At 42.4% G+C, this 57671-nt stretch carries 57 protein-coding genes and 1 pseudogene (2 of these 58 running past the window's edge); 14 read left to right on the forward strand and 44 right to left on the reverse strand.

The annotated features are described in order from the left end of the window. From essA to H7F25_RS13495, 6 genes are all read right to left on the reverse strand, one after another. On the reverse strand, window positions 1-477 hold the 5' portion of the coding sequence (gene essA / locus H7F25_RS13470; RefSeq protein WP_185853806.1) for a type VII secretion protein EssA. The gene continues 9 nt to the left of window position 1, outside the view; only the first 477 of its 486 coding nucleotides appear in the window; its start codon is at window positions 475-477; the stop codon falls past the left edge of the window. Beyond that, window positions 467-3361: a type VII secretion protein EsaA gene (gene esaA / locus H7F25_RS13475; RefSeq protein WP_185853807.1), complete on the reverse strand. Its 2895-nt coding sequence runs from the start codon at window positions 3359-3361 to the stop codon at window positions 467-469. Before esaA ends, essA begins: the two co-directional genes overlap by 11 nt. Beyond that, entirely contained in the window at window positions 3358-7833 is a 4476-nt protein-coding gene (essC, locus tag H7F25_RS13480) for a type VII secretion protein EssC (protein ID WP_185853808.1), read from the reverse strand. Before essC ends, esaA begins: the two co-directional genes overlap by 4 nt. Before the next feature lie 51 nt (window positions 7834-7884). Continuing rightward, the gene (gene essB, locus H7F25_RS13485) at window positions 7885-9198 is read right to left on the reverse strand and encodes a type VII secretion protein EssB (RefSeq protein ID WP_185853809.1); all 1314 of its coding nucleotides are present in this window, start codon (window positions 9196-9198) and stop codon (window positions 7885-7887) included. Between the two features lie 14 nt (window positions 9199-9212). Next, window positions 9213-9452, reverse strand: a complete 240-nt coding sequence (locus tag H7F25_RS13490) for an ESX secretion system protein YukD (protein WP_003213579.1) — start codon at window positions 9450-9452, stop codon at window positions 9213-9215. Window positions 9453-9547: 95 nt separating this feature from the next. Further along, window positions 9548-9841, reverse strand: a complete 294-nt coding sequence (locus H7F25_RS13495; protein ID WP_003213769.1) for a WXG100 family type VII secretion target — start codon at window positions 9839-9841, stop codon at window positions 9548-9550. Window positions 9842-10247: 406 nt separating this feature from the next. Between H7F25_RS13495 and H7F25_RS13500 the strand changes: the two genes are divergently transcribed. From H7F25_RS13500 to H7F25_RS13510, 3 genes are all read left to right on the forward strand, one after another. Beyond that, a complete protein-coding gene (locus H7F25_RS13500) occupies window positions 10248-11477 on the forward strand; it encodes a sporulation transcriptional activator AdeR (protein ID WP_024423341.1) in 1230 nt (409 codons plus the stop codon). Between the two features lie 110 nt (window positions 11478-11587). Further along, window positions 11588-12724 (forward strand): alanine dehydrogenase, encoded by a 1137-nt coding sequence (ald, locus tag H7F25_RS13505; RefSeq protein WP_024423342.1) that lies wholly within the window; start codon window positions 11588-11590, stop codon window positions 12722-12724. Window positions 12725-12840: 116 nt separating this feature from the next. Then, window positions 12841-13437 carry a biotin transporter BioY gene (locus tag H7F25_RS13510; RefSeq protein ID WP_185853810.1) on the forward strand — a complete coding sequence of 199 codons (597 nt, stop codon included), beginning with the start codon at window positions 12841-12843 and terminating at the stop codon, window positions 13435-13437. 38 nt (window positions 13438-13475) lie between these two features. On the opposite strand, the gene H7F25_RS13515 is transcribed toward H7F25_RS13510, so the two are convergent. The 3 genes from H7F25_RS13515 to H7F25_RS13525 all read right to left on the reverse strand — a co-directional run bounded on the left by H7F25_RS13515 (window position 13476) and on the right by H7F25_RS13525 (window position 17573). Continuing rightward, complete coding sequence (locus H7F25_RS13515) at window positions 13476-14252, reverse strand: sporulation protein (RefSeq protein WP_025094174.1); 777 nt, start codon at window positions 14250-14252, stop codon at window positions 13476-13478. 160 nt (window positions 14253-14412) lie between these two features. Beyond that, on the reverse strand, window positions 14413-15741 hold the full coding sequence (locus tag H7F25_RS13520; RefSeq protein ID WP_185853811.1) for a Na+/H+ antiporter family protein: 1329 nt from the start codon (window positions 15739-15741) through the stop codon (window positions 14413-14415). Between the two features lie 341 nt (window positions 15742-16082). Next, a complete protein-coding gene (locus H7F25_RS13525) occupies window positions 16083-17573 on the reverse strand; it encodes a leucyl aminopeptidase (RefSeq protein WP_024423346.1) in 1491 nt (496 codons plus the stop codon). 324 nt (window positions 17574-17897) lie between these two features. Here H7F25_RS13525 and H7F25_RS13530 point away from each other — a divergent pair, with 324 nt between their 5' ends. Beyond that, window positions 17898-18374: a divergent PAP2 family protein gene (locus H7F25_RS13530; protein ID WP_024423347.1), complete on the forward strand. Its 477-nt coding sequence runs from the start codon at window positions 17898-17900 to the stop codon at window positions 18372-18374. Between the two features lie 40 nt (window positions 18375-18414). On the opposite strand, the gene H7F25_RS13535 is transcribed toward H7F25_RS13530, so the two are convergent. The 4 genes from H7F25_RS13535 to H7F25_RS13550 all read right to left on the reverse strand — a co-directional run bounded on the left by H7F25_RS13535 (window position 18415) and on the right by H7F25_RS13550 (window position 21039). Next, entirely contained in the window at window positions 18415-19059 is a 645-nt protein-coding gene (locus H7F25_RS13535; protein ID WP_024423348.1) for a 3D domain-containing protein, read from the reverse strand. Between the two features lie 99 nt (window positions 19060-19158). Further along, entirely contained in the window at window positions 19159-19479 is a 321-nt protein-coding gene (locus tag H7F25_RS13540) for a YuiB family protein (protein ID WP_024423349.1), read from the reverse strand. An 81-nt stretch (window positions 19480-19560) separates the two neighbouring features. After that, entirely contained in the window at window positions 19561-19686 is a 126-nt protein-coding gene (locus tag H7F25_RS13545; protein ID WP_157834354.1) for a YuiA family protein, read from the reverse strand. Window positions 19687-19821: 135 nt separating this feature from the next. Beyond that, window positions 19822-21039: an NAD(P)/FAD-dependent oxidoreductase gene (locus H7F25_RS13550; RefSeq protein ID WP_024423350.1), complete on the reverse strand. Its 1218-nt coding sequence runs from the start codon at window positions 21037-21039 to the stop codon at window positions 19822-19824. A 391-nt stretch (window positions 21040-21430) separates the two neighbouring features. Here H7F25_RS13550 and yumC point away from each other — a divergent pair, with 391 nt between their 5' ends. Then, the gene (gene yumC / locus H7F25_RS13555) at window positions 21431-22429 is read left to right on the forward strand and encodes a ferredoxin--NADP reductase 2 (protein ID WP_024425964.1); all 999 of its coding nucleotides are present in this window, start codon (window positions 21431-21433) and stop codon (window positions 22427-22429) included. A gap of 47 nt (window positions 22430-22476) precedes the next feature. Here yumC and H7F25_RS13560 read toward each other — a convergent pair whose 3' ends face one another. Then, entirely contained in the window at window positions 22477-22683 is a 207-nt protein-coding gene (locus H7F25_RS13560) for a hypothetical protein (RefSeq protein ID WP_024423352.1), read from the reverse strand. A 239-nt stretch (window positions 22684-22922) separates the two neighbouring features. Between H7F25_RS13560 and H7F25_RS13565 the strand changes: the two genes are divergently transcribed. Then, the gene (locus tag H7F25_RS13565; protein WP_181950633.1) at window positions 22923-23690 is read left to right on the forward strand and encodes a MerR family transcriptional regulator; all 768 of its coding nucleotides are present in this window, start codon (window positions 22923-22925) and stop codon (window positions 23688-23690) included. 297 nt (window positions 23691-23987) lie between these two features. On the opposite strand, the gene H7F25_RS13570 is transcribed toward H7F25_RS13565, so the two are convergent. The 3 genes from H7F25_RS13570 to H7F25_RS13580 form a co-directional block, all read right to left on the reverse strand. Further along, the gene (locus H7F25_RS13570) at window positions 23988-24350 is read right to left on the reverse strand and encodes a HesB/IscA family protein (protein ID WP_024423354.1); all 363 of its coding nucleotides are present in this window, start codon (window positions 24348-24350) and stop codon (window positions 23988-23990) included. 73 nt (window positions 24351-24423) lie between these two features. Next, window positions 24424-25278, reverse strand: coding sequence for a diaminopimelate epimerase (gene dapF / locus H7F25_RS13575; protein WP_024423355.1), 855 nt, complete (start codon window positions 25276-25278; stop codon window positions 24424-24426). Between the two features lie 270 nt (window positions 25279-25548). Next, a complete protein-coding gene (locus tag H7F25_RS13580) occupies window positions 25549-25785 on the reverse strand; it encodes a YuzB family protein (RefSeq protein WP_008346813.1) in 237 nt (78 codons plus the stop codon). A 255-nt stretch (window positions 25786-26040) separates the two neighbouring features. Between H7F25_RS13580 and H7F25_RS13585 the strand changes: the two genes are divergently transcribed. Beyond that, window positions 26041-27108 (forward strand): NAD(P)/FAD-dependent oxidoreductase, encoded by a 1068-nt coding sequence (locus tag H7F25_RS13585; protein WP_024423356.1) that lies wholly within the window; start codon window positions 26041-26043, stop codon window positions 27106-27108. Between the two features lie 50 nt (window positions 27109-27158). On the opposite strand, the gene H7F25_RS13590 is transcribed toward H7F25_RS13585, so the two are convergent. Together H7F25_RS13590 and H7F25_RS13595 are read right to left on the reverse strand one after the other, a co-directional pair. After that, on the reverse strand, window positions 27159-27389 hold the full coding sequence (locus H7F25_RS13590; RefSeq protein WP_185853812.1) for a WYL domain-containing protein: 231 nt from the start codon (window positions 27387-27389) through the stop codon (window positions 27159-27161). Window positions 27390-27489: 100 nt separating this feature from the next. Next, window positions 27490-27819 carry a YuzD family protein gene (locus tag H7F25_RS13595; RefSeq protein ID WP_024423358.1) on the reverse strand — a complete coding sequence of 110 codons (330 nt, stop codon included), beginning with the start codon at window positions 27817-27819 and terminating at the stop codon, window positions 27490-27492. Window positions 27820-27940: 121 nt separating this feature from the next. Here H7F25_RS13595 and H7F25_RS13600 point away from each other — a divergent pair. Next, a pseudogene (locus H7F25_RS13600) lies at window positions 27941-28240 on the forward strand (NifU family protein). A gap of 216 nt (window positions 28241-28456) precedes the next feature. On the opposite strand, the gene H7F25_RS13605 reads toward H7F25_RS13600, so the two are convergent. The 6 genes from H7F25_RS13605 to yutH all read right to left on the reverse strand — a co-directional run bounded on the left by H7F25_RS13605 (window position 28457) and on the right by yutH (window position 36110). Next, entirely contained in the window at window positions 28457-30427 is a 1971-nt protein-coding gene (locus H7F25_RS13605; protein ID WP_185853813.1) for a S9 family peptidase, read from the reverse strand. Window positions 30428-30529: 102 nt separating this feature from the next. Further along, window positions 30530-31462 carry a homoserine kinase gene (gene thrB, locus H7F25_RS13610; RefSeq protein ID WP_039181185.1) on the reverse strand — a complete coding sequence of 311 codons (933 nt, stop codon included), beginning with the start codon at window positions 31460-31462 and terminating at the stop codon, window positions 30530-30532. Then, window positions 31459-32520: a threonine synthase gene (gene thrC, locus H7F25_RS13615; RefSeq protein ID WP_185853814.1), complete on the reverse strand. Its 1062-nt coding sequence runs from the start codon at window positions 32518-32520 to the stop codon at window positions 31459-31461. The genes thrB and thrC overlap by 4 nt, the downstream gene beginning before the upstream one ends. Next, the gene (locus H7F25_RS13620) at window positions 32520-33821 is read right to left on the reverse strand and encodes a homoserine dehydrogenase (RefSeq protein ID WP_133744617.1); all 1302 of its coding nucleotides are present in this window, start codon (window positions 33819-33821) and stop codon (window positions 32520-32522) included. Before H7F25_RS13620 ends, thrC begins: the two co-directional genes overlap by 1 nt. A 223-nt stretch (window positions 33822-34044) precedes the next feature. Then, a complete protein-coding gene (locus H7F25_RS13625) occupies window positions 34045-35013 on the reverse strand; it encodes a 2-hydroxyacid dehydrogenase (RefSeq protein ID WP_133744616.1) in 969 nt (322 codons plus the stop codon). A 74-nt stretch (window positions 35014-35087) separates the two neighbouring features. Continuing rightward, on the reverse strand, window positions 35088-36110 hold the full coding sequence (gene yutH / locus H7F25_RS13630) for a spore coat putative kinase YutH (RefSeq protein ID WP_185853815.1): 1023 nt from the start codon (window positions 36108-36110) through the stop codon (window positions 35088-35090). A gap of 132 nt (window positions 36111-36242) precedes the next feature. Between yutH and H7F25_RS13635 the strand changes: the two genes are divergently transcribed. Then, window positions 36243-36743 (forward strand): phosphatidylglycerophosphatase A family protein, encoded by a 501-nt coding sequence (locus tag H7F25_RS13635; RefSeq protein ID WP_025094161.1) that lies wholly within the window; start codon window positions 36243-36245, stop codon window positions 36741-36743. 39 nt (window positions 36744-36782) lie between these two features. Here the strand turns inward: H7F25_RS13635 and H7F25_RS13640 are convergent, their stop codons facing one another. The 3 genes from H7F25_RS13640 to H7F25_RS13650 are packed head-to-tail and all read right to left on the reverse strand — an operon-like array spanning window position 36783 to window position 38304. Further along, window positions 36783-37556 (reverse strand): TIGR01457 family HAD-type hydrolase, encoded by a 774-nt coding sequence (locus H7F25_RS13640; RefSeq protein WP_117590494.1) that lies wholly within the window; start codon window positions 37554-37556, stop codon window positions 36783-36785. A gap of 18 nt (window positions 37557-37574) precedes the next feature. Continuing rightward, a complete protein-coding gene (locus H7F25_RS13645) occupies window positions 37575-38009 on the reverse strand; it encodes a DUF86 domain-containing protein (RefSeq protein WP_073207287.1) in 435 nt (144 codons plus the stop codon). A 19-nt stretch (window positions 38010-38028) separates the two neighbouring features. Further along, window positions 38029-38304 carry a YutD family protein gene (locus tag H7F25_RS13650; RefSeq protein WP_024423368.1) on the reverse strand — a complete coding sequence of 92 codons (276 nt, stop codon included), beginning with the start codon at window positions 38302-38304 and terminating at the stop codon, window positions 38029-38031. Between the two features lie 120 nt (window positions 38305-38424). Between H7F25_RS13650 and H7F25_RS13655 the strand changes: the two genes are divergently transcribed. Continuing rightward, the gene (locus H7F25_RS13655) at window positions 38425-39060 is read left to right on the forward strand and encodes a YhcN/YlaJ family sporulation lipoprotein (protein ID WP_133744612.1); all 636 of its coding nucleotides are present in this window, start codon (window positions 38425-38427) and stop codon (window positions 39058-39060) included. Between the two features lie 39 nt (window positions 39061-39099). On the opposite strand, the gene lipA is transcribed toward H7F25_RS13655, so the two are convergent. After that, entirely contained in the window at window positions 39100-39996 is an 897-nt protein-coding gene (gene lipA, locus H7F25_RS13660) for a lipoyl synthase (RefSeq protein WP_008360456.1), read from the reverse strand. A 263-nt stretch (window positions 39997-40259) separates the two neighbouring features. Here lipA and H7F25_RS13665 point away from each other — a divergent pair, with 263 nt between their 5' ends. After that, window positions 40260-41267, forward strand: coding sequence for a M23 family metallopeptidase (locus H7F25_RS13665; protein ID WP_217273411.1), 1008 nt, complete (start codon window positions 40260-40262; stop codon window positions 41265-41267). A 26-nt stretch (window positions 41268-41293) separates the two neighbouring features. Here H7F25_RS13665 and yunB read toward each other — a convergent pair whose 3' ends face one another. The 4 genes from yunB to H7F25_RS13685 all read right to left on the reverse strand — a co-directional run bounded on the left by yunB (window position 41294) and on the right by H7F25_RS13685 (window position 44798). Then, window positions 41294-42064, reverse strand: a complete 771-nt coding sequence (yunB, locus tag H7F25_RS13670) for a sporulation protein YunB (RefSeq protein WP_024423371.1) — start codon at window positions 42062-42064, stop codon at window positions 41294-41296. Window positions 42065-42133: 69 nt separating this feature from the next. Then, window positions 42134-42439, reverse strand: coding sequence for a YunC family protein (locus H7F25_RS13675; protein ID WP_024425980.1), 306 nt, complete (start codon window positions 42437-42439; stop codon window positions 42134-42136). Window positions 42440-42506: 67 nt separating this feature from the next. Next, window positions 42507-43880, reverse strand: coding sequence for a bifunctional metallophosphatase/5'-nucleotidase (locus tag H7F25_RS13680; RefSeq protein ID WP_024423373.1), 1374 nt, complete (start codon window positions 43878-43880; stop codon window positions 42507-42509). A 66-nt stretch (window positions 43881-43946) separates the two neighbouring features. Continuing rightward, a complete protein-coding gene (locus H7F25_RS13685; protein WP_185853816.1) occupies window positions 43947-44798 on the reverse strand; it encodes a DUF72 domain-containing protein in 852 nt (283 codons plus the stop codon). A 305-nt stretch (window positions 44799-45103) separates the two neighbouring features. Between H7F25_RS13685 and H7F25_RS13690 the strand changes: the two genes are divergently transcribed. Together H7F25_RS13690 and H7F25_RS13695 are read left to right on the forward strand one after the other, a co-directional pair. Then, window positions 45104-46345 carry a PucR family transcriptional regulator gene (locus tag H7F25_RS13690; protein ID WP_185853817.1) on the forward strand — a complete coding sequence of 414 codons (1242 nt, stop codon included), beginning with the start codon at window positions 45104-45106 and terminating at the stop codon, window positions 46343-46345. After that, window positions 46338-47495: an oxalate decarboxylase family bicupin gene (locus H7F25_RS13695; RefSeq protein WP_044331228.1), complete on the forward strand. Its 1158-nt coding sequence runs from the start codon at window positions 46338-46340 to the stop codon at window positions 47493-47495. Before H7F25_RS13690 ends, H7F25_RS13695 begins: the two co-directional genes overlap by 8 nt. Window positions 47496-47551: 56 nt before the next feature. Here the strand turns inward: H7F25_RS13695 and H7F25_RS13700 are convergent, their stop codons facing one another. Both H7F25_RS13700 and H7F25_RS13705 read right to left on the reverse strand, forming a co-directional pair. After that, complete coding sequence (locus H7F25_RS13700) at window positions 47552-48742, reverse strand: tetracycline resistance MFS efflux pump (RefSeq protein WP_044331231.1); 1191 nt, start codon at window positions 48740-48742, stop codon at window positions 47552-47554. Window positions 48743-48900: 158 nt separating this feature from the next. Further along, window positions 48901-50136: a pyridoxal-phosphate-dependent aminotransferase family protein gene (locus tag H7F25_RS13705; protein WP_044331232.1), complete on the reverse strand. Its 1236-nt coding sequence runs from the start codon at window positions 50134-50136 to the stop codon at window positions 48901-48903. A 171-nt stretch (window positions 50137-50307) separates the two neighbouring features. Here H7F25_RS13705 and H7F25_RS13710 point away from each other — a divergent pair, with 171 nt between their 5' ends. Further along, on the forward strand, window positions 50308-51186 hold the full coding sequence (locus tag H7F25_RS13710) for an endonuclease I family protein (RefSeq protein WP_044331235.1): 879 nt from the start codon (window positions 50308-50310) through the stop codon (window positions 51184-51186). A gap of 13 nt (window positions 51187-51199) precedes the next feature. Here the strand turns inward: H7F25_RS13710 and H7F25_RS13715 are convergent, their stop codons facing one another. The 9 genes from H7F25_RS13715 to H7F25_RS13750 form a co-directional block, all read right to left on the reverse strand. Further along, window positions 51200-51943, reverse strand: coding sequence for an IucA/IucC family C-terminal-domain containing protein (locus H7F25_RS13715; protein WP_185853818.1), 744 nt, complete (start codon window positions 51941-51943; stop codon window positions 51200-51202). 21 nt (window positions 51944-51964) lie between these two features. Next, window positions 51965-53002, reverse strand: coding sequence for a FecCD family ABC transporter permease (locus H7F25_RS13720; RefSeq protein ID WP_024425988.1), 1038 nt, complete (start codon window positions 53000-53002; stop codon window positions 51965-51967). Further along, complete coding sequence (locus tag H7F25_RS13725) at window positions 52995-54011, reverse strand: FecCD family ABC transporter permease (protein ID WP_024423381.1); 1017 nt, start codon at window positions 54009-54011, stop codon at window positions 52995-52997. Before H7F25_RS13725 ends, H7F25_RS13720 begins: the two co-directional genes overlap by 8 nt. A 73-nt stretch (window positions 54012-54084) precedes the next feature. Beyond that, window positions 54085-55038: an ABC transporter substrate-binding protein gene (locus H7F25_RS13730; RefSeq protein WP_024423382.1), complete on the reverse strand. Its 954-nt coding sequence runs from the start codon at window positions 55036-55038 to the stop codon at window positions 54085-54087. Between the two features lie 139 nt (window positions 55039-55177). Continuing rightward, the gene (locus tag H7F25_RS19355) at window positions 55178-55336 is read right to left on the reverse strand and encodes a hypothetical protein (RefSeq protein WP_225315508.1); all 159 of its coding nucleotides are present in this window, start codon (window positions 55334-55336) and stop codon (window positions 55178-55180) included. After that, on the reverse strand, window positions 55296-55517 hold the full coding sequence (locus H7F25_RS19360) for a hypothetical protein (protein ID WP_249366029.1): 222 nt from the start codon (window positions 55515-55517) through the stop codon (window positions 55296-55298). The genes H7F25_RS19355 and H7F25_RS19360 overlap by 41 nt, the downstream gene beginning before the upstream one ends. A 342-nt stretch (window positions 55518-55859) precedes the next feature. Then, complete coding sequence (locus H7F25_RS13740; RefSeq protein WP_024423384.1) at window positions 55860-56660, reverse strand: HAD family hydrolase; 801 nt, start codon at window positions 56658-56660, stop codon at window positions 55860-55862. Window positions 56661-56851: 191 nt separating this feature from the next. Next, the gene (psiE, locus tag H7F25_RS13745) at window positions 56852-57280 is read right to left on the reverse strand and encodes a phosphate-starvation-inducible protein PsiE (protein WP_024423385.1); all 429 of its coding nucleotides are present in this window, start codon (window positions 57278-57280) and stop codon (window positions 56852-56854) included. A gap of 37 nt (window positions 57281-57317) precedes the next feature. After that, window positions 57318-57671, reverse strand: partial view of a HAMP domain-containing sensor histidine kinase gene (locus H7F25_RS13750; protein WP_185853819.1) — the end only. The gene runs 960 nt beyond the window's last position; 354 of the gene's 1314 nt are visible here — the last part of the coding sequence; its start codon lies off the right edge, out of view; the stop codon is at window positions 57318-57320.

The raw sequence follows: 57671 nt of genomic DNA on the forward strand, positions 1-57671 counted from the left end.
TTCAGCCTTCACATTCACCTTTGGAATCAGGATGATCATCACAACGAGACCAAGGGCTATCAAGAAACCAAAGATCATCGGAAGCAGTGCCGATGTCTGCTTCTCATGTTCATCCTCAGAAGGTGCTGATACAGCCGAATCACTAAAAGAGATATTCATCTCTTTCATCATACGAGCTGGTGTTTTGGGCGGGTTCTCCTTTAGATCACTAAATAGCTGCGGAGAAAGAGATCCCCCCGGGGCTTTAGGCGGTTTAGCAAAATGAATGTCTGTTTTGATTTTTGATGTCGTTTTGCTTTGTTCGTATTTCGTTTGATCCCTCAATATACTCGAGTTAATATTGAGTTCCTTTTCCTGATATTCATTCGGCTTGACATTCGTATCCGTATCTTCATCAGCAGCGAAAGCAGCAGGGATGAGGAGAAAAAGGGAAACGGCAGCGAGTGCCGTCCCTTTCACGAATAGATTAAGCTTCATGAGTCACATCACGTTCCTCTGTTTTATCTTTCCATAGCTTTTTCACAAGCGGTACGACCATGAAAAGAACAGTTAAAATCACTAACCCTGTGACGCCCATTCCAAAGGTGTCTCCATTTCCATATTGAATCGACAGGTACACGTCTGTCACTGGATTGGTAAAGTGGAAATTCGGCATCACCAAATCAATTAACGGTGCGACAAAGAAGAAAATCAGCGCTGTTGCTGCCATCCACCCGGCAATAGAACCGAATAGGAAGGCCGTGCGAATAAAAGCAGAGCACGCCACTAATAACAAAATGGTGAAGATCGACCATTGAATGGCTTGATCATCTGCTAGTTTGTAAATGTTCAGTCCAAACAAGCTGATCATGAGTCCGACTAATAGATTCAAGATGCCAAACAGTGCACCTTTGACCAGCATCGGAGCTGACGCATAATACGAGCTGAAAAAGCCAATTAACAAACTGCTGATCATCACAATGACCAAAATGACGACCGGCGGTACAGTCTGCGTTTTTTCTTCCGGCACATCGCCGCTGATTTTCAGCGGATTGGCTAAATGGTTATACACATAGTTGCTGTTGCCTTGATCACTTAATGTATTTCCTAAAATACCCTTTAAATCTTGCTGAACAAGCTTTGTAGAGTCGACATTCTTGCTCCAGTTTTCATTCAGCGTATCTGCTTTTTCTTGAACTGTTGTGACACTCTCTTCAATGTTATTCGTATAATCCGCCACCCCTTTTTGGCGGTCGGTTAACGAACTCATATTTTCAGAAAGACGAAGCACTTCCTGTCCAATTGAATCCTGTGCACTGACAACTATTGAACTGCCTGCAAGATCTGCCGTATACACCGCATCTCCTTGATCAGCCATTTGCTCAGCTACATTGTCGGCACTTTCAGAGATTGTCTGTAACTCCTGTTCCATGCTTGCCTGCTGAGTCGTAATGTACTCCGCATAACCATCTGAAAACTTCTGCATCTCATCAATAAAAGTAGACACATCATCGTTTGATGTCAGCATCTGGTTTTTGAGCTTATCCCAGTTTTCTGTTTCTTCTTTTTTGATGGAGAGGATGGACTGGATATTCTCTTCTTTTGCATCATATAGAGAAGAGTTATTAGATGGTTCGTATAAATCATTAAGCATCATTTCTAGTTGGGAGAGTTGATTGGAATACTCCATTAATTTCTTAGTGTTTCTTGTATTTGTTTCAAACTCTTGATCAAATATCTTAATGTTAAAGGCATTTGCAATAGGTGAGTTTTCTTGTTTCAGCTCTTTTACTTTGCTTAAAATAGAGGATTCCTGATTTTTGATTTCATTTGGAATCACATTATATCGATCTTGTAACTGTAAAAACTTCTTTTCAAGTTTATCTATTTTGTCAGAAAGGTCTTTAAGCTCTTCATTTATCTGACTCACTTTATCTTTCAATTCGTCATTATGAGCGGCCGCTTTTTCTTGAATTTTCTTTTTCACTTCATCTAGACGAGTAGCGAGTGCTTTTAGATCATCCTTCGATGAATTCGTGCTGCCGGTATCTGGCTGAGCAGGATCATCACCTGTATTATCATCATTGTTATCTCCAGTAGGCGGTGTCTCCTGATCTGCTAATTGATCCGCAAGATCGTTCATTTCTGTTGAAATTTGTGAGAGCTCATTTGTTTCTTCATCTAGGTTAATCCCAATCTCTTCTGGGTTTTCATTATCTTGATCTGATGAATCGTCATCATTATCGTCTTCTGGCGGCTTAGATGCGTTTATTAACTCTTGCCTTTTTGTATCTAACTTATTCTGCAAGACGATAATCTTATTTTTATAATAGTCCAAGTACCGCTTTTCATAGGTTTTAATTAGTTCTTCCTGAGAGTCCTGCACAAGTTTAGCTAATCCCTTTGATTGATCAGGAATAACGTCTTCTCTCGACTTTTGAACAGATTGGATGGCGCTGTCCGTTGTTTTCAGCTGACTTTGTACCCCGTTGATGTCTGTTTTGAGTCCGCCCATTTGATCACTAAAGCTGCGGGCATTTTGGTTTTGAATGTCAGCGAGCTGTTTGAGCCCTTGCTGGATTTGCTTTTGGCTTGCTGATTGTGCTTTGATCAAGAGATCCTTTTGTTTATCTTGATACTGCTGGTATTGATCGACTACTTTCACAAAGTCCTTTAATCGGTTCTTTGCTTCTTCTGTTGTACTCAAGCCGTCTTTATATTGTTTCTGTGAATCGGCCATCGCATTTTTTAATTCTTCTATTTGTTTCTTCTGCTGCTGGACGGCATCTGATAGTTTGTTTGAGTTCGGTTTATAGAAGTTGTACATCGTGTTTTGGAATTCAACTTCTTTGCCGACAATATGCTCAAATTCTTCTCTCACATTGCCAATTTCCTGTGATACAAAACTCCAGTATAGCGTCGACATCTGTTCATTCATTTTCTTTTGCGCATTTTCCAGCTCTCTCTGCACTTTCTCTTTATTGACTGCATTGAGCTGATCTTGAATCGAAAATTGGATGGACGCCTTTTCAGGATGGTCTTTATCATAGCTCAGCACATTTTTAGAGAAATCAGACGGAATATAAAGGACAGCGTCATATTTTCTGTTTTTCAGTCCATTTTCCGCCGCACTGCGATTCACTACAGTCCATGTATAATCAGGACGTTCTGACAATGCTGCCACAACATCCTGTCCGAAACGAGCCGTGTTTTCACTTTCGCTCGCTCCCATATCCTCATTGACCACTGCAATATTTCGCGTGGCATTCTTCTTCTGTTTTGCCGGGTCATCTCCAATCAGGTGGAAAAATAAAACCGGCAGCACAAGAATCAATATCATGGTGGATACGATTTTGATGGAGCTTTTTTGCTGCTCTGTCATTGAACACTCTTCCTTTCTACCGCACATAAAGGAACCTGGATTTTCTTCTCTTTTCCGTTTTCAACCAAATACCCGAAGCCTGGCTGAATCTCTGGTTCTTGTCTTGCATACGGAAGCGGTATGATGTTTTGCTCTGATTTTTTCATGAGTAACATAGCATGACGAACTTGTTTGATTTCGTTTGTGAGTGCATCATAGCCCTTACTAAACTCGGTATGATTCCCTGATGCAATCAGGCTGAAGCCTAAGTGTGCATATGACTTCATGAAATCAGCCAATTGATCTTGAAGACGCGGATCGATCGTCTGCTGAAAACGCGTAATGCCATCAATCACAAGCACAATTTGAGGAAATGACAGCTGATCGGTCTCCCCTTGGCGCACAGCTTCGACATACATTTCTTCCCGCACCTTGAATATGCGGTCCATTTCTTCTGCCCATTCGGTGATATCATCTTTTGTTTCAAGGTAATCAATGTTCTCTTCTTTTGCATAATGGGATAGACCTCGATCAATTGAATCAAAGACAGCCAGCTTTTCAGGCTTTGCCACTAAAAGCTGATCGAGCATCAGTTTTGTCACATTTGTTTTCCCGCGCTGCGTTTGACCGATAATGAGGCAATGTTTATTCTTTTTCAAGTCAAAATAAACAGGTGCCACAGATTCCTCATCTAATCCGACTGGAATGTCATAAGGCGGTTTTTGTTCATCTAAACGACTCTCAAGCTCCCAAACTGTCAGCTTATCAGGAAGCATTGGCACAGGCTTTGGTTTTTCGGATGGTTCAAAGCGGTCATGAAGAATCTGTATCTCTTGTTTCAAATGCTCAAACAATTCGAGATCGTTCTCTCCTTCAACTGGCAGAAACATTTGCGCAAAATAAAGCTCTTCTTTGTTAATAATGACTCGTCCTGGGATCGGCTCTAAGCTGAATTTCGGTCTGCCAATAATCGAGTACGCCTCTCCTTGATCCATTAAGTAATGGACAATCTTTGTTTTCAGATTGTTCATCAGCGATTGACGCACTGCATTTACCCGGGTTGCTGTAATCAAGAAGTATATACCTAGTGATTGTCCGTCACGGCTCAGCTGAATAAATTCAGATTCGAGATCATGCATTTCGTCTTTGACAATGTCAAAGTTGTCAATCACGATAAAAATGAACGGAAGCTTTTTCTCATTTAAGGCGTTGTACATTTTGATATGACTCATTTCTTGCTGTCTGAATAAGCGCTTGCGATATTCAACCTCTTCCCGCAGACGCTTCATTGATTTTTGAATCTTTCTCATCTGATCCATTAAGAAATAATCCGCCGTATGCGGCAGTTTAGCTAACGGAAGCAATGTTCCGTTTCCGAAATCATAAATATATGCGTGCCATTCTTCAGGTGAATACCTCTCCGCAAAGCTCATCAGCAGTGTTGTGGCAGCAAGTGATTTGCCGTAGCCGGAGGAACCGAAGATGCCAATGTTCCCATCTTCCATCATTTGATAAGAAAGTGGATGCTGGCTTTGCTGATCTGGTTCATCGACAAGCGCAAAATGGAAGACATGCTCTTCACTCGACGCATAACGTGTTTTTGGAATACGTTCCTCAAGCGGTGGAAGCCATGGACTTGGCAGCTTCTCAATTCCAAGCTCTTGCTGCATACGTTCAATTTCATCCACAACAGCGGAAATCTCCGTCACTGTCTCTTTTTTCACTGCTGGCTCTGTGCTTACCCCTGATAACGGAATAAGACCAGTATCTGTCACAATGGCAATGTCATCTTCTGAGCCGTAGCCATCTTCCATATATGGTGCACCGCTCCAAGCCGATTGGAACAATTCATAAATTTCATTGTTGCCCACTTGTAAATAACCGCGGCCTGTGACGGTAATGGACGCTGCATCACTATTTTTCAAAATTTCCTTACTGTCTGACGCATCTTGTACTTTTAGTGCGACCTTAAAACGGGAGTTACTCCAAATCTGATCATCAATGACCCCGCCTGGCTTTTGGGTAGCCAAAATGAGATGGACCCCGAGGCTTCGGCCAATACGTGCAGCGCTGACAAGCTCCCTAATAAAGTCTGGCTCTTCACTTTTTAATTCAGCAAACTCATCAGAGATTAAGAACAAGTGAGGCATTGCCTGCTCAGCCTTTTTCTCCTTGTAAAGCTTCGTATAATCATTGATGTGATTCACATGATACTGATCAAACAGCCGCTGTCTTTTCTTCAATTCACTTTTAATTGAGGCAAGCGCTCTTTCACTAAAGTTCTTGCTGCCTTCAATATTGGTGATCGTTCCAAGTAAATGAGGAATATTTCGAAACGGCTGCGCCATTCCGCCGCCTTTATAGTCAATCAACAGAAAAGCAACTTCATGCGGGTGAAAATGTACAGCGAGCGATAAAATATACGTCTGTAAAAATTCACTTTTCCCTGATCCCGTTGTTCCCGCCAACAGTCCGTGCGGGCCATGTGCTTTTTCATGCAGGTTCAGATCGACAATGTCGTTTTTCCCTTTATAACCAATTGGAACTGATAATGATTTGGCCGTTTCTGAAGTCAGCCATTTTTCACGAATGCCAATGTCATCTACCTGTTTGGCATGGAAAAGATCAAGGAATGAGACCGTCTCAGGAATCGAATTGGTCATACCGACTTGATGATCTAATGTTCTCAGTGTTCTGGCAAACAGTTCATTGTCCCCGCGCTGATGTGTATCAAGCTGAAACGGAATTCGTACTGCCTTCTTGTGCTGAATGAGAATATCTCCTTCTTCTTCGTTAATATAACGGACAAGCGTCGAAATATTTTCAGCTAAGCTTTCCTTTGTTTCTGCTGCAAAGATGATGGAGATACCAAGATCTGTCCGGCTGCCTTCTAGGTATTCTAAAATCACATGCTCGGCAATGAGCTCATGATTTGTCACGATGAACACAAAATGAGGCGTAAAATTTTTCTTCTCTTTTTCTTCTTCTAAATCACGCTCGCGTAAAATTTCATAAATAGAGGACAACAGCTGATCGCGTGTTTGTTCGTTGTAAATAAACCCTTTGCCATATGTATGAGGCAGCTGGAAGTGCGGAAGCCATTTCATCCATTCCCAATTCTCATACTCCTGCTCATGAAAGATAAAGACAAATCTCAAATCGTGATAGCTGTGCGAGAAAGCAAGCTGTCCAACTAGCTGATGAAGCTCATTTTTCACAATCGCAGGCTTCCCTATTAATCCTGTTGGACCATCCGCAAGACCGAATGTAATCGGGACATTCTTCACTTCACGATATACTTTTTGCATGTGCTGCGTTTGTTCCATTAAGTCATCAACATCTCGATTGGCCATATCGCCGCCGCTCATCGATAATTCATAGCTTGATGGGACTGCGCCTGTTCCAAGACGCAGGTGCAAGAAGTCGTCACTCACAAGCGTCTTTTCCCAAATGCGTCCGCTGATTTCTGATGTTAAATACTTCATTTGTTCAAATGACGGATAATGATACGTCAAAATATATTGCTGGCGGTCATACAGCTCCTGCAGCTCTTTTCGTTTATTTTCTAAATAAAGAGAATAGACACGCTGCCGCTTCTCTTCTCGTCTTTTGCGCTGTGATTTTTCCTTAAAGTATTGAACGGACGATGTAATTAACGTCATGATAAACATCGCCATTGACACGATAATAAAGATTCCACGCGGCTGGATAAGGGCAACAATCCCCATCACAAGGAGCATCACAAGCGGCGGAAGGACAACAAGCCAAAGCCCTCTGCTATTATTTTCACTCTCCTGCGAAGGAAAGCTAAAGGATACCCGGTCATCTGGCAAATCATAAATCAAACGCGGTGTACGTCTGTATGAAGGGTATTTTTGTTTTGTTTCTGTACTTGGCGGTCTTGTTTTTTCCAAACGTGTATGAAAGGGTTCGTATGCTGTCACCTGTAATAAATCATCATCTTTAAATGTCACCGTCAGAAAGTTCCAGAACAGCTCATCTCCTGCATAAATCTTCTCTGGACCGTGGATTTTCTTTCCGTTCACGTAAATCGTCTCGTCCTGAGGCATGACATACCATGTTCCTTCGATTTTCTCTAAAGTGAACTGGCTGGCATCTTGAAACATGGAATGAGCTTGTTCTTTCCACACATCAATCTCATCTTTCTCTTCACGTGAAAAAGACAGCTCCACTCTATTTCCTAGGTAATAAATATGTTGATCATGATGTGCATCCATTAAAATAAGTGTGAGTGAACCAAGCTGATATGGTTCATGTGGAAGTAATTTGCCTTTCTTCTCATCTCCCTGATAAATAGTAAAACCATCATTCGGTTCATCAGGAGATAAACGAATGACCCCTTCATCAAACGAAAGTGAAGGGATTGTCACTGTATGCTCTATTTCAGGTCCAATCAGAGCTTCTCGATTGAACTGTTCATCTAAACGGACAGTTTGATAATCCTCCTCATAAAAAACCCAAAGAAGACTCAAACGCTCCACCTCCTCATGGGACAGCACCAACTGTCAGTTGTATCGAAAGAATTATTTTTTCTCATCTTTTTTCGTCTGAGAGGTTTTCTTTTTCGCTTCAGATTCTTTCTCTTTTTTCTCTTGATCGGCTTTTGACTGCTCTTTTTGTTCAGCTGTTTCATCTGTTTGGCTTGCGTCTGAGGAGTCACTTGTGCTTGTCTCGGTTGTTTCTTTTTCTTCATATTTCGCCATTTCCTTAATGATCGGATCTAGCTGTTTTTGTTTTTCTTCAGCAGAAAGGCTGTCATCGTTTTGAATTTCATTGCGATAGGCGACGAGTGCCGTAAATATGTACCTGTCGTCTCCAAGCACCCGTGCAATATCAAGTGCTTCCTTGCTATTGCCTTGTCCAATATGAATCCAGAATAGGAAGTATTGCGGATCTGTCTGTAATGTGTACGTTTCTGTGATTTCTTTTTTATGCTGATCAAGCAACAAACTGCCTTGGTTCGTTTGTACATACGAAATGGCCAGTTCATATTGAAGAGAGACTGGCATTTGATTGGCTGGATACTTCTCTAACGTATCCACCACTTGACTGTACTGCTTGTTGAGATAATATTTGTTTGCCTCGACGTATGCTTCTTGTTTTGGCATGGCAAAAAAGAAGGTGTAAATGGTGTACACCAATGCAGGGATTAACAGGACAAGTAGACCTAGTCCAATGTATCGCTCGATCTTCCATTTCTTTTTAGGAATGGTTAAGAGCGTTTTTTCTTTCGCATCGATTGCTTTGATCTTTTGCTCAATCAAAGTTGACAATTCTTCCAGCGACTTCGTTTCACTAATTTCTTTTGCCAGCTCAGATAATTTCAACGTTTCATTGTAAGCCACATATTCTTGAAATTGATATTCATGGTCAACCACTCGAAGAACGACAGCCTTGACCTCTTTTAACAGGCGATGCTCATCGGTTTCATATGGCGGGATGCTTTCTTTGACTCCATAATGCAAAAATGCAGGAGCTAAGCCTTGATGAAAAACAATGTTTTCAGGAGAAACAATAGGATGCAGCCGCTTCACGTCGTGTGTAAGAACTGCATCGACAAGCTGGTATGAAAAAATCCATTTGCTTTTTTCATCCTTTGCATGGATGAAACGAAATTCCTGATAGGCAGGAGGCGGTTGTATAGAAATGATGACCTCATCTTCAGTTAATTGAATCTCTTTCTGAAATGAAGGATTGATGTCTTTGATCGGTGCCGCTTCTAAACCGTCTAAGAGTTTAATCGTCTCTTTTTGAAAAATAAAGGTATAGGTGCCTCCCTCTTTTTTCATGACTGCTTCTAATTGTTCTTCTAAATAGGAACTCTTTTTATCTGCCATTTACAAAAGTCCTTTCATAGTATTTCCAGCCTGTCTCCTGTGGTAATTCCACAGTCTGACAGCTTATATTCGCCTGAAAACACAGCTTTCTTATTGACTACCCGCACCCATCCGCCTTCTCGCTTTGGAAGTGAGATTTGTTTTGCCTGCCAGGCGATATGGATGACTTGTTTAATATGTAAATAATTTGATAGTCTCAAATCAAACACACTGCCATCATAATTTTTTAAGTCGATGGTAATATCGATATACACAAATTTCCACCTCACAAAATAGAAAGAGCGCCGGCATCCATTGACAGACTCGGCGCTGTTTCTGCTTTTCACACTTAGAAAGGAAATCCCTTTGATTAGCCGCGGATTTGGCTTGCGATGTCTTGGTCAGTGCTTTCAAGTGTATTTGCCGTTTGATCAAGCTGATTGCTGACATCTGTTAATAGATCAGACATTTTGATAAATGAAGGCTTAAGCTGTTCGTATTGATCAGCAAATGCTTCACTAGAAGCACCTTCCCACATTCCTTTTAAATCAGAGATCATTCTATTTAGACGATCAACTTGGTTTAACACTTCTTGACTTTCAACACCATATTGCTTAGCGGTCGCTCTTAGTTCTTCTGGGGTTACGCGAATAATTCCTGACATATTCCTCATTACCTCCCGTGCATAGCCGCCATATAATGGGCTAATCCACTTATTTTTTGACGTTATTATTATAAAAACAGAAATGATACACAGTCAAACAAATCTGTTTTTATTTTACAAAATGAGTCTATAGAATTACTGTTTTTTCGCTTTTTATCTAGTATTTAACAGTTTTTTGGTCATATATTCATAATAAGTATCCACCTGCTTCGGTGGATCTTTCCGCCTATTGATTTTTTACTACGTTATTATTGTACTATTTCTTTTTCAACATGCTTCAACATCCATTTGCTTGCTTCTCACACTTTTTGTTTTTTTAAGTTTATGGCAGTTTTTTGTTGATTTACGTACCTCATTCTCTTCATAATGTAAGTACGTGAAATATTCGAAAAAGCAGGGGTTTTTTATGACAAAAAAGACAGATCCGTTTAAGTATAGTCTTGATCGTTTAGAGGATGTGGCAGACCAAATTAGTGATGTGCTCAATTGCCCTATTACTATAGAAGATACTCATCATCGATTATTGGCATATAGCACACACAATGATTTTACTGATCCCGCCAGAACTTCAACCATTATCTCCCGCCGGGTACCGGAAAAAGTCATTAATCGGCTTTGGAAGGACGGCATCATTCCTACACTCCTTAAAACAGACGAACCGCTTCGTGTCCCTCAAATTGCAGAGGTGGGTTTATCTAGCAGGGTCGCCATTTCGATCTGGAAGGACAAAGAAGTGCTCGGATTTATTTGGGCGATTGAATCCGCACAGCCTTTTTCAGAAGAAGAAATGGACCTTCTCAAAATGGCAGCGCATGCCGTGAAAAACAAATTACTCAATTTACAAATTCGAAAAACGAAAACAGAAGAACGTAATCAGGAGCTTTTCTGGAAGATGCTCACAGGTCATATTCATGAAAAGGATGAGATGCTTGACCTATTTTTAAGGCTTGGCATCAGATGTCCAGACACATATGCCATCATCATCTTCCGTCTTCGTGACGAACTCACAGAGGAAACAGAAAAAAAGCTGTCCTATCTGCTTGAAACAACACAGCAAGTACAGGTACTGTTAACGACTGTTGATTTTCACGAATTCATTATTCTTGTCTCACCAAAAACAGAACATCCGCTTCAAGATATTAAGCAATTCACAAGCGGCATGCTGCAGCAGCTTGCGGACCGGTATCATATTCAGCATGTTCAGGCAGCAATTGGAGGAATTTACGATAACATCTCTCAAATTCAGCCTTCCTATAAAGAAGCACTGGCTGTATTAAAGACGAAAGAACGCTTTCCAGTTGAAACAGAACGTTTAAACAGCTTTTCTGAACTAGGCATTTATCAATATCTTGATGTGCTTGCTGAGAAGCGAAAGGGCTCTTCTTACTCCAGTTACTCTTTATCAAAGCTGGAGGATTACGACCTGAGGCATCATTCCAACCTTGTCGAAACCCTTGAGCGGTTTATTGACTGTGACAGCAATGCCAATATTGCCGCAAAGCAATTAAACATCCACATCAATACCTTAAATTATCGATTAAAACGGATTACAGACATCGCAGAAATTGATTTAAAAAACATGAATGAAAAAATGACCATCTACCTTGATATGAAACTAAAAAACGTCCATTTGTGAAATTTCACAAAGAGGCGTTTTTTTATTTTTTATTTCAACCGAAGAATTTTCTAAACTTTCCGGATACACTAGACATACAATATCAATAGATAAGCATAGGAGGAATAAACATGATCATCGGCATTCCGAAAGAAATTAAGAACAATGAAAACCGAGTGGCTTTAACACCAGGAGCAGCTTCTCAATTGCTTTCAGCTGGACATCAGATTTTAATTGAAACAAACGCTGGTTTTGGAAGCGGATTCACTGATGACGATTATGTATCTGTTGGTGCAGAGATTCTTGATCAGGCGAAAGATGTATGGGCATCTTCTGATATGATCATGAAAGTAAAAGAACCATTACCTGAGGAATATCCTTATTTCAGAGAAGGACTTATCTTATTTACGTACCTGCATCTAGCCGCAGAGCCCTCCTTGGCTGAAGCATTAAAACAAAAAGGCGTTACAGCCATTGCTTACGAAACAGTAACGGACGGAAAATCACTCCCTCTTCTCACACCAATGTCTGAAGTAGCAGGCAGAATGGCCGCTCAAATTGGGGCTCAATTTTTAGAAAAGCCAAAAGGCGGAAAGGGTATTTTACTTGCAGGTGTACCAGGGGTATCAAGAGGAAAGGTCACCATTATTGGGGGCGGTGTGGTTGGAACAAACGCAGCGAAAATGGCGATCGGACTTGGCGCAGATGTCACCCTGATTGATGTAAACGCAGAACGCCTGCGTCAGCTGGACGACCAATTTGGCCATCAAATGAAAACGTTAATGTCCAACCCTGTCAACATTGCAGATTCAGTCAGTGAGGCAGACCTTCTCATTTGTGCGGTGCTGATTCCTGGTGCCAAAGCACCGACGCTTGTGACAGAAGAAATGGTGAAACAAATGAAGCCTGGTTCTGTCATTGTGGATGTAGCGATTGATCAAGGCGGCATTGTCGAAACCATTGATCACATCACAACCCATGATCAGCCTACTTATGAAAAACACGGCATTTTACATTATGCTGTCGCTAATATGCCAGGCGCGGTTCCGCGGACATCAACTGTTGCTCTAACGAATGTCACTGTTCCATATGCGCTGCAAATTGCGAATAAAGGCGCTGCAAAAGCTATTAGAGAAAACAATGCCATCGCAGAAGGTGTCAATGTGATGAACGGACATATCACGTACGAAGCGGTCGCTCGTGATCTCGGCTATGATTACGTACCTGTCAGCAAAGCCATCGATGCCTCTTTTATGACCGAAGCTTAATCAGCTACCCGCCCTATTGATGGGCGGGTTTTATTGTTAACCTAAAATAAAAACAAGTTGACAAAAATCCCTCTTCCCCTTAATCTATTTGTACAGATAAGACAGGGGGAAACATCATGCAAAAGAAGACAAGAACTGCTGACTTTGTGCTAGTGGGAATGTTTGCTGCACTCATGGCTATCGGAGCCAATATCACATCCATTGTGCCATTTTTACAGGTCGGCGGAATTCCACTTACGATGCAGCCGTTTTTTTGTGTGCTTGCTGGTCTCTTACTCGGCAGACGGCTTGGCGCATTAGCTATGATTGTCTATGCCTTGGTTGGAATTGCTGGTGCACCTGCATTCGCCCAGTTCTCTGCGGGCTTTGGGGTCATATTAGGCAAAAGCGGCGGCTTTGTATTATCATACATCCCTGCTGCCTGGCTTGCCGGATTCATTCTAGAAAAAAGAAAAAACCCTGGCTTTGGCCGCTTTTTGCTTGCAGCCATTGCTGGTACGACCGTGATGTATGTGATCGGAACGACCTATACATACCTCGCATTAAATGTATGGCTTAATGCACCGATTTCCTATCAAACCACATGGTTCTTTATGATCTGGTTTATGGTAAAAGACTACGCATTGACTATATTACTTGCGATGCTGGCACCTAAAATTTATCGCTCTGTATCCAAAGCCACATCCTTTCGAAAACAAGAAGCTGTATCATAGAAAAAAGAGCCTGTCTTCATTCAGGCTCTTTTTCATCATTACTCAGCGTATTGATCTATGATTTCTTCCAGCATTCCTTCAAGCACTTCTACATTTTCAAGATCTGATGGACTGAAGCGGTAGCGCACAAGCTGTTCCCCATCATTATACATCTCCTCAAGCCAGCCTCTCAGGCCTCTTGCTCTGCGGTCGACTTCGAAAACAATGTCTAATCCGCCTTCATCTATCAGAAAAATCAGCTCTAACTCATCAAGCATATAGCGATAGTAGTCTGATGTCGGAATGAACTCGAATTCTTGGACGAATGGCAGGCGCCGCTGGAAGTAAGGTGCTTGCTCACAGTCTGCTTCGTTCAGGTGGAAGCCTAGATTTCTAGTGGCCTCCAGTACATTTCTCACCCAAGGGTGTGCTTCAACGAAAATGCGGTCATAGTCTGATTTATCGATTCCGCCTTGGATATCAAGGTCTGTCTCCACTGCAATTTCAACTTTTCCGATCGTCATCGGGGTATCGATAGGAAGAATAAAAGAAAACGGAAATTCATGCTTTTCTCCAGGCTGGATGGTAAAAGAATCCGCCACCCGTACAGAATGGATGTTTGCATATTTTCTACGCTCTTCATCATCTTTTACAATCACATACTGTGTTTCAATTTTAACATTGATATGGCGGATTTCCTGAGCAATTTTTCCGCCCTTTACATGGACAGTTCCCGTTACTTCTTGTCCTGGATAATAAGCGTTTTTCTCTAAAATGGTATCTACTTTTGCCGCACCAATTCCTGCACTTGCCGCTAGCTTTTTAAAAAATGACATGTCCCATCTTCCCCTTTTCATTTTTATCAGCATATATACGTAAGATAGAGAAAGAAAGATTCATTTAATTCGTACTTTTGTCCTAATTATTTTTTCATCTGCGAACAACAAAAAAAGCTTATAGAAAAAACATCATTGTTTTCTCTACAAGCTTTTCATTTTACAGAATAATCGCCGCCAGCCAGCCGAACAGAACAAGCGGAATATTATAATAGATAAAAGTCGGGACACAAGTTCCCCAAATGTGGTGATGCTGTCCATCCATATTCAATCCAGATGTTGGTCCAAGCGTACTGTCACTTGCAGGTGAACCTGCATCTCCAACAGCCGCAGCAGAGCCAATAATGGCAATGGTAGCCATTGGACTAAAACCTAAGTGTAAGCAAAGAGGAACAAAGATGGTTGTAATAATCGGAATCGTTGCAAATGATGATCCGATTCCCATTGTCACAAGCAGACCAACGAGCAGCATTAAAATCGCCGCAAGACTCTGGCTGTTTCCGATAAATTGGGAAGATGCTTTGACAAGAGATTCAATGTCTCCTGTTTTTGTTAAAACATTGGCAAACCCAGCCGCAACAAGCATGACAAAACCGATAAATGCCATCATATTCATTCCAGATGTAATCAGTTCATCTGCTTCATCCCGTTTCATCATTCCAGTCACAAACAAGACAAGCAGTCCTGCGAGTGCACCGAAGATCATTCCTTCCACACCAAGGCTTTGTGATAGATAAAGCTGGACAATCAACGAAACGAGAATAGCAAGACCGGCAAAGAATAAGCTTTTTTTCGTATAAGCCGATTTCTCTACGTCTGTAATTTCACGATTCTCATATACCTTCGGCTTTCGATATACAAAAATGGAAACGATCAAGCCAAGAACCATGCCTGCTACAGGAATCAGCATCGCATACGGAATATCTGCAAGGTTTACGGTTAGACCCGCTTCCTTCATATTGTCACGAAGCATTCCGTGGAAAATCTGTCCAAAACCGACTGGAAGTAATATATATGGTGCAGTGAGTCCGAAGGTCATGACACACGCTAGCAGTCTGCGGTCAATCTGAAGCTCGTTAAACACCTTTAATAACGGCGGAATGAGGACTGGGATAAAGGCAATGTGAACAGGAACGACGTTCTGTGAAAAACAGGACACGATCAAAATGACAAGAACGATGAGCACTTTTGATAGTGTTTTCCGTCTTGAATCGCCTTCTTTTCCTAGAAGCTTCACTGCTCCTTCAACCATAGCATCTGGCAGACCTGTTTTCGTCAGTGCCGCAGCAAATGCTCCTAATAACGCATAACTAATCGCCACTGTTGCATTTCCTCCGAGTCCGTCCGTAAAGGCGTCCACTGTTCCTCCCAAGCCTATTCCACCTGCAAGTCCGCCAGCTAAAGCGCCTATTGCCAGCGCAATCACGACATTGACCCGCAGCAAGCTTAATATCAACATTAAAACAACCGCTAAAACAACTGCATTCATGGTGAAACCCCCGAAATCCTTTAGTTTACTAATGTAGTAGATAATTAAAGTACCAACGTATGTTACCATAGAAAAAAAACTTCGTCAAATGGCGTATGTCCTACATAAAAAAGCTCTGCCACTTGGCAGAGCCCAGCGTGTAGACAAACCCTCGCATTCTTTGTCAGTCCTGCGTGCTGGTGCTCACGAATGTCAAATTCGCTCCGCTCCAGTACTCGTCCTTCCTAGACTTCAAAGGTTTTCTATCACGCTGAAAAGAAAAAGACAAAGAGCTAAAATAAAGTTCATTTTAGCTCTTTGTCAACAATCTGAAGCCCTGCCACTTGGCAGAGCCTTCTCCTTTATTTTGTTCCTTCAAATCGTTCCACAAATGTTGCGAGTGATCTCACCATCACACCTGTTGCCCCTGTTGGTCCAAAGCATGAAGGTTTTTCTGTTGTTGCAGTTCCTGCAATATCTAAGTGAACCCAAGGCGTCTCCTCTGCGAATTCGCCAATGAAAGCACCTGCCATGATCGCATGACCATCACGGCCTGGTGAGTTATTGAGATCCGCCATTTTGCTGTTTCGTACTCGTTTCTTATCTTTTTCCGTGATTGGCAGCTGCCAGATCATTTCACCGCATTCTTCTGATGCTTCTTTAAACTGAGCGTACAGCTCATCGTTATTGGTCATCGCGCCTGTTGTCTCATTTCCAAGCGCCACAATGACACCGCCTGTTAATGTGGCCACATCTACAAGGACAGAGGCACCATGCTGCTTCGCATATGTCACCCCATCTGCTAAAACAAGACGGCCTTCTGCATCCGTATTGAGCACTTCGATTGTTTTACCGCTTAGTGACACAATCACGTCGTCCGGCTTCATAGCGTCTGCCGAGATCATATTATCGGTTGAGGCGATGACCGCAATGACATTTTGCTCTGGGCGAAGTTCGCCAATGATTTCCATTGCGCCTAGAACAGAGGCTGAGCCGCCCATATCTGTTTTCATGCCAACCATACTCGCTCTTGGCTTTAAAGAATAGCCGCCGGTATCATACGTGATGCCTTTACCGACAAGGCCGATGACGTCTGTCCATTCTTCCTTGCCTTGATATTTTAATACGATGAGTTTTGGCGGTTCTGTTGAGCCTCTATTGACGGCTAAAATACCGCCCATTCCGAGCTCTTCCATTTGTTCTTTATCTAAAATTTCAATCTCAAATTCATATTTATATGCAAGCTCTGCCGCATACGAAGCCAGATCAGAGGATGTGAGCATGTTCGGCGGCATATTCACAAGGGTACGGGCCGAATTAACTGACTGTCCGTACACTTCGCCGACTTTCAAACTCGCCTGAATTTCAGCTTGATCATGCTCTGTCGTTGCATAAACAAACTCGATAAAACGATCCGGTTCATTTGTTTTATGTTTAAAATCCTGTAATTCATATGTAGCTAAAAGGCAGCTTTCAGAAAGGGCATGGGCTGCATCTTGAGCAGGCAGATCCTTTCCAATAAACGTATCCAGCAAGACAGAAACCGCTTGCTTTTTATCTTGATGAAGCTTTTTGAATAAATGGGCAAACACTTCTTTTGCCTCTTCAAACGTGTAATCTGATTCCTTCCCAAGCCCGACAAAATAAATGCGTTTGATGCCTGTTTCAGGGGATGGGAAAAACTTCGAAAGCTGATTTCGTTTGGATGAAATGTCGCCTTCTTTTAATAATTCAGTGATTCTTCCTTCGAGTAATTCATCCATTTCTTTTGCTTTTCCTGATAATTGGCTCTTTTGAAAAAGTCCGATCGCCAGTGTATCTTTATGCTGCAATTCATTTGTCGAGAAAAACATATTTATCACACGCTCCTTAATGAACTCCATTTTTCACATTGGAACTTCTATTATATCAAAATTTGCGTGCCTATACGATCATTGCCAGTCTGTCTTTACTTGATGAACATTTATATTTTCACACGCGGAAGGGCATCATGAAAAAGCGGCGAAAACCTGAGCAGCCTGTCCTTGTTCTCCTCGTTCCACATCTACTTTCTTTAATGTTATAATGAACATGGACTTGGCAGCATTTTTTACTGCTATCATTTTTTCATCATACTAGGATTTTTAGTCCATCATTTCGCACAATATTTTTTCTTAAAGAGAGGATGTTTCTTGTTCATGAGCGTACTGACGAATTTTCCGCTGCTTGCCAGCCTTGCAGCCATCTTTTTTGCTCAATTTGTAAAAGTACCGATTCAATTTATCATTTCTAGACGACTAGATTGGTCGCTCATTACAAGCACAGGCGGAATGCCAAGTTCACACTCCGCAGCAGTAACAGCACTCTCAACAGCAGTGGCTTTAGAGCACGGGCTAGATACATCTATCTTTGCCATTTCCGCCATCTTTGCCATTATTACGATGTTTGATGCGACAGGCGTTCGCAGACAGGCAGGAGAACAGGCGACTGTTCTCAACAAGCTTGTAACAGATTTTAACCGATTTGTTTCCGAAGCAAAGAATTTCCCGAATGCGGAAGAAAAAGAAAAGCAAAAGAAATTAAAAGAGCTTCTTGGTCATAAGCCGATTGAAGTCTTCTTCGGCGGCTTAACAGGGATCTTGCTGACACTCATCTTAGATTATTACTTCATGTAGAAGCGAAAAAGCTTTGGACCTTAAACGGCCCAAAGCTTTTTTATTCTTTATTGGCTTGAAACTGCTGACGGAATACCTGCATCGATTCTGCTTCATTAAGCTGATTTAAGTCTTTTTCCGTTAACGTCCCTTCACCCTTTTTGATGATATACACATCGAGCACTTTTTTACCCCATTCTCTATACACATCATCTACGGTTTCATAGTATAAATCAAGCTTATGACCTTTAATGGCTTTCCCGGTATCTGCAACCACACCGTAGCCATAGTTTGGGATAAACAGCACCGTTCCAATCGGAAAAACAGATGGGTCGGCTGCCACTGTTGAGTATAAATCACGTTTCACTTTGACGCCTGAATATGTAATGCCATATGCATGATGTTCCTTCGTTTTGCCTGTTGATTCCACACCTGCTGTATAGCCGGTTGCCACAACTTTCTGCTTCGGGTAATCGTTCCAATTAAAGGCTTCTTCGAGAGAAACAGCCCGCGAATCTTCACTTTTGAGTGCGATCGTTTCCCTTTTTTGCTGCTGAAAAAAAGAAGATACTTGCTTGCCCGCATCGGTTTTTTTCACCCAAACAGCTAAATCACTTGGTTCGACTCCAGATATGCCCGTAAAGCTTGTCAAAAGTGCAAGCATGAATAGGGCGGTCATGAACAATCGTTTCATCCATGTTTTCATCTCTATTTGTCACTCCTCTACCCATCTATTTGTTTCCAAACAAAATGGAAACTATGCAAAGGAGAAACAAAAAAACCCACTTGCGTGTCCACAAGTGAGTTAAAACATTTGATACCCTCTTTTTCGAAGTGCATTAATGACAAAACCTGATGTGATTGCACCGATCAGGCCGCTTAATAAGATGATGATATCTGCCGCAGCGAGTGAGACGATCCGGTCTCCTATTCCTGAAAAAGCAGTGCCAGGCTCTCTTACATAAGCGATCATCTTTTGATTGTTAATAATGAAAAGGCATACAATTGGATATAAAATAGCCATAATCCATGACATTCTCAGTAGCATATTGAGCAAAAAGCCAATGCCGAAGAATAACACGAAAAATAAAATAACTGAAATGATAACGACTGGTAAACTGATCACTTCATCTCCACCCCCAAATATCCCATCATTAGTTTAACTTGGAAATAGAGATGAAGTCAATCAATGGAAAAAGCAGATCGATTAACGCTTCTTTCCTGTCCCTTTACATTCCTCACACGTTTCAGATCCGCCGAGCAATAGCTGAAAATACCCTTTTCCTGAACAATATTGACAGATTGATGTTTTTTCCTTTGTTTGTGCATTCATATTGCTCACTCCTTAATCTAAATTTTCTGATAATTCATCATAACATATTTTGCCGTCAATGACCAAGTGAGAAAATATACCACAACTTATAAAAAAACGTGTATCACGAGGATACACGTTTTTGTCTATGATGGTTTAGAAGAACTTGAATTTTCCTTTTTTCAAAACAAGTCCTGGTCCGCCAACCATGAATAAAGAACGGTTGTCGATGATTTTCTTCATTGCAGAAGCTTTTGTTCCTTGAAGTTTTTTACCAAACGCAACACCTACAGCGTCGTGTTCACCAAGAGAAGCAACTGTTCCTTTGATGTCTGGCTTAAAGCTTTCAAGAGAACCGCCTTTTACTAGTGCTGCAAGGTTTTTCGCTACTGTTTCACCTTGCTGCATAGCGATTTGTGCAGTTGGTGGGTATGGACGGTTGATTTCTTCATTGATAATCAATGAACAGTCACCAATGATGAAGACATCATCATTTTCTGGTACACGAAGGTCTGGAGAAACTTTTACGCGGCCGCGCATGTTTTCAAAACCAGCTTCTTCAACGATTGGGTTACCGCGTACACCTGCTGCCCAAACAACAGTTGCAGCTTTGATTTCTTCTGTATCATCGTCTTTTCCAACAATGATCCCCTCAGGTGTACATTCTTTGATCGCTGTACCAATTTTGAACTCAACACCTTTACCTTGAAGGTAGTTCATCGCATAGTCGATCAATTCTGGATCGAATCCAGGAAGAGCTGTTGGCGCAGCTTCTACACAGATGATACGCACGTCTTTTTGATCAATGTCATACTCTTTGCAAAGCTCAGGCACACGGTTTCCAAGCTCACCAAGGAACTCAATACCTGTGAATCCTGCGCCGCCGACAACGATTGTCAAACGCTCTGGACGTTTTTCAGCATCCGTATTATACGTCGCAAATTGAAGCTCAATGTGCTCACGAAGCTGACGAGCAGAGTTGATGTTAGAGATTGAGAATGCGTATTCTTTCAGTCCTGCAATACCAAATGTTTCAGGAACAGCACCAAGTGCAACAACAAGGTAGTCATAAGAAAGTTCGCCATCTGATGTCACAACTTTCTTCGCTTCCTTATCAATGCTTTCAACTGTTGCTTGTACAAAGTTGACACGGGAACTGTTAATCACATCTTTGATTTGATAACGACAGCGGTCATGATGAAGAGTACCTGCACTTGCTTCATGAAGCCATGTTGTTTCGTAATGATAATTATGCTTGTTCACAAGAGTAATGTCCGCATCATTTGTGCCAAGCTGTTTTGTTAATCTTGTTACAGTCATTAATCCGCCATAACCTGCACCTAATACAACGATTTTCGGTTTATTCACTGGAATCACATCCACCTTTTTTAAATTTGCTGTAAAACGGATAAAGAATTACATATCGTTATTCTCAACCGCTTTGCGGCATTTTATGAAATTTAAACAAAAAAATAAGTATGTGAAAATCTGAACTTTCACCTACATAAAACGAAAGCATTTGACCGTATCCGACAAAAATTCATAAAAAATTAATATTTAGTTCCCTTAACAATAATAGCGAGTTCTGCTCCAATTTTCAAGGCTTTAAACTGAAAATCCTTATGATAAACGGTCTTTCTCACTTTTTCCTCCTTTCTAAAGCTTCGGCATCAAAAAACGACAAGTTTTTCAAAACAAGTCAAACGACGATATGTGGTATGATATGATATAGTGATAACAATTTTCATTTGGGAGGATTAAAGGAATGCAAGAAGATTCTAAGGTATATGACATTACCGTTATCGGGGGCGGCCCCGTTGGATTGTTTACTGCGTTTTACGGAGGCATGAGACAGGCAAGTGTGAAAATCATTGAAAGCCTTCCTCAGCTCGGCGGTCAACTATCCGCTCTTTACCCTGAAAAATATATTTATGATGTGGCTGGATTTCCAAAAATCCGCGCACAAGAATTAGTTGATAACTTAAAGGAACAAATGGATAAATTCGATCAAACCATTTGCTTAGAGCAGGCAGTTGAAACGGTTGAAAAGCAGGCAGATGGGATCTTTAAACTTGTGACAAATCAAGAGATTCATTATTCTAAAACAATTATCATCACAGCTGGTAACGGTGCATTCCAACCGAGAAAGCTTGAACTTGATTCAGCAGAATCATTTGAAGGAAGCAACCTGCATTACTTCATTAATGACTTGAACCAATTTGCCGGCAGACGTGTTGCCGTTCTTGGGGGCGGAGACTCTGCGGTGGACTGGGCACTTATGCTTGAACCAATCGCAAAAGAAGTATCCATTATTCACCGCCGCGATAAATTCCGCGCACATGAGCACAGTGTAGAAAACCTGCACAACTCGAAAGTCAATGTACTAACACCATATGTACCAACTGAGCTCATTGGTGAAGACCGCATTGAACAAATCGTGCTCGAAGAAGTCAAAGGCGACAAAAAACAAGTGCTTGATGTGGACGACGTGATCGTCAACTTCGGTTTTGTTTCCTCCCTTGGACCAATCAAACAATGGGGCCTTGAAATCGAAAAGAACTCCATCGTGGTGAAATCTACAATGGAAACAAACATTGAAGGCTTCTATGCGGCAGGAGACATCTGTACGTATGAAGGAAAAGTCAAATTGATTGCAAGCGGATTTGGTGAAGCACCAACTGCTGTCAACAATGCGAAAGCTTACATGGACCCGAAAGCCCGTGTACAGCCTCTCCATTCCACAAGCTTATTTGAAAACAAATAAGAACGGATCAAAAAAGGAGTTCCCACTCGCGGAACTCCTTTTTTCGTTTATTTAAAAACCCCAATATAGGCATTTGCCATTCCAAGTACCATTGCAGCAAGCAGCACCACAACAATCCCTGCCACAACCAAAATCACCCGATCCTTCACACGTTCCTTTTTCGGAAGCGGCTTCTCAATCCCGCAAGATGGACACGTTTTGGAACGATAAGGAATCAGTTCATGACAGTTCCTGCAATTGATTTGTTCACTCAAACCTCAGCAACCTCTTTTCTCACTACAGTTTATGTTTGGTTCTCATGATACTCTTTTCGAGTGGAAATAGCCAGTTGTTCGGGCCAGCTGTAACAAAATTGAGCGATTTGCGAAAAAAAACATAGCTCCTTGAATCCGCTGCTTCAAACAAGATCAACAATGATATAAATTTTTAAAAAGATGATTGACCCTAACGCAACGTCATATTTTATAGTGGATATCAAGAGAGGTGAATTGAAATGAAAGTAAAAGAAGTGGCTGAATTATTTGGTATTAGCATTCGTACACTTCATCATTACGACAAGATTGGTTTATTGACTCCAAGTGAAGTCACAGATAATCGTTATCGGCTCTATTCAGAAGAAAACCTTGAAACATTGCAGCAAATATTATTTTTCAGGGAACTTGGATTTCCATTGAAGGAAATCCAAAAGATGATGCACAATCCTTCATTTAATAAGAAAGAAGCATTTATGCTACAAAGAAAAATGTTAGTAGAGAAACGAAATAATCTCGATAAAATGATCGGAAATATTGATAAGACGCTACAGCATTTAACGGGAGAAACTCAATACACCTATAAAGAAAGGTTTGAGAATATGAATATGAATTTTAGCCAATATGAAGAAGAAGCTCGTCACCGTTGGGGAAATCAAGCTGTTGATGAAGTCAGCGCAAAACTAAATCATTTGTCTAAAGATGAACAAATTAAATTATCTGATAGCTGGGATAGCATATTGAATAAACTAGCCTCTCTTCGCAGCCAATCCCCTAAATCCAAAGAGGTGCAAATCGTCATCAAACAATGGTACGACTTTTTAAACGAAAACTTTCGTTATTACTCTCTTGATGCTTTTTACGGTTTAGGCCAACTCTATATTCAAGATGAACGTTTCACAAAGAATATAGATCGTTATGGTGAGGGCTTGGCATCATTTATGAGCGAAGCGATGAAAGTCTTTACTACTCTTCATAAAAGAGGGAACAGCTTTGAAAATGATGATTGAGAATACAATCGATTAATACGAAATGTTATTCTCAACGAAACACAACAAAGAACATTTTTTCCGACACACCATGATGAAACCTTTTGAAAAGATGTGGAAGATGAACAGAGGAAATACTAAGAAACTGCGAGCTTTTTTCTAATTAAATATCTTTATAAAGAGGACGTGCTGAGTGATTGAAGTCATGTCCTTTTTATGCATCTTCAAAAACAACACAAAAAACCTCCTCAAGAAAATGATTAATATGAGGAGGTCTTCATTATACAAATGGTTTTACAGAATGAATCGTTTTAACCCTTAACACTCTTCCGGCGTACCGGTATTCGTTGCTGTTCTGAACGAAGAACCGCATCCGCATGACGCGATAGCGTTCGGATTGTCAATCGTGAAACCGCCACCCATTAGTGATTGTTTGAAATCAATGATGGTTCCGTTCATGATATCAAGGCTTTCGGAATCGACAAGGACATTGATGCCGTGCTGCTCGAACTGCGTGTCTTTCTCTGAGACTTCATGGTCAAAGCCCATGCCGTATGAGAGACCGCTGCAGCCGCCGCCTTTTACGCCCACTCGAAGGAACGCATTTTCTTCTTCATGTTCTTTCATCATATCTTTAATCTGCAGTGCAGCAGCTTCTGTAATGGTTACTGGTGTACTCATGATCATCCCTCCTTTTGACTGGATGTTTCTTTTCAATTATAAACGTGATGATGCCTTTTCTCAAATAAATGGTTTAGAGATAAAATGTGCCGTCACAAATCGTTTCAGCAGGTCCTGTCATGAGCACGTGGTCATTGTCTTTCCAACGAATGATGAGGTCTCCGCCTGCTAAATGAACGGTCATGTCTGTTTCTTTTTTTGCCTGACCATTCACAATTGTGGATACAGCCGCAGCACAGGCCCCAGTTCCGCAAGCCTGGGTAATTCCTGAACCTCTTTCCCACACGCGAAAATGAAGTTCTGTTTCACTGACAACTTCAACAAATTCTACATTGACGCCTTCAGGGAACATGTCGTGTTTTTCGATGATCGGCCCAAGTGTATGAAGCGGCGCTTTTTCAATGTCCTCTAAATAAAAAACGATGTGCGGGTTTCCCATCGAAACGGCCGTTCCATTTAATTTCGCAGTACCAAAATCAAGCAGCTCATTAACCGTTGTGCTAGCCGGTTCACCAAGCATCGGCATTGCTTCTTTTTCAAAACGTGGTTTTCCCATATCTACTGTGACTAGCTGAACGTGACCATCCTGAGCGTGAACGGTCGCTTCAACGAGTCCTGACAATGTCTCAATCTGGAACGTTGTGTCCGTTACAATTTGATGCTCATACACATACTTTGCAACGCAGCGCAGCCCATTACCACAGTTTTTGCCCTCTGATCCATCATTGTTGAAAATGCGCATCTTCACAGGTGCAACATCTGATGGGCAAATCAGGATCATCCCGTCAGAACCGATTCCTGTATAAACAGAAGAAACGCGGATCGCTATCTCTGATAGCTGCTCTTCTGGAAGCTGTTCCTTCATCTGATTGACGTAAATATAATTATTTCCTAATCCGTGCATTTTCGTGAATTGAAATGATGTCATGAGCTTCCTCCAAAAATGTTGTTTCTTTTTAGTATAAAAGGAGTCGATTCAGGAGACAATCTTATCATCCCCCGTTTTTCATACATAGAAGCTCTTTGCTGCCATGGCAAAGGGCTTTTATTATGCATATGCCTCTTTTTCTCTCGTGTGATATTTCATATTGATGATATTTTATTAGCATAACATATTGGATGCGCTTTCTATTGATTCTCCTTAAAAATGGAAGATGAAAATGTGAAAAAAATGCACCTCATGACCCATGTGGTGCATTTAAAACATGTCGTTTTCCTCTATAAAAGCATAAATACGCTCGACTAGCTGCTCTGCATTTTCTCCTGAAACAAATTCTCCATTCACAAGTGCAAATGGGGAGTCCATACATTTGCCGCAATAGCTTAAACAGCCGTATTCCATTACGTCTAGGTTTGGGTCTTTTTCAAGCTTCTCTTTTGCTTCTTGAGACCCTTGTGCAAGATTACTTACACAAAATTCGATCAGTGGAAACACTGTGCTTCACCTCACATTGCCTTACCATCCTACCGAAATTCCTTGTATTAGTCAAAATATGAGCTTCGTCTGTATCGTTACGCCTATTCCTCTTAAAATGTTTTACTATTTGGGACTAACTGATGAATATGTAGGTTATTTTGAAACAATTATTGTGGTTTCACAGTAAATTCGATATAATTTTATTTGGTATTTTAACTTAAAGTTTTTTAGTATAAGTGTTTTTCAATGTCTACGGGGAAAAGGAGAATCGTCATGAAAAATTTAGTCTTGATCGGCGGAGGTTACGGGAATATGCGGGTTCTCCACCGCTTATTGCCAAATCAATTACCTGATGATGTCACTATCACATTAATTGATCGAAATCCTTACCACTGTTTAAAAACAGAATATTATGCACTTGCTGCTGGAACGATCTCTGATCATCACATTCGAGTATCTTTTCCAGAGCATCCGAAGCTGGATATTCAATACGGGGAAGTAGAAAAAATTGATATTGAAAACAAACAGATCTTATTCAGCGACCGTGAACCGATTCCGTATGATGATACGGTGATTGGACTCGGCTGTGAGGACAAGTATCATAATGTCCCTGGTGCGAAAGAACATACATACAGCATTCAAACCATTGATCAGTCAAGACATGCGTATAACAAATTAAACAATTTGAGCGCAGGTGCAACGGTTGGCATCGTCGGTGCTGGACTTAGCGGGGTAGAGCTGGCCAGTGAATTAAGAGAAAGCCGTGCTGATTTAAACATTATTCTTTTTGACCGCGGAGAGCTGATTCTATCAAGCTTCCCAAAAAGATTAAGTTTGTATGTGCAAAAGTGGTTTGAAGAAAATGACGTAAAGATTATTAACTGTGCCAATATTACAAAGGTTGAAGAAGGTCTTGTTTATAACCATGATGACGCGATTGAAGCTGATGTCATCGTGTGGACAGCAGGAATACAGCCAAGCAAAGTGGTACGAGAGATGGATGTTGAAAAAGACGCACAAGGCCGTGTCGTATTAACTCCTCATCACAATCTCCCAGGGGATGAGCATGTATATGTCGTAGGTGACTGCGCAAGTCTGCCGCATGCCCCAAGTGCACAGCTTGCTGAAGCGCAGGCAGAACAAATTGTCCAATCTCTGCAAAAACGCTGGAAAAATGAGCCGCTTCCTGAGGCTTATCCACAGTTTAAGCTAAAAGGTGTTTTAGGTTCATTAGGGAAAAAAGCCGGATTTGGCTTAGTGGCAGATCGTCCACTTGTTGGCAGGGTGCCAAGACTTCTGAAATCTGGACTGCTTTGGATGTACAAGCATCACAACGGCTAAAATTATGTGAATTTTTTCTCAAAGCTCCTTCGTGACGAGGGAGCTTTTTTCTATGAAACGGCATGTGCCGATGAGTTGGTCCATTTGATCGGAGCAAGGGCAAGAATGCAGTCTTTACGAAAGGTTCTCATCGTTTTCTTCGATAAACAATATGCTTGGATAAACTGATCCGTCTCACGGTAGACAATGATTTTTCTCTTCGTGCACTCTCCGTTTTTCTTCATATAAATCATCTCAATCGGTATTTGCTGTTGAAGAGATTGTTTCAGTAAATAATTCATGATGCTCACGCTCCTTTCATTTCATTATAAACGAACAAACGTTCTTTTTCAACCTAAAAAGGAACACTTGTTCGTTTATATTTCTCAAAAAAAGAACAGCTTATTCACTGCTCTCCCTGTACCCGTATTTCTCCATTTCTTGATAAATGTCTTTTAATTTCGGATTGCCCTCTCCAACGATTTGATCCTCTACTAAGACAAGCGGATAAAAGAATTCATCATCAAGGATTCGTTCAGACAATTCCTTTTGTTGTTCATTTTCTGGCGGGTGCTCAATATCAATATATGTGATGCGAAAAGGCTGATTCGGATATTTTCGTTTTAATGCTGCATCTAACCATTCAAACGTATCTTTTGAAGAAGGCAGATTCACGCAGCTAGCGCACAAGACATCTCTTCCATATACATAAAGATCGACGGTTTTGTTCATTTGACAAGCCCCCTATTCTTTCTTCATTTTAGCTGAATTTTCTGGATGAAAAAAGTCAAAATCACTTTTTGTTTCAAGATGAGATTGTGCTATAATGAGAAGGAAACTTTGAAACCAATCAATAGATTTTTATCGTCCAGATGAATATAATGGTGATATGTTGTGAAAGGAGCGATTATATCTAATGACTGAAGTCGAAATGAAAGACCAAGTACAGGAAGTACTGGACAAACTTCGTCCATTTCTATTACGTGATGGTGGAGACTGTGAGCTTGTAGACATTGAAGATGGCATTGTGAAATTACGTCTTCTTGGTGCATGCGGCAGCTGCCCAAGTTCAACCATTACATTGAAAGCCGGTATTGAGCGCGCATTATTAGAAGAAGTGCCTGGCGTTGTAGAAGTTGAACAGGTTTTCTAATTCATATATGACATGAAAACGACCCAATTAGGGTCGTTTTTTTCATGATTGACAAAGGCTTTAGCCCTTTGTCTTCTTTTCAGCGTGATATGAAAATCCTTGAAGTCTAGGAAGGACGAGTATTGGCGCGGAGCGAATTTTCTATTCGTGAGCACCAGCACGCAGGACTGACAGCGAATGCGAGGGTTTGTCAGCACGCTGAAGGGTCGGTTTTTATTAAGCTAGCTTTTCTCTAAACCATTCCTTTATAAAAGTCAGTCTTTGAATACGCTGCCCCGGGTGGCCGCTTCTGGATAAATCATGAGATGCCTTCGGGAATTTGACCAATCTTGTGTCTTTCCCAAGCTCCTTCAATGCCACAAAAAGCTGCTCTGCTTGATCAACTGGGCAACGATAATCTTCATCACTGTGCAGGATGAGCAGCGGCGTGTTCATCTGCTTCACATATTTTAGCGGCGAACGATCCCATAGCTTATCGACAGAATCATAAATATCCCCATCAATCTGCCACCTTGTAAAGAAATAACCGATATCACTGATGCCATAAAAGCTAATCCAGTTGGAAATGGAACGCTGTGTGACAGCTGCCCGAAAGCGGTCAGTTTGACCAACAATCCAGTTGGTCATAAAACCGCCATAGCTGCCGCCTGTCACGCCAAGCCTTGTTTCATCAAGGAAATCATAGGCTGTGAGCACATGATCAACAGCCTGCATGACATCGTCATAATCAACGTTACCATAGTTTCCTCTCACACGGTCAGTAAACATCTGTCCATACCCATGACTGCCGTGCGGGTTGATATACACGATGGCGTAGCCTTCAGAAGCGAGCATTTGAAATTCATGAAAATACGTATGACCATACATCGCATGCGGTCCGCCATGAACCTCTAGAATGAGCGGATATTTCTTTCCCTCTTCCATCTTGGAAGGCTTCATAAACCAGCCATGCACCTCGTCACCATCTTTTGACTGAAAAGAAAATGGTTCAGGTTCGGATACGACATGCTCCTTTAGAAAATCATGATGCTCGAATGTGATTTGCTTTAGTTCTGTCTCCCCTAATATCATCTCATACAGCTCACTTGGTGAGACAGGTGAAAGCCGGCTGAGCAGCAATTTGGATTCATTTGGATGAAGGCTGAAATTGGTGATATGTTCCGCCTCTAGTCGAACAGGATAGGCTAAACCTTCAATAGAGAAATAATAAATCCCTGTACTGCCTTGATTAGAAACAAGCGCATAAAACCCTTGGCTGTCCTTTGTCCACTGCGGTAGCTGATAGACCTCTCCCATCACGCTATCTCCTGCCATACAGTTCCCAACATACATATCGAGCATTTCTGACAGTTGAACCGTCTTTTCTTCCTTCAGATCATACAGCCATAGTGATGGGAAGGTGGCATTTTGAAATTCACGCTCATGTCCAATATACAAAAGACTCCCTCCATTTGGAGAAAAAGATACGGTGGAATAAGCGCCGTTTGCTTGTGTGATTTTTTTTGTCGTACCATCCTCTAATGACAGAAGACACACGTCACTTATGTAAGGTATCTGTGGATTTAATTGAATAAAGGCAAGCCATTTGCCGCAAGGAGAAATCGTATGATTCATATGATGAACCTGCTCGCTCGTGACAGGCTCTATCTCTCCTGAATCGATATCTACCTTCACGATCTGCGTGACACGCCCATCTAAAAAGCCTCTTCCATCTGCTTTATAGGTTAAATCATCATATACCGCTGGAGCAAAGTCATCTTGCTCTTCCTTTTTTTCATCATGAACAGATTCTGATTGTTTCAATGACACAGCCGCATAAAGAAAAGCACCATCTGGAGAAAAGACAGGATGAGATACTCCGTAAGGAATCTTCGTTAAGGTTCGCACGCCGCCTCCTTCGCTCTTTATGAGTGCGAGCTGAGGGGCTTCCTTTGGCTTTTGTAAAATAAAAGCAAGCTGCCTGCCGTCCTTTGACCAAACTGGCTGATGATGCTTTCCATCCTCAAATGTCCATTGTGCCAGCTCCTCTGTCTCTTCATCTCGAACCCATAAGTGGATGTTGTAATCGTCTTTTTTCTCATTCACAGTGACTTTTGTAAAGACTGCCTTTTTTCCATCTGGTGAATAAACCGGATAGGAAACAGAAACAATCTTCGTTAAATCTTCTGCCGTCATCAATTTCTTCATGAACGTATCTCCCCCTTTTATGCTTAAAAAATAGTTCGATCCTCTAAATAATAATCCCTGCTTCTTCCCATAAAAACAAGCATAAAAAAAGAACGTGCAGATTCACAGCACGTTCTTTACTTGATTAACAGGATAATGCTGCACGACAACCCCTTCTACTGGCACCGTCAGCAAATCGACTTCGCAATGCGGGAAGTTTTGGGCAAGCTGCTCTTTCAGCGCTTCTCCCTTCCCTTTTTCCACTAAGGTGAGGATCGTCGGTCCAGCACCGCTCAAAGCCGTTCCATACGCTCCTTTGAGCGAAGCGACATGCTCTACCTTCGACAGCTCTGGCACGAGCATTGTGCGGTAAGGCTGATGAAATAAATCCTTATTCATCATTTCTCCAACAAGCGGCCAGTTTTGCGTCATTAAGGCGGCTACAAGGACGTTGCTCACAGCACTCGCACTGACAGCATGTTTATAGGAGAAATCCTCTGGCAGGACATCACGGGCATCCTTTGTGAGCACTTCATAAAAAGGAATCACCACGACGACATCTACATCCACATGCTGCACTTTAACGGCATGGGTTTTGTCTTCTTCATGAAGACCGATCAGTAAACCACCGAATAAAGAGGCACCCGCATTATCTGGATGACCTTCTACCTCACTTGCATAAAAGAGCTTCTGATCATCTGTCATGTTTAATTCAAGAAGCTGATTGGCAAGTTCAATGGCGGCCACGATGGCAGCAGCACTGCTGCCAAGCCCCCGTGCCAATGGAATATCACTCCACACTTTGACATGAACAGGCGGGAGTGTTTTTCCAAAGTCATCTGCGACCTTTTTGGCTGTTTGATAAATTAGGTTGTCGGTGCCTGATGGAATTCCAGACACGACATCTGTTTCTGCTTCAAACAGCCAGCTATCATGGTCATAGACCGATAGCTTTAAATAGCGGCTGAGTGCCATTCCAACTGAATCAAAGCCTGGTCCTAAATTGGCAGTGCTTCCCGGTACTGTGATTGAAAAAAGCATGGAGGCTTCACTCATACGCGTGCGGCCTTTTCTAAGTGTTCAAGAATTTGATCTTCATCTGCATCGAGTGTGACCGGCTTGATTTGTGAAATATCGATAGCCGTATTTGGATCTTTCAGTCCGTTGCCTGTTAGTACCGCAACAACTTTACTGCCTGGCTTGATTTCTCCAGATTTCACCTGCTTTAACACGCCCGCAATCGACGCACAAGAACCCGGCTCTGCAAACACACCTTCTTCACGTGCAATCAATTGATACGCATGAAGAATTTCCTCATCTGTTACTTCATCAATCTTTCCATTTGATTCATCTGCGGCTGCCACAGCTTGTTTCCAGCTCGCTGGATTTCCGATACGGATAGCCGTTGCCACTGTTTCTGGCTGCTCAATCACTTTATTTCGAACGATTGCCGCTGCACCTTCTGCTTCAAAACCACGCATGACAGGCAGTCCAGTTCCTTTTTTCTCGTGATATTCCTTGAAGCCTTTCCAGTAGGCCGTGATGTTCCCGGCATTACCAACAGGAATCGCCAGTACGTCCGGGGCAGAGCCTAGCTGCTCACAGATTTCAAATGCTGCTGTCTTTTGTCCTTCAATTCGATAAGGATTGACGGAGTTCACAAGGGCGATCGGCGCTTTTTCACAGATACTGCGAACGATTTTCAGTGCATCATCAAAGTTGCCATCAATGGCAATGATCTCTGCTCCGTACATGACGGCCTGTGCAAGCTTACCGAAGGCAATTTTCCCGTCTGGAATGATGACAATACATTTCATATCAGCACGGGCTGCATAAGCTGCTGCTGCTGCAGAGGTATTCCCCGTTGAGGCGCACATGATTGTATCGTTGCCTTCTTCTTTAGCCTTTGCAACAGCCATGACCATTCCTCGATCCTTGAAAGAGCCTGTTGGATTAACGCCTTCTGTTTTCACATGAAGCTCGATTCCCAGCTTTTCTGAAAGCTTGGCAAGATGGATCAGCGGTGTATTCCCTTCATTTAATGTTAGTTTAGGTGTAGATTCGTTTACTGGTAAGAATTCTTGAAATTCTTCAATGAGTCCATTCCATTTCATCAGCTTAAACCGTTCCCTTCTACTCGGTACGTGCTCTTCACTTGAACCACCACGTCGAGGTCGTTTAATTTTTGCAGGATATTTGAGAAATCTTCTTCTGAAGTCTGATGTGTAATAATCACAATTTCAGCCAGCTCATCATGTCCTTTCACAGGAAGCTGAAGGATCTTTTCAAAGCTGATGCCTCTTTCAGAAAAAATAGATGTAATGCGGGAGAATGCCCCGACTTGATCTCTAACATGAATTCTTAAAAATTGCTGAGCAAATATTTCTGATGACGATTTGATCTTCTTCTCAAACTGCGGTGCGATAAATCCGCTTCCGTTCACGCCAAGGCGCATGTTTTTCATCACAGCCACTAAGTCTGATACAACAGCTGTTGCTGTCGGCAGACTTCCTGCTCCAGGTCCGTAAAACATCGTTTCTCCTACAGCACTTCCGTAGACATATACCGCATTAAATTCATTGTTGACGGATGATAATGGATGATGATCAGGAAGTAAGGTTGGCTGAACGCTGACCTCCACTTTCTCTCCGTCCCTCTGAGCAATGCCGATCAGCTTCATTGTATAGCCAAACCGCTTACTGAAATTAATATCCTCATCAGAGATATCAGAAATACCTTTCACCTTGACGTCCTCTAAATCTACATTCATAGAAAAGCCGAGTCTTGCAAGAATCGCCATTTTCCTTGCTGCATCCAGTCCTTCTACATCAGCTGTCGGATCTGCTTCTGCAAAGCCTAGATCCTGTGCTTCTTTTAAGACATCCTCATATGCGCTTTTATCGACATTCATTTTCGTTAAAATAAAATTCGTTGTACCGTTCACAATCCCCATCATCTTGGTGATTCGGTCTGAGGCCAATCCTTCCTCCAGCGTGCGCAGAATCGGAATTCCTCCGGCGACACTTGCTTCATAATAAAGATCACAGCTATTTTCTTTCGCTACATGTAAAAGCTCCGTACCGTAAAGCGCCATTAAATCTTTATTGGCTGTAATGACATGCTTCTTCTCACTTAACGCATCTATTAAATATTGTTTTGTCTCTTCAATGCCGCCCATCACTTCAATGATGACATCGACCTCTGGATCTCTAATCACATCGTATACTTCAGTTGTGAAGACCTCTCTTGCGACATCCACATCTCTTTTTTTATCGGGATTGCTCACAAGCACTTTTTGTATTAATACCGGACAGCCGATTTGGTGCATTAATTTATCCTGATGGTCTTGGATAATTTTTACGACACCGCTTCCCACTGTTCCTAATCCTAATAGCCCAACTCGAATTGCCTTCACCTGAAATTCCACCTTTCTCCGTAAATGTCCTCTCTAAAAAGACATTTGTTAACCTTACACAGACATTCAATGTACACACATTATAAAGGGGTATCCTCATTTTGACAAGGTAATAAAATAAGAGATTGTCAGAATGAAACCGCTTAACAGCTATTTATATCAAGATTCTATATTTTCAAAATATTTTTGTTAGAAAAGCTCCCGAACACCGGGAAGCCTTATATTATAAACGAACCGGCGTTTTGGCTGGCTCGTCTTGTAAGACAAGCGCAATATTTTCAGCACATAAACGCATCATCGTTTTTCTTGTTTCAACACTAGCACTTCCAATATGAGGAAGGACTGTGACGTTAGGTAATGTCGTTAACGGATGAGACGGGCTGACAGGTTCCTCTCTAAATACATCCAGACCAGCGCCGGCAATTTTTCCTGTTGTGACAGCCTCGTATAAAGCATCCTCATCCACAGTCTGTCCTCTTGATACGTTAATGAAATAAGCAGAGTTCTTCATCAGGTCAAATGCTTTTTCATTAAACATGTCTTTCGTTTCCGGGGTTAACGGCGTCAGACAGACGATGAAATCAGACTGCTTGAGCAGTTCCTCAAAAGCCGCATAGGTCACGCCAAGCTGCGCTTCTGCCTCGGATTTTCTTGAACGATTATGATAAAGGACATTCATATTAAAGCCTTTGGCCCGCTTGGCAAGTGCTGTTCCAATGCTGCCCATTCCGACAATCCCGAGTGTTTTGTGATGAACATCAGCACCGGCAAGAAGAAGCGGCCCCCAGCCTGTCCAGTTTCCATCCTTAATCCAATCACTCGCCTCGACAATGCGTCTAGCTGACGCCATCAGAAGAGCAAAGGCTAAATCCGCCGTCGATTCTGTTAAGACGTCTGGTGTATGACATACGGTGATTCCGTGCTTTTTGGCTGCTTCAAGATCAATATTGTCATAGCCAACAGCAAGGTTTGCAACCACCTTGATATTCGGAGCCTTTGATAAAAGCGGCTCATCTATTTGATCTGACAGCATGGTGAGAAGCGCATCCGCTTTAGCAGCTTGTGTTTCTAACTCTTCTCTTGGACACGGCTCATCCTCTCTTGGCCACATCTCAACATGAGCGACTTCTTTTAATGGTGTAAGTGATGCTTCATCCAGTTTTCTTGTGATATAGACGTAAGGTTTCGTCAAGAAGAACACTCCTTTTATCGATTTCTTTAAGCATAACGAAAAACGTCTCAAGAGAAAAGAGACGTTTCGTCTGTTCACTGAAACTTCAAATCAGCTGCAGGCTGAAGCCAGCCAACAGCCGGAATGGGGCTCCCGCCGCTTCGCATGGCACTCATTTCTTGAAAGACCTTCAGAAAGTATTCATAACGATTGGCATCATTTAAGACGTAATCTAACCGCTCTTCATAATATGCTTTTTCATTTTCTCCCGACATGTAGTAGCCTTCCACAATTTCAAAATAATGAAGCGGGAACAGCAGGCGGCTGTATAACAAACGCTTTGAAAAGGAGGAAAGAGGTGTCACCTGTTCATATTGCTGAAGAAAGGAAAAGCCCTCTTCAATTAAATCTTCCTTATGCTGTACAAAGGTCTCTCTTAAGTATTCGGCAATATCACGGGTTGGATGATCAAAGACCCAATCCACAGGTAAACGAAGCGGCTGCTCATGCGGCCATGTCATACGTGAAAAGCGCTGATGACAGACAGTGCCTGAGTCACCTTCTTTCGGTTCATCATCAAGTTCAGTATCGACTAAATATTGAATGGCATTCTCCGTTAATCCAAGATAATACGGAAACGATTCAATGAATTTTTGTTCAAACCGTTCCAGCGGTTTTTGATGCATTTGCTGCATCCAAAAGCCTTCGAGCTGATCTAATCGTTTTGCCCATAATTCCTTCCAGGCACCGACACGTTTTGTTTCGGAAACTTCATATGGAAATCCTCTTCCCCTGACATGGAAGGATGCCAGCTCTGACGCTTGCTGAAACGAGCGGCTTGAGAGCGGAGGCGCTGCTTTTAATAAAGCATACTGCTCCTTCCCATGAGTAAAGGTGGGTTTCTCTTCATTTGTTAATTCAAACACAGCGACGTATGGGTCTCCAGCATTCAGTAAATACTGACTGATATGATACAACTCCGAGAGTTCTTCTTCTCGCAAATGAGACACAGGAACAATGAGGAAGAGAGCCTCCGCCGTTTGAAAGCTCTGATAACTGCCATATGGCGTAAATTGACGAACATCAATACCAAATGTGTGATAAATGGTTTCTTTCATGTTTTCACCTGCGTTCCTATGATCAATCTCTTATCATATCGTAGTCGCAGGTTGAGGGATTTATGAATACTATTTACTATCCGAAGCTTTTTACACGTTGTGGACAAAATACGAGGATTGGGTGAGGAATACATGCCGCATCATCATGAGATGAACGAAGTAGAAAAAACAGCAAGACGCCGTTTACAAGAACGAGGCGTAACCATTCAAGATATAGCAGACCTTGTCTACTTTTTACAGGAAAAATATCATCCTGGCTTAGACATGACAGAGTGCATCCACAATGTGGAGCGTGTCATCGCAAAACGTGAAGTCCAAAATGCGATATTAACGGGCGTTGAGCTAGACGTACTCGCCGAACAAAAAAAGCTGACTGAGCCGCTTCAATCAATACTTGAAACGGACGAGAGCCTGTATGGCGTTGATGAAATTTTATCCTTTGCTATCGTCAATATTTATGGTTCGATCGGCTTTACGAATTACGGATATATCGATAAAGAAAAACCAGGAATTCTCGGGAAACTCAACGATAAATCCACGGGCGAATGCCACACCTTTTTAGATGACATTGTCGGCGCTATTGCTGCCGCCGCATCAAGCAGGCTGGCACATAGTGCAAGAAATGCGGAATAAAGAAAAAGAGGACGCGCGCGTAACGCTTGTCCTCTTTTTTTATGATAATCGCTCAATCCACTCGGATAATGAATCAATGACATAGGTTGGCTGCTTTTCGTACTTCTGAAGCAGCTCTTTTGTTGTCACACCTGTATGGACGAGTAATGTGTCCATTCCTGCATTCATTCCTGCCATAATATCCGTATCATAGTTATCCCCCACCATGAGCGTTTCAGACACATCTGTCCCAAGTACACGCATTGCTTGTTCCATAATAATGGATTCCGGCTTTCCGATAAATGTCGGCTGAACCGTTGTCGTCACGGTCAGTACAGATGTTAACGAGCCGTTCCCTGGCAAAAGCCCTCTTTCTGTTGGAATGGCAATATCCCCATTTGTTGAGACAAATTGTGCGCCTTGACGGATGGCAATCGCACCTACTGCTAATTTTTCATATGTAATGCCCCGATCAATTCCAACAACAACGAAATCTGCGTCTTCCTGACCAAACGTCAGCCCTTTTTCTTCAATGGCCTGCTTGATTCCTTCTTCACCGATCACATAAACTGATGCATCTTTCTTTTGCTCAGCAATATAATTGGCCGTCGCCATACTTGTTGTAAAAACTTGTTCTTCTGTTGCTGGGATATCAAATGAAACGAGTTTTTCCGCTACCTGCTTTGGCGTACGTGATGAGTTATTCGTGACAAACAAGTAAGGGATGTCCAACTCATTTAACTTTTGAACAAATTGACCTGCTTCTTCGATCTTTTCTGTTCCTTTATACATTGTCCCGTCTAAATCAATTAAATAGCCTTTGTATTTCATGATGCTCACAACTCCAATGGTTTATTTAAACGCTGATACTGGGCCAAGCTCCTGTTCCAGGTAGGTACGGATGCGGCTTGGAAAGACCTCTAGCGCCTGCTCTACTTCGCTGATCACCTGCAATAAGTCATGATGATTTACTTCCTGATATTGCTGTACAAGTGTTTTGCGGGATGAGACAAGCTTTTTCAGCTGACTTCCTTCTCCTTCTGGTACAACCTTTTCATCAACAAGTATATCCATGATGTCATCATAGCTTCCTGGGTCACGCATAATAAAGCCATCAATCATGTCATTTCCGGTATCAAGAATACATTCGACGAGCAAATGAACAATTCGTTCCAGCGCTTTTTTCTCTAGAGGACTTGTCCATGTTTGATGACTCTGCAACAACTCATATTGCTCCTCGAAAAAACGTAATGTCTCTTCAATCTTTTTTCTGTCTACGAAATACATCATGACGCTCCCCTTTGCGTTATTTTCTAATTCGCTTTAAGACAAAATAGGCACAGCCAAAATTACAGTATTCATAAATGTATTCATCGAGTGTGCTGATTTTAGTATCAAATGTGGCCTTTTGGTTTTGGTCATCAAAGAACCCTTTCAGCCTGAGCTGATTGTAGCCCCAGTCCCCCACAATATAATCATACTTATTTAAAATATCTGAGTACCTTGCTTTAAACGCTTCTTCATTAAAGCCGTCTTTGATATCTCTTACAAGATCAAAGGTAGCATTCTGAACGACGATCATCTTCTCACCTCTTTTTAAACGATCCATCTTTAATGATAATTCATTGGAAGAACTCCATCAATTGCTAAAGCATGTTTTTTCCGATTTAGCCGAAGCTAAAGGAAAAAGGAGGTCACATTTATGAAGAAACAACTGACTGCCGCGATTCTCCTCAGCATGGTTTTAGGCGGGTGCGGCTTTCAATCAGGTATGAACCGGCAAGTGGATGAAGATTCTTCAAGTAAAACCATCCGTCTGTCGGATCGTCATGAAGGAAATAATTCCAATATGCCAGAAGCAGATACAAACAAAGCAGGATATGTTCGTTATCAGCGCCAGCAAGTAACGGATCAGAAAGAAAGAACCCCTGCTTTAAATCGTGAGCATCTTGCCCACGTGATTACAAGTCTAACGGTGCAGCTGCCAAACATCAAAGATGCAGCCACACTTGTGACAGATGAGGATGCACTCATCGTGTATCGAACAGGAAACAAAAACCGTGATGAATCTGCCGATCAAGTAAAGAAAACGGCGGTTTCTGTTCTCCCTCGTTATTATCATGTATACGTCTCTGATAATCCAGAGCACTTTCAATCCATTGCCAATTTTTCACGTCTTCAAACCAATTCACGTGATTTTGACCAAATTTTAACCAAAACGATTCAGCAAATGAAGTATTCCCCTCAAGGCGGGAACATATCGAATCAAGAAGATGCAAATGGGATGACGAATTCAGACCGTACAATGAGAAGAAACGCCCCTTACGGCCAAAATTAATACGAGAAAAAACGCCAGAGAGCTCTGGCGTTTTCTTTGTTACGCTTGCGCCTGACGCTTTTTAGACGCTTCGTTTACTTGTTCATCTGCATGGTAGGAAGAGCGCACAAGCGGCCCAGCTTCACAGTGGCTAAAGCCTTTTGACATCGCAATTTCCTTCAGCTCTGCAAACTCATCCGGATGGTAGTATTTTTGAACTTTCAAATGCTTTTTCGAAGGCTGTAAGTACTGGCCAATCGCCATAATATCCACGTTATTGGCAAGAAGATCATCCATGACTTCAATGATTTCTTCCTTCGTTTCACCAAGTCCAATCATAATGCTTGATTTTGTTGGAATATCGGGCTGCATTTCTTTTGCACGACGCAAGAATTCTAATGAACGATCATATGTAGCACGCGCACGAACTCTTGGCGTTAATCTGCGAACTGTTTCAATGTTGTGATTTAAAATGTCAGGACGCGTGTCCATTAACGTCTTCAAGTTATCATAATTGCCGCCCATGTCTGAAGGGAGAACTTCAATGGTCGTGAATGGGCTTTTTCTTCTAATCGCACGAACGGTTTCAGCGAACACACCTGCGCCGCCATCCTTTTGATCATCCCTTGCAACCGCTGTTATAACAGCGTGCTTTAAGTTCATTAAGGCTACTGAATCTGCCACGCGTTCTGGCTCTTGCAGGTCAAGCTCAGTTGGAAGTCCAGTTTTCACCGCACAGAAACGGCATGCGCGCGTACAAACAGATCCAAGGATCATAAATGTAGCGGTTCTTCTCACTGCCCAGCATTCGTGAATATTCGGACATTTTGCTTCCTCACAAACAGTATGCAGGTTGTTTTCCCGCATCATTTTCTTTAAACCGGTATAGTTTTCATTCGTATTCAGCTTGATTTTAAGCCAGTCCGGTTTTCTTACGTGCTCTTCCTTCTTTGCCAATTCCATCATCTCCATATGAATTCGTTAAAGGTGCATCTACAAAAATCTTCCTGCTATATACGATGGATGCAGCTAAGAAGCTGCAAAAAATTGAATCTTCGGCCTAAAGCCTTTTCTTTAGACACTTTAACATAGTACAGATTGAACAACAAGGGAATGAGCTGCAAAAATACCCAAAAGCCTCCTAAAAAAACAGAAGAAAATTACTAACATTTTCTTCTTATGAAATAGAGTGTTCTAACCACACTAAACGGTAGAAGACGATGCTCGATGAAAGGAGATGGACGTTTGTGAAAGTGGTTTTAGCCATCTTGATTGCTCTTTCAATGCTCCCTTTACCTGTTCATGCAAAAGGGACGGGCAAGCAGCCAGATGAATTGAAGCAAAGAATGGCCCTATATGAAAAAGTCTCCATCACAACACAGGTTCCATGGTATGTACTTGCTGCAGTTGATCAGTATGAACACAATATTCGAAAGAGCAGAAGAGATTTACCGAAACAAAAAGGCGTCATTGGCATCTACATTCCCCGGGAAATGTGGATTGGACCAGAAAACCCGAATAAACAGGATACCTCTCCTTTAAGCATTAAAGTGTTTGACGGAATTGGTCTTGATGGGAATGGGGATGGCAAAGCAAGCAGCGATGACGATGAGGATGTATTATTCACTTTTGCACAATACTTGCTTCACTACGGCAGCAGCATTGATCAATTAAAAATTGGCTTATGGGACTATTATGGACGTGATCAAACCGTTGGAATCATTTCATCTTTTATGAAGCTATATAAGCACTACGGCCATCTTGATCTTGGAAAGCATGCTTTTCCTCTTCCGGTTGGAGCTGACTACAGCTACCGGAGTACATGGGGAGATGCGAGAGGATTTGGAGGAAGGAGAATTCATGAGGGAACCGATTTATTTGCCCATTATGGACTTCCCGTTCGTGCGACATCGTATGGCGTGATTGAAATGAAAGGCTGGAACCGCTTTGGCGGCTGGCGGATAGGCATTCGAGATATTCATAATCATTATCATTACTTTGCTCACTTAAATGGCTTTGCGAAAGGACTCAAGACAGGTCAAATTGTTGAGCCTGGCCAGGTGATTGGATCTGTCGGAAGCTCCGGTTACGGTCCTCCAGGCACCGCAGGAAAGTTTCCGCCGCATCTTCACTATGGCATGTACAAAGACAACGGCAGAACCGAATGGTCATTTGACCCATACCCTCATTTGAGGGCGTGGGAAAGAGCTGAACGGAAACGAAAGTAAATAACAGCCCAATCATTGTTGGGCTGTTATTCCTTTTTCTTCTTTTTTTCTGGAAGAACAATTGATGGAGCACCTGAGTTTGTTCCGCTGCCATTATAATAATCTGGCACGTCTCCTTGAACGGCTTGTATGGAGACAGGAACAGAGTTTTTCACTACGATTGTTTCAGAAGCAAATGGGATAATGACTCTTACCTTGACCTCGATCAGAACACTAATATCAATCAAGGCATTGTTGATGCCATAAGGCTTAATATTTTTTTCAACGTCCGTATGCGGATCACCAATCACACTAAAGCGTACAGGCACTTTTGGTCCGAGGTTGGCAATGAGTGCATTTCCGGATGCTTGCCCAAGCGGAATGTTATATATAATGCCGTCATGTCCATCTGTTTGATCCTTTAATGCTTCTTTTGCCTCTTTTTGAAAGTTCCCCTTTTCAATGTCCTCTAAATTTTTTTGAAGATGACGCGAGAGGTCAGCCATTGCTTTCGATGTTGCTTGCGCATTAAAATCGATGGTCGTCACTTTTCCGTTCTCACTTGTATTCATGACCACCATATCCTTCATATTCTCCTGATCGTCTGCAAAGTCTTGAACTGAATATTGTATGAGGTGATTGGCGATGCGCTCTGTTTCTAGTTCAGCAATGTGAATAAGGGTTGGTTTAATGGATCGGTTGATAAAAAATAAACTAATTACGGTTGAGAGCACAAAGAATAAGATCGCAAGCAGCATAACGTAACGAAATGGCAAAGGGCCCTTCTTGTAGGGGCGATAACGGCGGTTCATTCTCAATAAAAAATCCCCCCTTCTCCATTACATGTGTATGCAGACAGGCGGGGGGATAGGAATCATCTCTCTATTTTATTTCACCATTTTTAATAATGCATCTCTTCCAATTGTTCCAGCTGAGATGCCCAGCGCTTCTGCGGCGTATGTCACAGATTCTAAAGGAGCATCGAGCAATTGCTCAATGGTTCTTACACCCACTGCTCTTCCTGCAATAATTCCTCTATCTGCAAGCTTTTCATTCAAGAGCCCGACATCCAGTGCACCGCACATGATATACCCATGTTCATTTGTTACTGCCATGAAATTTGTCTTCGGCAGCTTGACGGTGACCGCTGTAAAGGAATGGCCATCAATTGTAATAGGTGTTAAATTCACCAAATCCCTTCACTCCTCTCATCACAATCTATGTGAAAAGAGGGCGCGTGTTGTTAGGCTGAAGCGGATTTCATGTTGCTTCCTTCAAGCGCCATGTCAGAACATCACGTAAAAATTCAGGCATAAAATATTCAATGTGTTCGTGATCACGGATATGAGGAAAAAGAGAGCCTAATGTATACATATCGACTGTGCCAACAGTATAGGAGGCGTCTTTTTTGATCAATTGACCATGTACAAAGACATCCTTCACCCGTTTTGCCTCGCCTTCTTCTAATGTATAGCTGAGGCCGCTATATAGCATTTTCCCCATCAGCTCACCTCTAAAGCCGAAGCCTTTGATGCGCAGCTGTTCCATTTTTTCTTCACAGCCCCGCTGAACTGTTTCGATGAGCTGTTGACCGGTAAGCGTCACCCGAATAGGATTAATGGGATGCGGACATATCCGGTGGATTTCTTCTCTTGTGACGATCCCTGCCTCTAATGAATCAAGCACCATACCTGCATTCATCATGCCAATATCTGCTCCGCACCAATCTTTAATGGCATCTGTTAAGAGCTGCGGAAGCGGAGAATCGTCGAACCACTTTGTTTCTAGCTTCGACTCAATCGTTGTCACTTTTTCCTGCATGAGTGCTTTCGCTCTTCTTTCTGCCTGCTGCAAGGTGGTGATGGCTTCATCTGATTCACTAATGAGCTGATCGACTGACTGTACTGTCGCTTTTTTCTCTATCAGCTCTTTGCGCGCTGTATCGATCGTCAGCTCAACGCAGCCAATATAATGCCCGTACTTTTCAGCGCATGCAAGCAGCACACCATTGTCCATTTCACCTTCTTCTAACAGATGATGCGTGTGTGAACCTAGGATGATGTCGATTTCAGGGAAATCACGGGCGACCTCTCGATCATGGATGATACCGAGATGAGATAAAAGCACAATGACATCTGCCTGTCCCTTTACTTCCTGCAGCATGTCCCGTATGCTGTCAAACGGATCAGTAATGTTCCAGCCCAGCTTTTCATATACAGGTGTATACGCAATGGTCACGCCTAAGAGACAGAGCTTCAGTCCGTTTTCCATTGTGATCATATGATAGGGCTTTGCCCATGATGGCCTTTTGCCTTTCTCAAATAAATTAGACAGGACCACTGGAAATTGTGCATTCTCATACAAGTGATCCAGCTGATCATGGGGCAGCGTAATACCTTCATTATTCCCGATCGTGACTCCATCATAGCCAAGCTGATTGAGGAGCTTGACGTTTACCTTTCCATAATCCGCTTCGGATACGAGGTTCACTCGATCCATATGGTCGCCAATATCAAACAAGAGCATCTGATCGTGAACTTGACGCTTTTCTTCAATATAAGCTGCAATTTTTGGCCAGTTCTCAAAGTGGCTGTGCAAGTCGTTTGTATGATATAACCATAGCTTCTGCAGCATGTTGATCTCTCCCTCAAGTTGTCACTGACCGTCTCATTCAGGTTGAAAGCTTCAGTCAGCTCTCGGTTAACTAAATAAATCTAACTGCTTCGGAGACAGGTTTGAATAGGTGATATCCAGCAAATCAATCATCTGCTGGCCATTTGCCGCTGCATCTCCGCCGGAGTTATTATTAAACACGACATAGACATCTTTCGATTGCTGATGCAGGATGTCGAGATTCTTTTTCCACTCTTTTAATTCAGCTTCATTATATAAATATAAGTATCTCACTTCACGCCAATTCTCATGGTCTGCCGGGTGAAGCCAGCCCTGTTTATTCCTTCCATGAAACCGGACCAATGTTTTATCACGGTGTGTAGCTTGTACGACCGGCGGAATGGAGCCTTCTCCGACTTGCGGTTCATCACAGACGGAATGAATCCATCCTTCCTTTTCCATAAAGGACAAAGTCTGCTCATAAAATTCCTCTGAAAACCATGTACGGTTTCGGAATTCGAGGGCACATGGAATATCGCCCATCTTCTCCTTACACCATCTTAAATAGTGGACGTGCTCTTTTTTGCAATCAAACCATGGGGGAAATTGAAAGAGCACCATGGCTAGTTTCCCTTCACGAATAAGGGGAGTCAGCGAAAGAATAAATGCATCAAACATGTCTTCCTTTGAAGCAAACGGAATCTCGCCCCTTTGATGTCCAGTCATTCCTTGGTATGCTTTCACAACAAATTGAAAGTCATCTGGCGTATCTTTTATCCACTTTTCATGATTACGCTCAGGCTGAACCGCATAAAAGCTGGCATCCAGTTCCACAATCGGAAACGTTGACGCGTAGTGAAACAGCTTTTGCGCGCTGCCGATTCTCGGCGGATAAAGACTGTCATGATCTCCCCAGCCAGTTAATCCGATATAAATCATGTTTCTCACCTCTTGCCACTCTCATGTATAGACGGCTTCCTCCTTCGAAGCCTTTGTTTCTTGTGATACCCATATTTTCTGAAAGAAATTCTTCTGTCTACAACATATCATATTTGCTCGTAATTCTGAATGAAGATGACTGGCGGCACGTGATTTTGTCCTGACGCTCTGTTTGTTTGTTATATTAATTGACAACTTTCTATCTAAAATGATTTTAGCTGATAACATAAAATGCATATCAGAGATGTAGACAGTGATTGTCCATTTTTTTATTCATCTTCACCAATAAAGGAGATTGAGTGGATATGAACATAGACGATAACCAGTTTGAAATTTTACAAAAAATGGCCAAAAAGATTCACAAGCCCATCTATTTGTTTAACCAGCATGGACGTATTCTCTATACCTCGCACCCCATGATCACAAGCTCAGAATGGATGCACATTCTCCCCTTTTTTCAAAGCAGGACAACTCATTCTTTTTCAATGATACATGCAAAACAAACCTTTTCCATCTTTCCAATTGATCTAAACGAACAAACATGTGATTATCTGGTCATCCTTGCTTTCATTCACCCGCAGAATAAAACTTTGCATGGGATCATTGCAAAAGCAGTAAACGAAATGTCGATTGCACGCATGAGACAATATGCCGCCCTGCAAACGGCCAAGCGTGCTAGAAATGAGGGCTTTCGCAAATGGATAGAGAGGGCATCGTCTTCCCAGCAAGATTCCTTACATTTCGCTCAGGCGTTTGGATTAAACGCCGAATGCCGCTATCTATGTATGATCTGTCAGCTTGACGAGCGCAGTGATACCACATGTTTTATGAAGCAGCAAATGGTTTTGGATCAGGTGGTTGATCTGCTCGAAAGTGCACTTCCAAGCTGCCCATTTCCTGCCTTTCTGTTTTTAAAAGGTGATATGGGGGTTGTATTGATGGAGGAGACTGGCAGTTGGCCGGAGGTTAGCGACAGGCTCAGCTCTTTTTTAAAACAGTTGCAGATGCTTGTTAAACTGCAAGTGAATCATACTATTTCTTTTGGGGTGAGCTTGACGGGCTGCCACATCTCCCATCTGTCTGAAGGCTACAATGAAGCATTAGAGGCTCTTCAAACCGGACATCTCTCATCGCGGACTGAATATATTCAATTTTATCAAGCAAAGGATGTGCCAGATTTACTAAGGCTCATTCCAAGAAAGGATATGATCACGTTTCACCAGCTGCACCTTCACCCGTTATCTGAATCATCACAAGTCGATCAAAGCCTTCTTCACACCTTATCTGTTTATTTAGAAACCCATTGCCACATTTCAGAAACAGCCAAACGCTTGTCCATTCATCGCAACACGGTCATTTATCGCCTCGAGAAGTGTGAAGAATTGCTTCGAATCAGCTTAAAAGATTCTGACGCAACATTGCGGCTGCGCTTAGCCTTCCGTATTCAAATGTTTCTCTCATCCCATCCTGATAGAATTTTTTCTTCTGAAACCTCATATAGTTTGGAGGAGAAAAATGAGACTCAAGGAGGGATGACAAATGGATGATGAGCTCCGTCACATCCCGCAGCCCATTCGAAAGGATGGCGCAGGTGCCACCGACTTAGGCCCGCGCGATGTCCTTCGAGATATAGAGAACCCTGATATGCTCGTTCCGCCTAAAACCGATGCCGGAACAATCCCAAATTTAAAATTTTCATTTTCTGATACACACATGCATTTGAATCACGGCGGCTGGTCTAGGGAAATTACAAAGCGGGAACTGCCTGTTTCAACAACGATTGCAGGTGTCAACATGCGGCTCACACGTGGAGGTGTTCGTGAGCTTCATTGGCATAAGCAGGCGGAATGGGCGTATATGATTTTAGGCAAAGCCCGCATCACATCTGTAGATGCCGAAGGGCGAAATATGATTGCTGATCTAGAAGAAGGCGATTTGTGGTATTTCCCGCCTGGTATCCCGCACTCTATTCAAGGACTTGAGGATGGTTGTGAGTTCCTTCTTGTATTTGATGATGGCGATTTTTCTGAATTTGATACATTCACGATCACAGACTGGTTTGCCCATACACCGAAAGAGATTCTCTCCGCCAATTTTGGTGTTCCTAGGAAATTGTTTGACCATATTCCGAATAAGCAGCGCTATATGTTTCAAGGCTCGCCGCCATCATCCTTAGAAAGCCAAATGGTATCTGATCCATACGGGAGCATTAAACCGCCATTTACACACCAGCTCCTTCGTCAAAACCCGATAACGACCTCTGGCGGAACCGTCCGAATTGTCGATTCACGGAATTTCCCAATTTCAAAAACGATTGCGGCTGCACTTGTTGAAGTAAAACCTGGCGGCATGAGAGAAATGCACTGGCACCCTAATAATGATGAGTGGCAATACTATTTAACAGGTACAGCTAAAATGACGGTCTTTGGAGCAGGAGGTACTGCCCGCACCTTTAATTACAGAGCAGGTGATGTTGGATATGTTCCTTTTGGCATGGGGCATTACATCCAAAATATCGGCCAAACGAGCCTTTGGTTTTTAGAGATTTTTAAAAGTGACCGGTTTGCAGATATTTCGTTGAATCAGTGGATGGCCTTAACCCCGCCTCAATTAGTGAAAGAGCATTTACACGTAGATGAAGCGATGATTCGTGCGCTTCATAAAGAAAAGTCACCTGTCGTGAAATATGAGAGATGATGCCCATCATAAAAAAACCGATCAATTCGTCCTGATCGGTTTTTTATCAGCAAAATTTAAGAAGCTGCCGAAGCATGCTGCACTTTTTTCCCCCACACGATGGATGCAGCGAAGCTTACGCAAAGCACCAGTGTTCCAAACATAAAAGGAAACTCAATATTCACATCAAATAATATACCCGCAAGACTCGGTCCGACGATATTGGCAAGGCTCATAAAGGATGTATTGAGACCGCCTGCTACCCCTTGCTGATTGCCTGCCATCTTGGACAGCAATGTATTGAGGGCTGGTCGGACAAATGACGTAGCCGATAAAAATAAAATCGAACCCGTAAAAATCAACCAAAAGGACGGCGCCAAACGGCAGGCGATCAGCATGAAAGCCGCACCTAACAGCGCATAACGGACGACTCTCATCTCTCCAAATCGTTTCACACAGGCATTCACTAACGCCCCTTGAACAAGCACCCCGGCAAGACCCGCAACCGTAATCACAAACGCAATATCCTTCGGTGAAAAGCCGTGTTTTTGGTCTACATATAAGCCGAAAATCGATTCAAAATGAATGATTCCGAAATTGAGGACAAAGGCCAATATAAACAAAAAGCCGTAAGATGTCCTTAGAGCCTCGATCATTTGTACAAAAGGATTGAAATGAATATCCTTGTTGAGCCGCGCCTCTTCCTGTTTTTCCTTTGTTAATGTTTCAGGTAAGAAGAGGATGGATAACAAAGTAGAAAGAGCAGCAAAGGAACCGGCAATCAGAAATGGAAATGCGATCCCGTACTCAACCAAATAGCCGCCTACGCCCGGCCCAATGACAAAACCTAGTGTCATCGCTGCACTGAATAGACCCATTCCTTTCCCTCGGTCCTTTTCACTTGTGATATCAGCGATGTATGCAAACATGGCCGGCATAAGCAAAGCTCCGGCAGCACCGCCTAAAAATCGAGACACGAACAGCATCCAAAGCTGATCAGCAAAAGCAAAAATAAACTGAGCAATCGTAAAACCCGCAATCCCGGCAATGATCAATTTTCTTCTTCCAAATCGATCGGTCAGTGCGCCGGCAATCGGCGATAACGCAAATTGTGTAAGACCTGTTGCAGCCACAAGAAAACCGAGTGTTTTTCCTGTTGCACCAAAGGCTTCGATGTAACTCGGCATAACAGGTACAATGAGGCCAAAGCCCAGCATGGCAATAAAAATATTGAGCATCAAAATGTATAATCTTCCCATCTTCTTCATACAAAAAACCTCTTTCTTCAAATAAATGAAAATGATGACAAAAATGATAAGAACTTCTCCAGTATAGCGATAACCTCATCTATAAGTCTAGTTTTTCAAAAATTAGTGTTCTTTTCCAAATAAAAAATACCCGCCAATGGCGAGTATGTTGGAGCTCGTTATTCAGCTTGTTCATAGATAGAAAGAGCCGCCTGAAGCCCTGCTCCGCAATGGATAGCCGCACCGTGTTTGATGAGAATCGCTTCCAGCCCTGCTAACACAAACAGCACATTTTCCTTTCGGCAGCTGTAGCCCATTGTCCCAATTCTCCATATACGGCCGGCAAGCGGTCCAAAGGAGCTTGCAATCTCAATCCCAAAATGATGGAGCAGATCGGCACGGACCGCTTCTCCGTCAATACCACTTGGAATGACAATACAGGTTACAACCGGCATTTTACAATCTGGATCACCAAACAATTCAAGCCCCATTGCTTCAAGACCTTTCATCAAGGCTTTCTCATGATACGTGTGCCTTTGAAAACGTTCAGACAGCCCTTCTTCCAGCACAAGACGAACCCCTTCTCGCAGTGCATAGAGCATCGTTGTCGCTTCTGTATGATGATTTAATCGTCTTGGGCTCCAATAATCCTGAAGCTGGCTTAAATCAAAATAATTGCTTTTGATTGGAGAAATGTCGATTTGTTTTTGTAATTCATCCTGTGTCGCAATGCCTTTTTCTACTTTCTTTCTTGATTCAACGACAGCTGCGACTCGGTCATTATACGTAATAGGTGACATGCCTGATGGAACAGATAAACATTTCTGCGTGCCGCCAATCGCCGCATCAATTTTCCATTCATCCACTTTTACCTCGACACCGCCAATGGTCGCCACAGCGTCTACAATGAACAGCATATCAAGAGCCCGGCATGCTTCACCGATTTGCTTGAGCGGCTGCAATCGTCCGGTGGATGTTTCACCATGAACCATGGCAACGATTTTAGGCTTGACCCGCTTTATTTCTTTGATGATGTCGTCAGGATCAAAAACCGCCCCCCATTCACATTCCATTGTATGTACCTCAGCACCGTAGCGCTGCCCTATTTCAATGAGCAGGTGACCGAAGCGGCCAAAGACAGGTACAAGCATTGAATCTCCCGGCTCAATCACACTGGCGAGCACAGCTTCAAGCCCTGAACGGGACGTACCGTCAATTGGATAAGCCCATCTGTTTTCTGTTTGAAAAAGTGACCGCAATAAAGTCATTGTTTCATTCATAATGTGTGTAAATGCTGGATCAAATTGACCGAGAATTGGCGTGCTCATCACACGGAGCACTCTCGGATCTACTTCAACGGGTCCCGGTGTCATAATCGTTCTTGAAGGTGTTTGCAGTTCTTTCACGTGATCCATCCTCTCCCTTGCTGTCCATCCTTATAAGCCCACTTATACAGGAATACGCCTAAAATAGCAATCTCTTTTCCTATGAACTTATTACATAAAATTTACGAGAAATCCATTTATTTCTTCATGGCAATATGATAGAAATAAAGAGAATACATTCCCTATCAAGGAGGAAATCGAATGAAAAGAACTTTATTTGGAACTGTGGCCGCCGGAATCATGATATTCGGCACATTCGCCGCCCCGCTGCCTCCAGCTGCAAATGCTCAAGGTTTCAATCTGAGTGAACCTAGTCAAACGATCACCTTTTCCCCGTTACAGCTTCAAAACGAAACATCTGCACAACAAACGCAAACTGCCGCCACAAGTCAAATCGATTCCTATTACCAATCTGCTGCTGGCAAATCAGGACCCGCTCTTAAGAAGGCTTTACACGATATCATCGATGATCATACGCAGCTATCCTACAGCCAGGTGTGGGAGGCCTTAAAGAAAACAGATGAAGACCCCAATAACCCAAACAATGTGCTGCTGCTTTATAGTGGTGTCTCCCGTTCAAAGCAGTCGAATGGCGGAAATGTGGGTCAGTGGAACCGGGAGCATGTCTGGGCCAAGTCTCACGGCAATTTCGGGACAAGCCAAGGGCCTGGGACAGATCTCCACCACCTTCGTGCGGCAGATGTGCAAACGAACAGCACACGCGGAAATTTAGATTTTGACACGGGTGGTAATGAATACAAAGGTGCACCGGGCAATTTCTACGACAGCGACTCATTCGAACCTCACAGCCGGGTCAAAGGAGATGTTGCGAGAATGCTCTTTTATATGGCGGTTCGCTACGAGGGTGATGACCGCTTTCCAGATTTAGAATTGAACGACAAAGTAAATAATGGAAGCTCTCCTCTTCACGGCAAAATGTCTGTACTTCTCAAATGGCACAAGCAGGACCCAGTCGATCAAATCGAACGGAACCGCAATGAGATCATATATCAAACGTATCAGCACAATCGCAACCCTTTTATTGATCACCCTGAATGGGCAAGTGAGATTTGGGAATAAAAAAAGGGCACTGCTACGAGCAAGCAGTGCCTTTCTTTTTTTCAAGCGGACAAACAAGACAATAATCGAGACTCTCCGATTTTTTCTCTAGCTTATAATACATACAGCAGGTCTTCCGGTTGGATGTTTCAAGTAAACTGTCGTCTAGGTTTAGGCTGTGCTGAAATGGATTTTGCTGAGCTCCAAAAACATCTCCAGCCGCCTGCTTCAGATACAGATAATCCTCCCGCACGCGCTGCTTCACCGCAGGCTCTTCCGCTTCCCGCATCATGCTTCGATAAAGAGAGTTGATTCGAACCGCTACATTTTCCCATAAAATACGATAAGAGAGTTTCGATGTGCGGTTCAGCACGTCTAAAAGAGGCGTGACACACTCCGTAAACAGCGCACGCACGACCTTCTCTCTCCATTCATGCCGCTCTCCTTCTAGTGGAACAAACGAACACGACGCCTCATCTATTTCAATTTTTCGATCCTCTCTAAATGCACATGCTGCTGGTGGAAACTGATAGACACCGTCATACAGCGTCATCAAGTATAAAGAGGAACTGACGGCTAAGTAGGCGTACCGCTTTGAAAACATAGAAGCTGCTACCGCAAGATTCGGTGCATGCATCGCTTCCTTTTCAGCTTCTAATAAACGTATGACGGCTGCTTCTGAAAAAAGCGCAGCAAGTGTGCGATCAGATGTCATAGGTTCATTTATGATGTGTACCCCGAAATCAAGTAATTCTCTCTCAACCCACTCTGGCCTCATATCAAAACCCCCATCTTCTGTTTATCGATTACGCTGTTGATATAACAAATAAATAAAGAACGGTGCACCAATAGCTGCCGTAAATACACCTGCTGGAACATCTAACGGTAGAAATGCGGTTCTAGCCACAAGATCAGCCAGCATCACGAGAATACTTCCAACTAGCGCAGATGCTGGGACAAGCGCTATGAATGAACGTCCAATGATCATCCGTGCAACGTGCGGCGCCATGAGTCCAACAAATTCAATGCCGCCTGCAAATGCGACTGCAACACCAGCCAATGTCACACTCATCAGGAGAAAGAATAATCGTTTCGCCTGCACTTTTACCCCGAGACCTGTTGCAAGATCATCGCCAAGTTCTTTTACATTCATCGTTCTTGCTAACACCATGACAATCGGTAAAATGATCATCACCCAAGGAAGCATCGCAGTGACGTCTTTCATCGTAGAACCATATAAGCTCCCCGTCAGCCAGATGTAAGACTTGGTCGTTGTCATCGTATCACTAAGAACAAGCGTAAACGTCACACATGCCTTCATAATGGCAGAAATCCCAATTCCCATTAGAACAAGTGTGATCGGCTTGACCCCTTTTTTCCATGAAAGCAAATAGATCAGACTCGATACCGCAAAAGCACCTGCAATCGCCCATAAGGATTGATAAGCAATAGGCACAGTGCCCATCCAAAAAACGATGAACATAATCGCACCAAACGAAGCACCACTTGTAATTCCAATGATATCAGGTGATGCCAGCGGGTTGCGGATCAACCCTTGCAAAATAAGCCCTGATACCGCAAGTGCAGATCCAACTAAAACAGCCAGCAGCGTTCGTGGAATCCTCAGTGTATTTAACACAAAGGAATTCCCCTCTCCCTGACCGATTAAATGAAGCAGCACATCGACCGGCTGAATGAACCGGCTTCCCATACTGAGACTGAGAATAAATAAGCCAAAGGCAATGGCCGTCAATAAAAGTAAAATCAAAAACGTCCGCTTTGAAAATTGAAATGAAATGCGCCCGCCTTTAGAACGCACTGTATATGTTTTAGCCACCTGTCTTCAACCCCTTGCGCACGAGATAAACAAATAGAGGCGCTCCTGCTACCGCCGTCATGACACCAATCGGCACTTCCTGCGGCATGATCAGAAAACGAGCCGCCAGATCCGCGGCAAGTAAAAGCGACGCCCCCACAACGGCACAATACGGCAGTACCCAGCGGTGGTCAGGCCCGACGAGCTTTTTCACAATATGCGGCACAAGAAAACCAACAAAACCAATTGAACCAGCAACAGCGACGGAACCACCTGCTAAAAAGACAACGAGGACACCCATCGTGATTTTCAGCAGCAGTGTACGCTGGCCAAGTCCTTTGGCAATATCATCTCCCGACAAAAGAACATTAATAGAACGTCCAAGAAGCAGCGCCACTACAGTCGCACCTAAAATATAAGGCAAAACAGGGATTAACATATCAATGCTTCTTCCAGACACTGACCCAGCCATCCAGAACAAAATGCTTTGAATCGACTGTTCATTCACGATTAAAAGACCTTGTGTAAAAGACGCAAACAGTGCAGATATCGCCGCACCTGCAAGGACTATTTTGACCGGCGTCAATCCATCTCTTCCAATAGAACCTAATAGAAAAACGAGCATCCCTGCAATCGCTGCGCCTAGAAAGGCTGTCCACATATAGCTTGTTAACGACTCTGTTGAAAAGAAAACAATCGAAATCACGATAAAAAATAGTCCACCTGCATTAATTCCTAATAAATCAGGCGCCGCAAGCGGATTTCTTGTCAATGCCTGCATGAGTGCACCTGAAATCGCCAGGCTTGAGCCAACGACCGTTGCAATTAAAGCTCTTGATAATCTGGATGTCATGACAATGACACTGTTTGGATCCGATTCATCAAATTGAAGAAAAGCATGGATGGTGGCTTTGAGGGAAATTGAGGTTTGCCCAAGGGAAATACTGAGCATAAAAAAGACCAACATCAACACAATGAATCCAGCAAAAAGCAGTGCCTTGCTTGAATCCTTTTTTATTAAACTTCTCATCTGATTCCCGCTTTCAATCTGTTATGGAAAAAAGGAGAAAATGGTATATTCACATTTTCTCCTCTTTTAAGACTTATTTATCAATTCCTAAACGATCGTAAATATCATCAAGCATCATGTTTGCAGCGATAATACCTCCGCCCATGTTCCAAGTGATTTCATCAACTTTATGCACTTGTTTTGCTTTCACTGCGTCAAGCTGCTTCCATAAAGGATGACTCGTCCACTCTTTATATGCTTTTTCAACCGCTTTATCCTTTTCATCCATAAAGTAATAGATCACATCTGCATCCATTTGCGGAATGCTCTCTTTGTCTGTCAGTGTAATGATGTCTTGCTTTTTATCTTTGACATTCTTAGGTCCTTCAAAGCCTAGCTCTGTTAAAATGGATCCTGCGAAACCAGTTTGATAGATTCTAGCATGATCTGCACGGAAGTTCACCACAGATACACTCATTGGCCAGTTTTTGATGTCTTTTTTCGCTTTTTCTTTGAAATCAGCGACGCGGTCATCCCACTTCGTCAGCAATTCTTTTGATTTGTCTTCCTGGTTTAACGCTTCACCCATCAACTTCACTGTATCTTTAAATGTGAACACAGTTTCAGTTGCAACAGTTGGAGCGATTTCTTTCAGCTGATCAAAAATTTGCTCGTGACGGATTTTCGATGCAATGATCAAATCAGGCTTGAGCTTTTCAATTTCCTCTAAGTTTGGCTGTGTTTCCTGCCCAACAATTTTAACATCCTTTAAGTCATTTCTTAAATATTTATACGTAGGTGCTTCAAGCCATGATTCAACAACACCTACTGGTTTAATGCCCATAGCGACTGCTGCATCCGTTGCTCCTTGGTACAGTGTCACCACACGTTTAGGCGATCCTTTAATTTCAGTTGAACCGATAGCGCTTTCAACGGTTCTTGTTTTCTCTTTACTATCTGACTTGCCGTTACTGCTATTGCTGCCGCAAGCTGCAAGTAAAACGATGGAGAGCACAACTAATAGCGACCAAAAAGATTTCTTGAACATGTACCTCACCTATCCATTCTATATGTAGTCATATCGTTTGATAACGATTCTCATTATCACATTATGATTTTATCATAGAAAAGGATGGTGTCAATGTAAATTTTTAATTAAATGGGAGAGTATTGACTAATTGTTCATACTAAATAGAAGGATTCCACATCTGGATGGTCCTGCCAATCTGTTTTCCTGCTTCTAGTAAAACTGACAAATGGGTATGGCCACCCAGCACTTGATAGACTGATTGCTGCTTGATCTCTTCATGCGGCAGCTTGATAGGCAGGGAATTTTTCAATATCAAATAGTTCATCCTCGTTGCCTACTAACATCGCATATGGCTGATCTATCTTTGCAAGTTGTTTTTTAGGTGCAGACGGGGTCAAGGCAAGTAATAAATTGACGGTGATGGCTGTCAATAAAAGTGGATCCTGCTCGACTGCCCATGCTGAATAATGAAAACGTACGGCTTCAGAATACCCCATCAGCTTTCCTTTTGTCATGGCAGACAGAACGAATTTTCCATACTTGAACGGTCGTAAAAGGAATTTAATCTGGCCTTTGCAGTGTCTGATTGATAGCCGAATTCAGGTGCAATAAAAAAGTAGCCATCAACTTCTCTTTTTTTGGACCAAGATAGGTCACTCAATAAAAAAAAACAGTTATTCATGAATAAACAACTGTTTCTTTATTGCTACTCATATACTCCTTTTTAGTTGCACACCAATCCATTGTCTTTCTGATCCTAAACCATTCATTAATAGACAGATAACGACTGAGTGTTCATCTCGCGAACTGGGCAAGTTCGTCTTCTTGGCAGAGAGCGGTTAAGGCTGCAAGCTTAGGATTTTTTGAATCGTATGCATGACCCCGCTCTCTTCATTTGAGAGCGTAATAAAATGCGCAGCATCTTTTACCTCTTGGACGGCATTTCTTACAGCAAAGCTGTATTGAGCGGATTCCATCAGTTCTAGATCATTACGTCCATCACCAAATACCATCGTTTCCTCTTCTGTTACACCCAAAATGTTCTGCAGCTGCTTCACGGTGGTTCCTTTATGAACACCAATATTGGAAATATCAATCCACGTATCTTCTGAAGCGACAACATATACTTGTTCAAAGAATTCACTTAACATTTCTCTCGTCTGTACGCAATTTGCCTCAGGATCATGAACGGTGATTTTCACAAAGTCATCTTGTATGTCTGCAAAGTTTGAAACCTTGAGGACATTTGTATAAGAGCCCGTCACAAATCTCATTTCACTCTCAGATAAATGCTCATTGACCACTGCACCATCTTTCGTACATGCAATGATCGTCTGCACTTTACTTATCTCCTCCAGCTTATGGATGATCGATAAACCCAGACCATTTTTTATTAAAGATTCATAAACAAATTGTCCATTCTTTTTAATCCGCGTTGCGCTATCCCCTAAAATCCAAAAATCCTTTGCATGCTCACCAAACAATGCCTCCACTCGTTCACACTGCTTTCCCGTACAAGGAGCGAACGCTACATTTTTCTCTTCCATTAATGCTTTTATTTTCTGAAATAAAGCTTGATCAAATGATCCTTGGCGATTTAAAAAAGTGCCGTCTAAATCCGTAATAATTAATTTAATCATGTTCTTCCTCCAATTCCTTAGCTGAACAAACACTATGAAAATTGTATATGTGTACGTGCCAGAAAGTAAATAAGCCAGGAACATGTTGTTTGTCATCACACATAAAGGCACTTGTTACAGGTACGTCACAAGGCGTTTCATGAATCAACATATAAAAAAATAGACGAACGGTCATCGTTCGTCTTTTTCCCTCACTTCACTTCTTCATGCTCCTGAACCGCATGTCGTTTACTAGCGATAAAGAGAGCAACGGTCATGGCTAAAATGGTCAGCGCCCACCAGAAGGTCGATACAGCCTCCTTATGATCGATGATAATCAAACGAATAACGGCTGTGATGCCAATATAAATAAAATAGCGAAGTGGAAAATGAAAGTTTGATTTAAAGTACTTAATAATTAAGGCAATAAACTCAAAGTACATAAAGAAGATCAGCAGCTCTCCAAGCATTTCATAATAACTGTCTTCTTTGCTGAGCAAATTCTTGTAAACGAATTGGACAATATACCAAGTTTCACTAATTAAGAGGACGCTTAAAGCAATGGCCAGAAAGAATAAACAAATATTCAGAAGGCCTTGCAAGAGATCGGGTACTTTTTGGAAGTTGTTGAATCGTTTCATTAGATTGTCTCTCCATTCCATGTTATTCATTTGCCACCTATATTTTGATGTGCCAGAATCGCAGCACGATGTAGTAAACGCCGTTCTTTTCCATCCTTTCAAACTGCCCGTGCATGCGGGACATCATTCGTTTTATGCTTCGTTCACCAAGTCCAGTGCTTTCCTGCGTGTCATTTGTCTCGTTTATCGCATTGCTGATATGGATCTCAAAGATTTCTTGGTCGGATAGAAACGTGAGATTGATATCTTTTTTCGGGTCAGCGTATTTCAGTATGTTCGACATCAGATTATCAAACACTCGGCCAAGCTCCTCGACATTCACATTGATATAGCTGTCTGGCAGCTCTCCTAAAAGATGAACCTTAAATGTCTCTTGTTGCAAAATCGCCAC

The organism is Bacillus sp. PAMC28571 (assembly GCF_014250435.1).
GTDB classification, from domain to species: domain Bacteria; phylum Bacillota; class Bacilli; order Bacillales; family Bacillaceae; genus Bacillus; species Bacillus safensis.

What these genes read in the sequence shown, in the direction of transcription:
- H7F25_RS13515 (WP_025094174.1), bottom strand. Translation starts at nt 14,252, where the DNA reads ATGTCATTTTTTAAAAAGCTAGCGGCAAGTGCAGGAATTGGTGCGGCA.
- thrC (WP_185853814.1), bottom strand. Translation starts at nt 32,520, where the DNA reads ATGAAATGGAATGGACTCATTGAAGAATTTCAAGAATTCTTACCAGTA.
- yutH (WP_185853815.1), bottom strand. Translation starts at nt 36,110, where the DNA reads ATGAAAGAAACCATTTATCACACATTTGGTATTGATGTTCGTCAATTT.
- thrB (WP_039181185.1), bottom strand. Translation starts at nt 31,462, where the DNA reads ATGAGTGAAGCCTCCATGCTTTTTTCAATCACAGTACCGGGAAGCACT.
- H7F25_RS13650 (WP_024423368.1), bottom strand. Translation starts at nt 38,304, where the DNA reads ATGATCGTCGTTCAGAATGCTACCTTTGATCTTGTAAGAGATATCAAA.
- H7F25_RS13535 (WP_024423348.1), bottom strand. Translation starts at nt 19,059, where the DNA reads ATGAAAACATGGATGAAACGATTGTTCATGACCGCCCTATTCATGCTT.
- H7F25_RS13565 (WP_181950633.1), top strand. Translation starts at nt 22,923, where the DNA reads ATGAAAGTAAAAGAAGTGGCTGAATTATTTGGTATTAGCATTCGTACA.
- H7F25_RS13530 (WP_024423347.1), top strand. Translation starts at nt 17,898, where the DNA reads ATGAGCGTACTGACGAATTTTCCGCTGCTTGCCAGCCTTGCAGCCATC.
- essB (WP_185853809.1), bottom strand. Translation starts at nt 9,198, where the DNA reads ATGGCAGATAAAAAGAGTTCCTATTTAGAAGAACAATTAGAAGCAGTC.
- H7F25_RS13710 (WP_044331235.1), top strand. Translation starts at nt 50,308, where the DNA reads ATGAAAAGAACTTTATTTGGAACTGTGGCCGCCGGAATCATGATATTC.
- H7F25_RS13725 (WP_024423381.1), bottom strand. Translation starts at nt 54,011, where the DNA reads ATGAGAAGTTTAATAAAAAAGGATTCAAGCAAGGCACTGCTTTTTGCT.
- H7F25_RS13655 (WP_133744612.1), top strand. Translation starts at nt 38,425, where the DNA reads ATGAAGAAACAACTGACTGCCGCGATTCTCCTCAGCATGGTTTTAGGC.
- H7F25_RS19360 (WP_249366029.1), bottom strand. Translation starts at nt 55,517, where the DNA reads ATGGGGTATTCTGAAGCCGTACGTTTTCATTATTCAGCATGGGCAGTC.
- H7F25_RS13605 (WP_185853813.1), bottom strand. Translation starts at nt 30,427, where the DNA reads ATGAAGAAATTGATGACGGCAGAAGATTTAACGAAGATTGTTTCTGTT.
- H7F25_RS13730 (WP_024423382.1), bottom strand. Translation starts at nt 55,038, where the DNA reads ATGTTCAAGAAATCTTTTTGGTCGCTATTAGTTGTGCTCTCCATCGTT.
- psiE (WP_024423385.1), bottom strand. Translation starts at nt 57,280, where the DNA reads ATGAAACGATTCAACAACTTCCAAAAAGTACCCGATCTCTTGCAAGGC.
- H7F25_RS13700 (WP_044331231.1), bottom strand. Translation starts at nt 48,742, where the DNA reads ATGAAGAAGATGGGAAGATTATACATTTTGATGCTCAATATTTTTATT.
- H7F25_RS13570 (WP_024423354.1), bottom strand. Translation starts at nt 24,350, where the DNA reads ATGAGTACACCAGTAACCATTACAGAAGCTGCTGCACTGCAGATTAAA.
- H7F25_RS13500 (WP_024423341.1), top strand. Translation starts at nt 10,248, where the DNA reads ATGACAAAAAAGACAGATCCGTTTAAGTATAGTCTTGATCGTTTAGAG.
- H7F25_RS13690 (WP_185853817.1), top strand. Translation starts at nt 45,104, where the DNA reads ATGAACATAGACGATAACCAGTTTGAAATTTTACAAAAAATGGCCAAA.
- H7F25_RS13545 (WP_157834354.1), bottom strand. Translation starts at nt 19,686, where the DNA reads ATGAATGCACAAACAAAGGAAAAAACATCAATCTGTCAATATTGTTCA.
- H7F25_RS13665 (WP_217273411.1), top strand. Translation starts at nt 40,260, where the DNA reads ATGCTCGATGAAAGGAGATGGACGTTTGTGAAAGTGGTTTTAGCCATC.
- dapF (WP_024423355.1), bottom strand. Translation starts at nt 25,278, where the DNA reads ATGACATCATTTCAATTCACGAAAATGCACGGATTAGGAAATAATTAT.
- H7F25_RS13510 (WP_185853810.1), top strand. Translation starts at nt 12,841, where the DNA reads ATGCAAAAGAAGACAAGAACTGCTGACTTTGTGCTAGTGGGAATGTTT.
- H7F25_RS13705 (WP_044331232.1), bottom strand. Translation starts at nt 50,136, where the DNA reads ATGGATCACGTGAAAGAACTGCAAACACCTTCAAGAACGATTATGACA.
- H7F25_RS13635 (WP_025094161.1), top strand. Translation starts at nt 36,243, where the DNA reads ATGCCGCATCATCATGAGATGAACGAAGTAGAAAAAACAGCAAGACGC.
- esaA (WP_185853807.1), bottom strand. Translation starts at nt 3,361, where the DNA reads ATGACAGAGCAGCAAAAAAGCTCCATCAAAATCGTATCCACCATGATA.
- yumC (WP_024425964.1), top strand. Translation starts at nt 21,431, where the DNA reads ATGCAAGAAGATTCTAAGGTATATGACATTACCGTTATCGGGGGCGGC.
- H7F25_RS13595 (WP_024423358.1), bottom strand. Translation starts at nt 27,819, where the DNA reads ATGAACAAAACCGTCGATCTTTATGTATATGGAAGAGATGTCTTGTGC.
- H7F25_RS13695 (WP_044331228.1), top strand. Translation starts at nt 46,338, where the DNA reads ATGGATGATGAGCTCCGTCACATCCCGCAGCCCATTCGAAAGGATGGC.
- H7F25_RS13525 (WP_024423346.1), bottom strand. Translation starts at nt 17,573, where the DNA reads ATGTTTTTCTCGACAAATGAATTGCAGCATAAAGATACACTGGCGATC.
- ald (WP_024423342.1), top strand. Translation starts at nt 11,588, where the DNA reads ATGATCATCGGCATTCCGAAAGAAATTAAGAACAATGAAAACCGAGTG.
- H7F25_RS13680 (WP_024423373.1), bottom strand. Translation starts at nt 43,880, where the DNA reads ATGCTGCAGAAGCTATGGTTATATCATACAAACGACTTGCACAGCCAC.
- H7F25_RS13520 (WP_185853811.1), bottom strand. Translation starts at nt 15,741, where the DNA reads ATGAATGCAGTTGTTTTAGCGGTTGTTTTAATGTTGATATTAAGCTTG.
- H7F25_RS13645 (WP_073207287.1), bottom strand. Translation starts at nt 38,009, where the DNA reads ATGTATTTCGTAGACAGAAAAAAGATTGAAGAGACATTACGTTTTTTC.
- H7F25_RS13590 (WP_185853812.1), bottom strand. Translation starts at nt 27,389, where the DNA reads ATGAATTATTTACTGAAACAATCTCTTCAACAGCAAATACCGATTGAG.
- H7F25_RS13715 (WP_185853818.1), bottom strand. Translation starts at nt 51,943, where the DNA reads ATGAGGCCAGAGTGGGTTGAGAGAGAATTACTTGATTTCGGGGTACAC.
- H7F25_RS13685 (WP_185853816.1), bottom strand. Translation starts at nt 44,798, where the DNA reads ATGATTTATATCGGATTAACTGGCTGGGGAGATCATGACAGTCTTTAT.
- H7F25_RS13495 (WP_003213769.1), bottom strand. Translation starts at nt 9,841, where the DNA reads ATGTCAGGAATTATTCGCGTAACCCCAGAAGAACTAAGAGCGACCGCT.
- H7F25_RS13585 (WP_024423356.1), top strand. Translation starts at nt 26,041, where the DNA reads ATGAAAAATTTAGTCTTGATCGGCGGAGGTTACGGGAATATGCGGGTT.
- H7F25_RS13740 (WP_024423384.1), bottom strand. Translation starts at nt 56,660, where the DNA reads ATGATTAAATTAATTATTACGGATTTAGACGGCACTTTTTTAAATCGC.